Origin of the sequence: Vibrio sp. 1F255 (assembly GCF_041439145.1) — a bacterium.
GTDB lineage: Bacteria > Pseudomonadota > Gammaproteobacteria > Enterobacterales > Vibrionaceae > Vibrio > Vibrio crassostreae_C.
Map to the genome: position 1 here is coordinate 1 of NZ_JBGONQ010000014.1, position 57,671 is coordinate 57,671.

Sequence of the window (57,671 nt, forward strand, 5' to 3'; positions counted from 1 at the left end):
CGCATCTGGTTTGGGACCAGAGGGTCGGGGGTTCGAATCCCTCTTCACCGACCACCTTAAGAAGCCCTAGTCGAAAGACTAGGGCTTTTTTACATCTGAAATTTAGATAACTTGAACAGAGTGGGGGTTCACCTGATGTTCAAAGAATGCCTCTTCACCGATCACTTAAGAAGCCTCAGTCGAAAGATTGGGGCTTTTTTACATCTGTCGTTTTAGTTTTTATCGATTTTGAATGTTGAGATCTTACCTGCTTCGGCACCTTGTCTGGTGTCGCCTCTGTCTCCCCCCTTCTTATATAAGAAAGATTCCTAACGATCTGCTTGATAATGGTGCTGCTACAGAGTTGCTTTCTTTATCAAATGTACAGTTCTATATCTAATTTTATATAAATGGAGCGCTCAATAATTCGACATATTAATGGGTTTGGTCTAAAGACTTTTATGAAAAGTGAAACCTGACCCTAAATTTGCTCACTAAGGCCTGAATTTGACAGCTTTGTACGCATTTGGTCGTTCAAAAACTCCTCTGATTTATTAGGCCTTTCGTTTGTCTGTTTTGTATTTACCAAAATAATACAGATGGTTAAATGTATGGCTAATTAACGTTTATCTGGTTGTTTTATTTGTTCAAATTAACAAAATTAGCGCTTGTTTCTATAGTGTTAATTGTTTTTTGGAATAATTATTTGTTTTTAGTGACTGGTAGTGAGATCTGCTTTGAAGCACGGCTTTAACTCTACAAGTAAGTAGTGGTAAGGAGTTTGTGAGTATTTCTTGCCGATAATATAATGTTGATTTTTCTTACTATATGCTCTTTTGGTGAATAGTTATGTGGCACTTTTGCTTGCTAAGCGTTTAATGTCGACTTTTTATCCTATTTTTGTTGCTTTTCTGTGAATTATTTGCCAAATTGTCAACCGTATAAAATATCAGAACAATATTCTGGTAAGAATGGATTCAATTTTGCAGACAGGGCAGAAAGCTGCCAAAGCAGTAGAGGTCTGGTAATGTCACTTTTAGAAGTAAAAAATCTTCGTATCGAATACCCATCTCGTCATGGAGTTCACGCCGCAGTTAAATCACTTTCGTTCAACATTGAACGTGGTGAGATTGTTGGTGTTGTAGGCGAGTCTGGTGCAGGTAAATCAACAGTAGGTAATGCTGTGATCGATTTGCTGAGCCCTCCTGGCCGCATTGCTAGCGGCGAGGTATTTCTGGATGGCGAAAAAGTCTCTGGTTTATCTCCTGAACAGATGCGTTCTGTTCGCGGCTCAAAGATTGGTTTTATCTTCCAAGACCCAATGACTTCTCTTAACCCTCTATTCACAGTAGAACAGCAGTTAAAAGAGACGATTCATGCCAACATGAAGGTTTCGGATCAAGAAGCCTACCAGCGCTCATTAGACTTGATGAACCAAGTGGGTATCCCACAACCAGAAAACCGTTTAAAGCAGTACCCTCACCAATTCTCTGGCGGTATGCGTCAGCGTGTGGTTATCGCGATCGCATTGGCAGGTGAACCTGACCTAATCATCGCAGATGAACCAACAACAGCACTGGATGTTTCTATCCAAGACCAGATCTTGGGTTTGATTCGCGACCTATGTATTAAGAAGAACGTAGGTTGCATGTTGGTCACGCACGACATGGGCGTGGTATCTAACGTTACCGACCGCGTAGCCGTTATGTATCGTGGTGACTTAGTTGAGTTTGGCCCAACAGCGAAAGTTCTGGGTACTCCTGAGCACCCATATACACACAGTCTTATCTCTGCGGTTCCTCGTTCGGATCGCAAACTCGATCGTTTCCCTCTTGTTAGCTACATCGAAGAAGCACAAGAGATGGAACCATTGGATGTGAAGAACCACTGGTTAGGTCAAAGCCAAGATCACCGTGATTACACTGGCCCTCTGTTGAACGTTGAGAACGTAAACTTACGCTTTACTACCAAAGATTCTTTCTTTGAGAGCCGTCGTGAGTACGTTCAAGCATCAAACAACGTGAGCTTTGAAGTGCATGAAGGTGAGACGTTTGGTTTAGTAGGTGAATCAGGTTCAGGTAAATCAACGATTGCTCGTGTGATTGCTGGCTTGTACGCACCAAACTCAGGCAAGGTAACGTTTGAAGGCGTTGATCTTACTGGTCTGAAATCTGAAAAAGAACGTCGCCCTATGCGTCGTCAAATGCAGATGGTTTTCCAAAACCCTTACACATCAATGAACCCTCGAATGAAGATATTCGACATCATTGCTGAACCTATCCGATTCCATAAGCTTACTCGCAACGAAAATGAAACTCGTCAGATCGTGAACGACCTGCTAGAGCACGTGGGTTTAGGCAAAATGGCTGGGGTGAAGTACCCACACGAATTCTCAGGTGGTCAACGTCAGCGTATTTCTATCGCTCGCGCTTTGGCGACTCGCCCACGTCTTTTGATTTGTGATGAACCAACATCGGCACTGGACGTGTCGGTACAGGCTCAGATTCTTAACCTACTAAAAGACTTACAAGACGAGCTAAACCTAACCATGCTGTTCATCAGTCACGATCTACCGGTTATTCGCCAAATGTGTGACCGTGTTGGTGTGATGCAGATGGGGACATTATTGGAGGTTGCGCCAACGGAGCAGCTGTTCCAATCACCTCAGCATGAATACAGCAAACAACTGATTTCTTTAATGCCTGAATTTACAGGCTTAAGAGAAGAAAAAGCAGTGGCACAAGCCGCGGTATAAAAATCAGCAGGCTGGAGTTTAGCTTGCTAACAACAATAAACAGACGCAAATACAACAACTAGGGATCTGGATTCCCGCATGAAGGAGTTATGCAATGAAAACCATGAAAAGCAAATTAGCAGTAGCTTTAATGGCAGCTGGCCTAAGCTTTAGTGCAGCAGCAGCAGATATTACCGTTGGCTACGCAGCTGACCCAGTATCACTTGACCCGCACGAGCAGCTGTCTGGTGGCACACTGCAAATGTCTCACATGGTGTTTGACCCTCTAGTACGTTTCACTCAAGAGATGGATTTTGAAGGCCGCCTAGCATCTAGCTGGGAGCGTGTTGATGAAACGACTTTCCGCTTCAACCTACGTAAAGGTGTGAAATTCCACTCTGGTAACGAACTGACTGCTGATGATGTTGTGTGGACTTTTGAACGTCTACAAGCTTCTCCAGACTTTAAGTCTATCTTCACGCCATACGAAAAAATGGTAAAAGTGGATGACTACACAGTTGAGCTAGTATCAAAAGCGGCTTACCCACTAGTACTACAAACAGCAACTTACATCTTCCCAATGGACAGCAAGTTCTACTCTGGCCAAACAGCGGAAGGTAAAGACAAGTCTGAGCTAGTTAAGCACGGCAACTCGTTTGCTTCGACTAACGTTTCAGGTACTGGCCCATTCATCGTAACTCAACGTGAGCAAGGCGTTAAAGTAACGTTCGAGCGTTTCAATGATTACTGGGACACAGAAACTGAAGGCAACGTAGACAAGCTAACACTTGTGCCAATCAAAGAAGACGCGACACGTGTTGCAGCACTTCTTTCTGGCGACGTTGATATGATTCACCCAGTAGCACCAAACGATCACAAGCGTGTTAAAAACGCTAAGAACATCGATCTAGTGACGCTACCTGGTACTCGTATCATCACGTTCCAAATGAACCAAAACAGCAACGAAGCACTTAAAGATGTTCGCGTTCGTCAGGCGATTGTTCACGCAATCAACAACGAAGGTATCGTTAAGAAGATCATGAAAGGCTTCGCAACAGCAGCTGGTCAGCAAAGCCCAACAGGCTACGCGGGTCACAACGAAGACCTAGTTCCTCGTTACGATCTGAAAAAAGCGAAAGAGCTGATGAAAGAAGCGGGCTACGAAGATGGCTTTACGCTAACTATGATGGCTCCAAACAACCGTTACGTGAACGATGCGAAAGTAGCGCAAGCGTCTGCGGCAATGCTGTCTAAGATTGGTATCAAAGTTGATCTTAAAACTATGCCTAAAGCACAGTACTGGCCTGAGTTTGACCTATGTTCAGCAGACATGATGATGATCGGCTGGCACTCAGATACAGAAGATTCAGCTAACTTCAACGAGTTCCTAACTATGACTCGTAACGAAGAGACTGGCCGTGGTCAATACAACTGTTCTGGCTACTCAAACCCAGAAATGGATGCGATCGTAGAAGCTTCTAACACTGAAACTGACCCAGTTAAGCGTGCTGAAATGCTGAAAGGCGTTGAAGCAACACTTTACAACGACGCAGCATTCGTACCGCTACACTGGCAAAGTGAAGCGTGGGGCGCGAAGTCTAACGTAGGTGCAGCAGACGTAGTAAACCCAATGGTTATGCCTTACTTCGGCGACCTAGTTGTAAAATAATCTAGCTTGCTAGAATCGAGAGCCTGAAGCTTTTCAGGCTCTCAAATTATTAAGATATAGATTTAAGTTTCGGTATTTGGTCTTCCTTCAGTCTGGCTAAATACCTTTTTTAAGACTGAATTTTGTTATCTAGTCGCGGATTTCGACTAGATAGTCATGGATAGATAAGGGGCAAGGAATGGTTACGTTTCTGGTCAAGCGCCTGTTTCAGGCACTGATAGTGATGTTTGTGATCAGTTTGGTGGCGTTTGCCATTCAGGATAACCTGGGCGACCCGTTGCGTGAGTTAGTCGGTCAATCTGTTTCAGAATCGGAGCGTCAAGCGCTGCGTGATGAACTCGGCTTAAATGATCCCTTCATTACAAAATACACTCGCTTTGCGGGCGCAGCTCTACAAGGTGATCTTGGTACTTCATATTTCTTTAAACGCCCAGCTGTGGACGTAATCTTAGATAAACTAGTCGCAACGCTCGAGCTTGTGTTCGGCGCTTCTCTGATCATTGTTTGTCTGTCGATTCCACTTGGCGTTTATTCTGCAATACACCCAAAAAGCTTCTTCACTAAACTGGTGATGGCGGGCAGTAGTATCGGCATTTCTGTGCCTGTTTTCTTAACCGCAATCATGTTGATGTATGTATTCTCTATTGAGTTAGGTTGGCTGCCGTCGTTTGGACGTGGTGAGACCGCAAACTGGTTTGGCTGGGAGTCTGGTTTCTTAACGATAGATGGCCTTGCACACTTAGTGCTGCCGAGTATTGCTCTAGCATCTATCATGCTGCCTCTGTTCATTCGTCTAGTACGCTCTGAAATGCTAGAGGTTCTTAGCTCTGAATATATCAAGTTTGGTAAAGCAAAAGGCCTAGCGCTGAACAAGATTTACTACCAACACGCTTTGAAAAACACAATGCTGCCAGTACTAACGGTAGGCGGTGTTCAAATCGGTACTATGGTGGCTTACACCATTCTTACTGAAACTGTATTCCAGTGGCCGGGTACCGGCTTCCTATTCCTTGAAGCGATTAACCGAGTGGATACACCACTGATTACCGCATACGTTATCTTCGTTGGCCTGATCTTCGTAGTAACTAACACCATTGTTGACTTGCTATACGGCATCATTAACCCAACAGTGAACATCACAGGGAAAGGAGCATAATCATGGAACAAACAACAACAGCTCCATCTCGTTGGGAGCGATTCAAGCAGTCAGACATTCTGTACTACTTCTTACGTGACAAAGTGGCAATGGTGAGCTTCGCTATCTTTGCAGCTTTCCTTGTTATGGCATTAGCGGCACCGATTTTAGCGCCAACAGACCCGTATGACGTGACGTCTATCGACATCATGGATTCTGAGTTGCCACCATCTTGGATGGAAGACGGCGAAGAACGCTTCCTACTGGGTACTGATGAGCAGGGTCGTGACATCTTATCTACGATGCTTTACGGCTCGCGTCTGTCATTGACGATCGGTTTCCTAGCGGTAGGTCTTCAGCTGACTCTCGGTATCATCATTGGCTTGTCTGCAGGTTACTTCGGTGGTCGTATTGATAGCTTCCTGATGCGTTTTGCCGATGTTCAGCTTTCGTTCTCAACCATGATGGTTGCGATCATTGTCTCGGCCATCTTTAAGGCGAGTTTCGGTAGTGACTTCTACGCGCAATATGCGGTTGTTATGCTGGTGGTGATCATCGGTATTGCTGAATGGCCGCAGTATGCTCGTACGATTCGTGCATCGGTATTGGCAGAGAAGAAGAAAGAGTACGTAGAAGCGGCACGTGTGATGGGCTTTAGAGCGCCTCGCATCATGTTCCGCCATATTCTGCCTAACTGTTTATCACCGATTTTGGTTATCTCTACGGTACAGGTGGCAAATGCCATCATGTCAGAAGCGGCACTTTCTTTCCTCGGTTTAGGTCTTCCGGTAGACCAACCGTCACTCGGTGCCCTGATCAGTACTGGTTTTAACTACATTTTCTCAGGAGCATGGTGGATCACAGCATTCCCAGGTGTGCTTTTGGTAACATTGGTTCTCGTTATTAACCTATTAGGCGACTGGTTACGTGACGTGTTTAACCCGAAAATTTATAAAGGGTGATAGCCCGGTTTGATTTTTAGTAAAAAAAGTCACTAAATTAAGAGCCGTAAGCAATTACGGCTCTTTTTTTGCTTAATGGATCTGGAACTTAGTATTATTGACAGTGTCAATAATAGTTAAAATGGAATTCATGTTTTATCGACATAGATTCGGTAATAATTAGCCCGCAAGGGTTTAAGTGGTGGTTATGAAATTGACAATGAATGCTGTATGTCGTGCTGTGACGAGAAATTATCGTATGGGACTTATCGCTGCATCTCTTTTGGTATCGAGCCAAGTGAATGCAGAGTCGGTTCTATGTGATGCAACTCAGGCAAGCACCAACCAATTACCACAGCTAGAGCAATCATGTCCGATCGGTAAGGGCGTGTGGGGCAGTAAAGCACCAAAACGTCATTCAGATAACGAACTGTTTTGGGTTCAATGTGGCCTGCTGAACAAGCCTTTGTCACTGAGCCGAGCAAAGCCTCTGTATGAGAAGATCTCGACCAACGTTTGGATGAAGCCGGAAGGCGGAGACTACCGTTGCTTAATCGGACCTTATTCTACCTTCTCTGATGCGAGAAAAGACCTAGCTCAGGTGCGTAAGGTTTCTGGTTACGGTGAAGCCTTTATTCGTATGGTCGATAAGTCGAAAACCTCATCACAGCCTATTGTGGCAAAACCAGCAGAGCCAAAACCGGTGACGCACAAGGCTCCTGCAAAAGTAGAAGCTAAGCCTGCACCGAAACCTGTGGCTACTAAGCAAGTGGCGGCGGTAGCGAGCGCTGCAGCAATTCAGACGCTACCAAGCGGTAACGCGAGTTCAGACAATGATCTAGAGATCGAGATTCGCGTGAAAGCAGACATTGCGGGTAGCCAATATGCTATTCCTTACCTTCTAGATCATCAACAACAGTTCTACATGGAGCAAGGTAAGCCTTGGAGCCGCCTAGATTACGATAGCGCTGAATTGGTGTGTAATCAGGTCAACATGAAGCTGATGAGTGAGAAGCAATGGCAAAGCATCTTGAGCTCAAAGGTTATGGAAAAACAGAACTGGCCAATGCATCTCCCTTATTGGGGCGCAGATAAGAAAGGTCTGTTTACCAACGGTAACGTCAACCAGTTGAAAGGTTCTTCATTGCTTAATGTGATGTGCGTTAAGTAACGACGACCGTTACCAAACCAAATAAGCCTCAGCCATTGCTGGGGCTTTGTTGTTTATACGCCTCTCTTTTTCAACATCGGTTCGACTTTTAGACACTCGTTCTTCAAGACGAATTTGATTAAAAATGGTTAAAAATTGTTCAAATAGCGCGGCTGATGCGTAGAAAACCATAACTCAAGTAATAAGGTGATTGAGATTATGAGTTTAAAGAAACGATTAGAAGACGTGGCTCCACGCTTTGAAGCCGGAGGGAAGTACGAAAAGCTCTACCCAGTGTATGAAGCTTTCGCGACAATATTCTATACACCCGGAAACGTAAACCGCGGTATAACCCATGTTCGTGACAGCATTGACCTAAAGCGCATCATGATTCTGGTATGGCTGGCGACTTTCCCGGCAATGTTCTGGGGGATGTATAACGTCGGACACCAAAGCGTCCTCGCATTAACCTCCAGCTATCAACTTAACGAACTTGCCTCGGTTATTGAAAGCAGCTGGCGTCTGTCGTGGGCATTTGGTGATGCGCAGTCATTGGTGGCAAGTGGCTGGGAAAGTCAGATGTTGCTTGGTGCACTCTATTTCCTACCCGTTTATGCCACGGTGTTTGTGGTAGGTGGCTTCTGGGAGGTTTTATTTGCCGTTGTACGAAAACATGAGGTGAATGAAGGTTTCTTTGTTAGCTCGGTACTATTCGCACTCATTCTTCCGCCAACCATCCCGCTTTGGCAAGCCGCTTTAGGTATCACCTTTGGTATCGTTGTCGCCAAAGAGCTGTTCGGTGGTACAGGACGAAACTTCTTGAACCCAGCCCTTGCAGGCCGCGCGTTTCTCTATTTCGCCTATCCAGCCAACATGTCGGGTGGGCTTGTGTGGGTTGCCGCTGACGGCTATTCAGGCGCGACACCGCTGAGTCAATGGTATGAAGGCGGCAGCACGTCACTCATCAATAACATGACTGGCGAGGCGATCACCTGGATGGATGCCTTTATCGGTAATATTCCAGGTTCGATGGGTGAGGTGTCGTCACTGCTGATCATGCTGACGGGGTTGATTTTGATTGTGATGAAGATAGCGTCTTGGCGCATTGTCGCCGGTGTGATTGTCGGCCTTGTCGTGACGTCGAGTTTACTGAACTGGATAGGGTCGGATACTAACTCGATGTTTTCGATGCCGTTTTACTGGCACTTTGTGCTGGGTGGTGTTGCCTTTGGTACCTTCTTCATGGCAACAGACCCTGTATCTGCCGCGTTTACCAATCAGAGTAAATGGGCCTATGGGATTTTGATCGGCGTGATGACGGTCGGTATTCGAGTGCTTAATCCAGCCTACCCAGAGGGCATTATGCTGGCTATCTTGTTCGCCAACCTGTTCGCTCCGCTATTCGACTTTGTAGTGAAAGAGCAGAACATTAAACGAAGACTTAAACGGACATCGCGCTAATCTAGGTGATTAAAAGTGAAAGTGACTCCCATAAGAAAGGCTTGCATTGATGCAAGCCTTTCAATTTTTATCGCGATTGATTTGAGGTTGATTTAACTCCACTTCAAATCAATCTCGAAAGGCTGTGTGCTACCACAGTGTTCACCACACATTTCGTCATAAGCACTGTTATGGATGAGGGTAGCCGAGGCTACGCCTTGATCACTGAAGTGGTCGCGTGCTTGATTAACACTCAAAAACTTCATTGGGTGCTGATGGTCGTCCTTAATTAACTGCTTTTGCTCGCCAACGATTTGGTAAGCCAAGTAAATCCCGCCTTCAAATGATTCAATTAATAGATTCATAACAAACTCCATTGCTGTTCTAGATAGGTGGATATTTGTGTTACGTCGAATCGAGAACCAGGGTTCAAAGCGGACATAAAAAAAGCAGGCACAAGGCCTGCTTCTAAAGAGTGCTCAACTAAGACGTTGATTATCTCATGGTAACAAACTCTTCGCTGCCCGTTGGGTGAATCGCCACAACAGAGTCGAAGTCTGCTTTGGTTGCGCCCATCTTCATTGCAACGCCGAAGCCTTGAATCATCTCATCAACCGTGAAACCGATGCCGTGTAGGCCAACGACAGTCTCTTCTTCGCCAGCACATACTAGCTTCATCTTACAAGGTTGACGGTGCTTGGTTACTGCTGTGTACATCGCAGTGAAGCCAGATGTGTAAACCTTGATGTTGTCTTTGCCGTACTTCTCTTCAGCTTCTTGAGTCGTTAGACCAATCGTGCCGATAGGTGGGTGGCTGAATACAACAGTAGGAACTAGGTTGTAGTCCATTTTCGCGTTAGTTTGACCGTTGAATAGACGCTCAGAAAGCTGACGACCTGCTTTAACCGCTACAGGAGTTAGCTCGATACCGCCTTCCATGATGTCGCCAACACAGTAGATGCCAGGAACGTTAGTCGCTTGGAACTCGTCTACCTTGATGTAGCCACGATCGTTCGTCTCAACGCCAGTTGATGCTAGGTTGATAGCGTCAGTTGCTGGATGGCGACCGATAGCCCAGATTAGGTGGTCAACGTTTTGAGTGTTGCCGTTCTCTAGGTGTAGAGTCAGTGTGCCATCCGCTTCTTTCACAACTTCTTTAGGCACTGAGTGCGTGTGAAGTGTTGGACCTTCTGCTTCCATTACTTCTACTAGCGTTTCGATGATCATTGGATCGAAGCTACGTAGTGGAGATTCTTTACGACAGAACAAGTGTGTTTCTGTGCCTAGTGCGCTTAGTACACCTGCGATCTCAACTGCGATGTAGCCAGCACCGATAACCGCAACGCGTTTTGGTTGCTCCATTAGGTCGAAGAAGCCATTTGAGTCGATGCCGTATTCTGCACCTGGGATGTTTGGAATTGTTGGACGACCACCTACCGCGATCAGGATGTGATCTGCTGTGTAGTGTTCACCGTTCACTTCAACTGTCTTTTCATCAACGAACTTAGCAAAGCCTTTGATTACGTTTACTTTGTTGTTACCTAGTACGCGGTCGTAAGATTGGTGGATACGACCAATGTACGCTTGGCGGTTTTCAATCAGCTTGCTCCAGTTAAAGCTTTTTACTTCAACGTCGAAGCCGTAGTCCTCAGAGTATAGGTTGATTGCTTCAGCGACTTGAGCGCCGTGCCACATTACCTTTTTAGGAACACAACCAACGTTTACACAAGTACCACCAAGGTCTTGAGCTTCGATAAGTGCAACTTTTGCACCGTGCATAGCTGCGCGGTTAGCCGATGCGATGCCGCCTGAACCGCCACCGATACAGATGTAATCAAAATGAGTCGCCATTACTTTCTCCATTTATTGAAGGTTGTAGTCACAGTGAGAGCACTGGATACCTACGTCCTATAGATTCTTAAATTGTCTAATTATTATATTGAGGGCAGATCGGTTGAACTCAATCTCCCTGTTTAAAATTTATTCGTCCACATCACAGTCTGTTGAAGATTCTTCAGTCTATGATGTGGACTCGAGATTACTCGGGTACGATCCACTCTACTTTGAAGTGACCGGTCGCTGGCGCAATTGCTTCCTTCAAGAATGGAAGAATCTCTTTCATTTGGCTTTCTAGCTTCCAAGGCGGGTTAATCACGATCATGCCTGATGCTGTCATGCCACGCTCGTTGGTGTCTGGTGATACGCCAAGTTCGATTTGTAGAATCTTGTTGATGCCTAAGCCTTCGAGACCTTCGATCATATCTTCGATATCACAGCGATTTACTACCGGGTACCAAATTGCGTAGATACCGGTTGCCCAGCGCTTGTGGCTTTGAGCGATTGCAGTCACGACATCACGGTACTCTTTTGCCAGCTCGTAAGGCGGGTCGATCAGCACTAAACCACGACGTTCTTTTGGTGGCAGGCTGCCCTTTAAGCGCTTAAAACCATCTTCTTTGTAGATAGATACCTGACGATCACGGTGGAACTCTTGCTCAAGCAGCGGGTGATCGGCTGGGTGAAGCTCAGTCAGTACCATGCGGTCTTGGTCACGCAGGTGTGCACGTGCAACACGTGGAGAACCCGGGTAGTAACGCAGTTTCTCGCCATTATTGAGAATGGAAATAGACTCAAGGTAGCTTTGAATGTCTTCAGGAAGGTCTGTTTGCTCCCACACACGAGCAATACCTTGCTTGTATTCACCGGTTTTTTCAGACCATTCATGCGTTAAGTCGTAACGACCTACACCAGAGTGAGTGTCATGATAAACAAAAGGCTTATCCTTTTGTTTCAAAGAATTAAGAATAAGGCTCTGTACGATATGCTTTACTACGTCGGCATGGTTACCTGCGTGGAAGCTGTGGCGATAACTTAACAAATTAAACTCTCGTAACACTCTCGAATTAGAGTGTGGTTAGTGTAGGTGGGGTTAATCAGACTATTATAACCCTCAATGGACCATAAATTCTCGAACAATTCAGGAACAGTCGTTCGCAATATGTGGTTAGTTATTGGTTCTACTATTGAAATTTGCCTTATTGGGCACTATTTAATAACTATTCGCAGGTGATTTTTTTAGGGCGAACCTGAGCCTGATGACTGTAAGACGACCTCATTACAAAAAAGACGAAAGTCTCTAAAGCCAAAGGAATGTTTATATGTCTAATCCGCTATTAACCTTCACGGACTTACCTCCGTTTTCACAGATCAAGCCAGAGCACGTAAAGCCTGCAGTTGAGCAAGTGATTGAAGCGTGTCGCAACAAGATAGAACAAGTACTTGAAGGTAATACTTCACCAAGCTGGGACAACCTAGTTGCTCCAATTGAAGAAGTGGATGATCGTTTAGGTCGCATTTGGTCACCTGTAAGCCATATGAACTCTGTCGTGAACAGTGACGAACTGCGTGAAGCGTATGAGAGCTGCTTACCTGTGCTATCTGAATACGGCACTTGGGTTGGCCAACACAAAGGCTTGTTCGAAGCGTATAAAGCGATCAAGGCTAGTGAAGCATTCTCGACATTAAACCGAGCTCAACAAAAAACCATTACAGACGCACTGCGTGACTTTGAACTGTCGGGCATTGGCTTACCAGCTGACGAACAGCATCGTTACGGCGAGATCAGCAAGCGCCAGTCTGAGTTAGGCTCTCAATTCTCAAATAACGTGCTTGATGCAACCATGGGTTGGAGCAAGCAGATCACAGACGTAGCTGAGCTGGCAGGTATGCCTGAATCAGCACTGGCGGCAGCTCAAGCGGCGGCTGAGTCTAAAGAGCAAAAAGGCTACCTACTGACTTTAGATATCCCATCATACCTACCTGTGATGACCTACTGTGATAACCAAGAACTGCGTAAAGAGCTTTATGAAGCGTACGTAACGCGCGCTTCAGATCGCGGTCCAAACGCAGGTAAGTGGGACAACACTGAGATCATCACCGAGCAACTTAAGCTGCGCCACGAGATCGCTCGCATGTTGGGTTTCAGTACTTACAGCGAAAAATCACTGTCGACTAAGATGGCAGAAACGCCAGACCAAGTGCTTGGCTTCCTAAACGACCTAGCAGTAAAAGCCAAACCGCAAGGTGAGCGAGAAGTTGAAGAGCTACGCCAGTTTGCTGAGAAAGAATTTGGTGTCTCTGAGCTAAACCTGTGGGACATCGCTTACTACAGTGAGAAACAAAAACAGAAACTGTTCGAGATCTCTGATGAAGAGCTTCGTCCTTACTTCCCAGAATCTAATGTGGTTTCAGGTCTGTTTGAGGTACTGAACCGCGTGTTTGGTATGTCGGTAACAGAGCGTCAAGGCGTAGACACTTGGCATGAGTCAGTGCGTTTCTTTGATATCTTTGATGCGACTGGAACACTGCGTGGTAGCTTCTACCTAGATCTATACGCACGTGAACACAAACGTGGTGGCGCTTGGATGGATGACTGTCGTGGTCGTCGCATTACCGAATCTGGCGAGCTACAGACCCCGGTTGCTTACCTAACGTGTAACTTCAATAAGCCAGTTGGTGATAAGCCAGCACTGTTTACTCACGATGAAGTGGTGACCTTGTTCCACGAATTCGGTCACGGTATCCACCACATGCTGACGCAAGTAGAAGCGGGCGCAGTTGCGGGTATCAATGGCGTGCCTTGGGATGCGGTTGAATTACCAAGTCAGTTCCTAGAAAACTGGTGTTGGGAAGAAGAAGCGCTGTCGTTCATCTCTGGTCACTTCGAAACGGGTGAAGCGCTACCAAAAGAGATGCTAGAGAAGATGCTAGCGGCGAAGAACTTCCAATCTGCGATGTTTATCCTGCGTCAGCTAGAGCTTGGTTTGTTCGATTTCATGCTACACACAGAATACGACCCTGAAGTGGGTGCTCGCGTACTAGAAACGCTAGCGGATGTTAAGTCTAAGGTGTCGGTACTGCCAAGCCTAGATTGGAACCGTTTCTCACACAGCTTTGGTCATATCTTTGCTGGTGGTTACAGCGCGGGCTACTACAGCTACCTGTGGGCAGAAGTGCTATCGGCAGATGCGTTCTCAGCATTTGAAGAAGAGGGTATCTTCAACACTGAAACGGGTAATCGCTTCCTGAACAACATCCTTGAAATGGGTGGCAGTGAAGAGCCAATGGAGCTGTTCAAACGCTTCCGTGGTCGTGAGCCACAAATCGACGCAATGCTGCGCCACGCGGGAATCAACGCATAATCACGGTAACTATCTAGTTTATTGCGAAAAGAGCCTCTAGTTAGAGGCTCTTTTTTTGTCTGTGCGTTATGCCAAGCAAGGCGAATCAATGTTATGGATTCACATTGCGGTTGATAGGGTTCTGCAATGAAATCAGTGTCTCTGTCGACTGAACTTCATCGATCGCTTGCAGCTTATCGATCAATACAAACTGCAGCTCTTCTATCGACTTACACATCAGCTTTACAAAGATATTGTAAGCACCAGTGGTGTAGTACGCCTCAACCACTTCGTCTAAGGCATTCAGCTTAGCGATCGCCGAGTGGTAATCTTTGGCAGCATTAAGGTTGATGCCAATAAAGCAACACACGTCGTAACCCAGTTTTTTGGTGTTTACCACAACTTCCGTTCGCTCGATAATGTCTGCCGATCTCATCTTTTCGATGCGAACGTGAATCGTCGCAGGGCTGACATCGAACTGCTTTGCCATTTCAGCGTAAGGAGTTCGTGCATCTTCCATCAAGGTTTTGAGAATGGCACGGTCTAGATCATCTAGACGAGCTGTGGTTGTGGACATGCATAATCCTTAGGTTGAATGAAAAACATACCGGCTTGAGTACACATCATAGCCAAGGGTGATAATATTAGCAGTAACTATAGGGTTAGGGTGAATTCAGTGCGATTTTCGTTATTTTTTATTGTGATGTGTTGGAGTGTTTTTGCTTCAGCTCAGGCAAAAGATGTGTTGGTTATTCACTCTTATCATCAAGGCTTTTTCTGGACAGATGATTTCCATAAAGGACTATCTGATGAGCTCGATCGCGATGGGTTATCTTACCGGGTTGTTTATCTCGATACCAAGCGAACTCAAAACGCTGAATACTTAGAGCGAATTTATCAGCTATACCGCACTAAGCTGTCGCATGAAGAGTTTGCCGCTGTAGTCGTCAGTGATAATAACGCCCTCAATCTGATGAAACGCTTAGCGCCCGAACTCAATGGCACGCCCGTTATTTTTGGTGGCATCAACAATTTTTCTCCGCAAATGATTGAAGGCTTGCACGCAACCGGTATCACTGAAGATATTGATATGGCGAGCAATATTGAGCTGATCAATCGACTTCAATCGACTTCAATCGACGGTTAAAAAAGTTTACGTGGTTACCGATCACTCGGTAACGGGTGAAGCTATTCGCGCTCAAGTGGATTTATTTCTACAAAAACGCCCTGAGTTTTCTGGGATGGTGGAGCAATATACGCCTGATTCTTATCAAGAACTGATGACGTTCGCGCAACGCGCTGATCTAACTAAAAGCTTGTTGTTCTGGGCCTACTACCGCGACATCAATGGTCGGGTCAGCAGCAAAGAAGACTGGCGTCAGCTCAACAAAAAAACTCAGATGCCATTGTATATTGTGCATGATTTAGGACTTGGGTTTGGTGCGATTGGTGGCGTGATCCACAGTGGAGAAACGCAAGGTCGAGACACGGGGCGCGTGCTGTTGAGCGTGCTGAACAATCCTAAGGCTCCATTGCCATTGGTGGTTGCTGGCGCGCCAGAAATCAAACTCGATTACCAACAGATCTCACGTTGGGATTTGGGTGCAGAGAATGAAGCCTCAGTAACCTTCCTCAATAAGCCGAAGTCATTCTTAATGCGCTATCGCGATGAAATTCGCACCATCGGTTTAATGTTCTTGAGCATGTCGTGTGTTATCGCGGTGTTGGTGTATTACCTTAACCGTCTGAAGAAGAGCGAACGTGCAAGTCGCCAAAGCCAACGACTGTTGGAGTCGATATTTGATCAGAGCCTGCAATTTATGGGCATCATTGATAAGGGTGGCGTGCTGCTGTCGAGTAACAGCAAGTTACATGAGCTGCTTTATAATCAAGGCTATAAACTGGGAACGCCGCTGCAACAACACCAACATTGGGAAAGTTCTGCGCGAGAAGTGCTAGCCGAATATTTCATCGCAAAAAGTGAGCACCCAGCCTTACGATTTGAAGCCGAGGTGTGGTGTCGAGATCGCGGTGCGATGGTGTTGGATATTTCATTGAAGCCGATGCCGGGCAGTGAAGACGAAGACATTCAGTTTCTCTTTGAGGCGCGCGACGTGACCTCACGTAAGCTTGCTGAGAATAAGCTGTTCCAACGTGAAGCAAACTTGAAGCTGTATTACGACAAACAGCCGGTGATGATGATTACGCTCGATGGCAATAATCGCATTCAACAAGTGAACCAGTTTGCCGAAGAGCTTTTGGGATACCCTCTCGATCAGTTGTTGGGCCATCGCCCTAGAGAATTCTATGTTGATGAGAACGCGATGATTCCTCGTCATATCTTGCTGCAACCTCAGCATAAGATTCGTGGTGTGTGGCGTCGTGATATCGAATATCGCCATGCCGACGGCAGCAAGAGCTGGATTCGTGAAAATATCCGCCCGTTGGTGGAGTCTGATCAGCTGTTGATTGTGGGTGAAGACATCACCGAAACGCACGAGCTTTCTGAAAAGCTAGAGTATCAGGCTCGCTATGACCTACTGACTGACACCTTTAACCGCAACCACTTTGAGCAAGAGCTGCAAAAGGCGCTGAAAGAGGTTGAGAGCCACATGCGAACTCACGCAATGTTGTTCCTAGATTTGGATCAGCTGAAAGTGCTGAACGATACCGCAGGACATGAAGCGGGTGATGCTGCGATCTTGTTTAGCGCCAAACTGCTAGAAGACGTACTGCCTTACAATGCGGTGTTAGCGCGAATGGGTGGTGATGAGTTTGCTGTGCTGATGAAAGACTGTACTGAACGAGATGCGGTGAATGTGTGTCGCAGTATTATCTCGATGATGAGTGAGAATCCATTCTTGTGGGATGATATTCGACTCAACCTGACGTGCTCTATCGGTATTCGATTGATCGACCATACAGCAGCTTCACCACAGATGGTGCACGCTCAGGCGGATGCAGCTTGTCATGCCGCTAAAGAAGAAGGTCGCAATCGCTATCATCTTTACCATCAAGATGATGAAGACCTGCGTCGTCGCCATCTTGAGATGGAGTGCGTTAACCTAGTGCATGAGGCCTTGGCTAACGATCGCTTAGAGTTGTTTGCGCAGCGAATTCTTGGCCTAGATGAAGACAGCGATAAAATGCACTTTGAAATCTTGGTCCGCATCAAGAACATCCAAGGGGAATACATCTCCCCGGGGATCTTCATGCCAGCCTCAGAGCGTTATAACATCGCGCATTTGATTGACCGCCAAGTCGTCAGTCAAACCTTGGGTTGGTTGGAGCAACGCCCTGAGGTTATTGAGGAACTGGGGATGTGTTCAATCAATCTTTCCGGTCACTCGATGGGTAACCGTGAGTTTGTCGAATTTTTGATAGATAGCCTGAGCGATTCATCGATACCGTGTCATAAGATTTGTTTAGAGATCACCGAAACAGCGGCCATGAGTAACATGAAGCAGGCGATCAAGTTCTTCACTCGAATCAAAGAGCTTGGCTGCATGATTGCATTGGATGATTTTGGCTCAGGGCTATCGTCATTTGGCTATCTGAAAAAGCTGCCTGTCGATATTGTGAAGATCGATGGCTTGTTTGTACGTGATATTGATGTGAATGAGATGGACCATGTGATGGTTCGCTCGATCAATGATCTTGCCAAGCAGATGGGCAAGCACACCGTGGCTGAGTTCGTTGAAAATACCCAGATTATCGACAAGCTTATCGAACTGGGTGTGAACTACGCGCAGGGCTACATCATAGGGCGACCTAAGCCACTCGCAGAGCTTGTTGAAGAGTTAAGACAAGAGCGAGAGACAGAGCCATTGGTTTAGGTAAGCCGACTTTAGCTGGGAATACTTTTCACCGCTAATATGTATTGTTGAGGCAATCAGGTAAACTGGTTGCCTCTTTTGTTTTGAATACTACTGTCTGTTGGAGACGACCTTGCAACTACAACTGATTTGCGAAGATGCTACCCAAATCGATCATTTGAATGACTTAGCGACCCGCTGGAACTTATCTCATGATGAAAGCAGCGATTTTGCTTTGGTACTGACTAGTGAGCGACTTGAGCTACGTAAAGTCGATGAGCCCAAGCTTGGCGCTATCTTTGTTGATTTAGTGGGAGGCGCAGTTGGTCACCGACGTAAGTTTGGCGGTGGTAAAGGTCAGGCGATTGCCAAAGCAGCTGGTTTAAACAAAGGCGCAACGCCAACTATTCTTGATGGTACTGCAGGCTTAGGGCGCGATGCGTTTGTGTTGGCTTCTCTAGGTTGTAAGGTGCAAATGGTCGAGCGTCACCCCGTTGTGGCCGCACTGCTTGATGATGGCTTGCAGCGAGCGCAACAAGACCCAGATATCGGTGGTTGGGTAACTGAACGCATGAAGTTGATTCACGCATCCAGTCACGATGCTTTAGACAAGCTCAGTAACGATCCTGACTTTGAACAACCTGATGTGGTGTACCTCGACCCTATGTACCCACACCCAGAGAACAAAAAGAAATCGGCTCTGGTCAAAAAAGAGATGCGCGTATTCCAATCTTTGGTGGGTGCCGATCTGGATGCTGATGACCTATTTGAGCCAGCGATGAAGTTGGCATCGAAGCGAGTTGTGGTTAAAAGACCGGATTACGCAGCTTGGTTAGACGAGCAAAAACCGAGCATGGCGATCGAAACCAAAAAGAACCGTTTTGACGTCTATGTGAAAGCATCAATGACTTAATTGAAGCATCAATAACTTAGATACACGCTAAGAAAATTTCCCGTCATAAATACGATAAATTGTCAGTTAACACTTGCGATAGTCGCGTTACAGATGTATATCTAACTAAGAATCATTATTATTCTTAGCTGGAGTTGAAGCATGGCTAAACGCTTTTGTAAGTTAAACCGTCGAGATATCACCGAACACTTGGGCGAGATCCACAGCTTGGTGACTGAACCTAAGTTCGTGTGTCGTTCTTGTGCGCGTTCTTCGGCGGATCAAGCGAATCTATGCAAACCCACCGCAATTCCACCTCTTGGTTGTCAAAACAAACCCGTTGAAGAGAAAGTCGCATGCGGCCTGCTAGCGGAAACATTACCTGCACCAGAACTGTCGCTTGCGGAAATCAACGAGGCAATTGAACCGAGCGTACAAATGTTCGATCCAGCCGCCGCTGATATGGCCCCTGAGCTTGCCAAAAAAGAAGCCGCACAGAAAAAAGCCAAGCTGAAAAAACTGATGGCGAAGGCGAGCGGTGATGAGAAAGCTGAACTCAAACAAGCGAAGAAAGCGGCTAAGAAACAAGAGAAGTACAATAAGAAACTGGCGAAGATGATTAAGAAGCAGCAAAAGCTGTTTAAGAAAAGTCAGAAGCTGGAAAGTGAATTGGAACGAATCAACCTACAACTTGATGATGTTGCCTTCACTGAAACCAAGACTCAGGTAGTGAGCCACAATCAAATTCACTGAAGTTGATTTGAATGGTTTATTGCTACAGCGATGATTTAAAAAGAGCGACCTTAGGTCGCTCTTTTGCTTTTTGGGGTTATCCGAGCTGACTCATGTAGCTCGTTCAAATCAGCTAAGCGTTGCTTGCGGATCTTGCTACGCGCTTCTTCACCCACGTCTCATTGACGAATAAAGAGAATAAGATAACGGCGCCACCAATAGACAAGCGAACCAAATCGACATCTCTGTTCCAAATCAGGATATTCACCACCAGACCAGCAGGAACCAAGGCATTGTTCATCACTGCCAGCGCGCCAGCATTCACCATGCACGCGCCTTTATTCCACATAAAGTAACCCAGCCCCGACGCAATCAAGCCAAGGTAGATCAGGATTCCCCATTGAAGTGTGGTGGTGGGCAGTTTCTCTGGGTTGCCTAGTAGCATGAAAGCAACGGAAGCGACGCATAGCGCCCCTAAGTAGAAGTAACCAAATACGGTTCGCTGAGGCAACTCGGTCGATTCCTTCTCCATCACCACCTTGTAGCCCACCTGACCAATAGCAAAGCACAGGTTCGCGCCTTGCACGACGAGGAAGCCGACTAAAAAGTTTTCGTTAATACCTGCGAACTTAATGAATACCGCGCCCAATACCGCAATTGCCGCTGTCACTAGGTACCACGGAGAGAATTGCCCTTTGAGAAAGTCATAAATAAGCGTGACGTAAATTGGCGTGAAAACGGTAAACAAAAGGACTTCAGGAACGGATAGCAGTAAGAAAGATTGATAGTAGAAGCAGTACATCAGGCCAAGCTGGATACCACCAATTGCCATCAATTTAGCGATCAGCTTACGCGATACGCCGCGAAACTTTAGGAAAGGAAGAAATACGACGCCGGCAAGGGCAACACGCATTAAAACAGAGAACCAAGCATCAACCTGACCCGCAAGGTAAACGCCGATCAGGCTAAAGGAGAAGGCCCATAGGAGGGTAACACCAGCTAAATAGCTCATAGTAAAACTTCGTTAATAAGATATGAGCTGTATGTTACCTAACCTTAATTCATTAGTCTTCTGAATCTCTTAGAGGCACGACCAGCATATCAACCGGAGAGGCGTTGATCAGTTGTCGTGTTGAAGAAAGTAGCTTGCTCCAGAAATCTTGATGGTGACCACAAACCACTAAATCAACATTAAACTCGTTGATGGTGTCACACAGCTCATGACTCAAATCGCCACTGCCCACTAAGGTATGGGTGATTGGGTATTGAGCATGCTCAGCAAAATTTTGCAGCTGAACTCGAGATGCTTCCATCGCGTTATGTTGGGTTTCTGCCATGTTGATATCAATCAGGCCGGTATACAGCTCCGCGTAGTTAATATCGATATGGATAAAAGAGACTTTGGCTTCCAATGGCTTAGCCAATGCTACCGCTTTATCCACAATTAATTTGCTGTCTTCTGATAAATCGACCGCGACCAAAATATGTTTGTAACTCATATCGCTACCTCCTTTATTCATTGTCTGATTTAAGATTAGCACTATGCGATGGCTTTTTTTGCTGAAGTGATCTCATATCCACTGTCTTGCGTAATGACAGCTCGAAATATTGGTTAACTAATGGCCTGCGAGATATTCATTAAATAGTGATATAGTAGAGAAAATTGAGGATGTAATTAGGAGTCTTAAATGCTGTCAAAAACTATGGTTGAGCAACTGAATGATCAAATTAACCTAGAATTTTTCTCATCCAATCTATACTTACAAATGAGTGCTTGGTGTGAAGACAAAGGATTTGAAGGTGCAGCAGAGTTTCTGCGTGTTCATGCAGTAGAAGAAATGGAACATATGCAGCGTCTTTTCACTTACGTAAGTGAAACAGGTGCAATGCCAATTCTAGGTGCGATTGAAGCGCCAAAACATGAATTTGATAGCCTTGGTGCTGTGTTCCGTGAAACTTATGAACATGAGCAAATGATTACTCAAAAGATCAACAAACTGGCTCACGTTGCTTTCAGCACACAAGACTACTCAACCTTTAACTTCCTGCAATGGTACGTTGCAGAGCAACACGAAGAAGAGAAGTTGTTTAAAGGTGTATTGGATAAGCTAGAACTTGTTGGTGAAGACGGTAAAGCACTGTTCTTTATTGATAAAGACCTAGCGCAATTGGCAAAAGATGGTTCATCTTCAATTATGGAAGCTCCTGCCGTTTAGGTAGTACGAAAAAGACACTGATTATCTTTTTCTTTTGAGTTTTCTTATGAAGATGTAGGGAGGAAAGGATGATCAGCGGCGACACTATTCTATTTGCACTAATGGTTGTGACTTGCGTGAACTGGGCGCGTTATTTTACTGCGCTAAGAACGCTCATTTATATTATGCGAGAAGCGCATCCTCTACTTTATCAACAAGTAGACGGAGGCGGTTTTTTCACAACCCATGGCAATATGACCAAACAGGTTCGCCTGTTCAGTTACATCAAAAGCAAAGAGTATCACCAACATCATGACGAAGTTTTTACTTCGAAGTGCGATCGCGTAAGACAGTTATTCATACTCTCTTCCGCTCTGCTAGGTGTAACCTTGCTGTCTTCTTTCATCGTCTAAGTTATTTAGTACGTGTGAAGTAGAGTTTAGGTTTTGGTGTAAAGCTTCGGTTGTTGGTTCGCTAAGCCAAGTAGTGGTTTTGCTGCTGTCTGCAAATTGTACAATTGAACATCAATTGCAAAGTTTAAAATTGCCGCTAGAATAGCGAGCAATTAGTAAGGATGTGCTGTTTATGCACATCCTTTTTTATTGATGGCATTTCGAGAACAGGGCGTACTCGAGGTGCAAAAGTGAAGAAAGCAGAACCCCAATGAGTGAAAAGTTTGATGTAATCGTAATTGGTGCGGGCGCCGCGGGCTTAATGTGTGCTGCGGAAGCGGGTAAACGCGGCCGACGAGTGCTGGTGGTTGATCATGCAAAGAAACCAGGCAGAAAAATTTTAATCTCAGGTGGCGGTCGTTGTAACTTCACTAACTATGATGTTTCAGCCAACAACTTCCTGTGTAACAACCCTCACTTCGTGAAGTCAGCTTTATCTCAATACACCAACTGGGATTTTATCTCGATGGTGAGCAAGTACGGTATTGAGTTCGAAGAGCGTGATCACGGCCAGTTGTTCTGTGTGAATGACCACACAGCAAAAGATATCGTGAGCATGCTGCTTGACGAGTGTAAGCAGGCGAAAGTAGAACAACGCTACCGTTGTGATGTTCACTCCATCGAAAAAACAGACGCTGGCTTCAAGATGCACCTTAATACCGACGAAGTTGAGTGTGACTCACTGGTTGTGGCGACGGGCGGTTTATCGATGCCGAAACTAGGCGCGACGCCATTTGGCTATAAGATTGCCGAGCAGTTTGGTTTGTCTGTGATGCCGACTACTGCGGGTTTGGTGCCATTTACTCTGCATAAAGAAGACAAAGAAGCCTTTGCTGAGCTTTCAGGAATCGCGATTCCTGCCGAGATCACCGCGCAAGACGGCACCTTATTCAAAGAAGCGTTGCTGTTTACCCACCGCGGCTTATCTGGTCCTTCGGTATTGCAAATTTCTTCGTTCTGGAAAGCGGGTCAATCGGTTTCGATTAATCTAGTACCAGAAGTGGACGTTGCTGAACTACTTGAAAACTCTCGAGAGAAACACCCAAATCAGAGCCTGAAAAACACCTTAGCGAAAGCATTACCAAAGCGTTTTGTAGAAGTACTGATTGACCGCAAAGAGCTTGAAGACAAGCCGCTCAAGCAGTTCAATGAAAAACAGCTGAATGACATTGTAGAGCATCTAGAGAACTGGAAAATCGCGCCAAACGGCACCGAAGGTTACCGAACAGCGGAAGTGACTCTAGGCGGTGTGGACACCAATCATCTATCTTCAAAAACCATGGAATGTAAGACGGTTTCTGGCCTCTACTTCATCGGTGAAGTAATGGACGTAACAGGTTGGTTAGGAGGATATAACTTCCAATGGTGCTGGAGCTCTGGCTTTGCAGCAGGCCAGTGGGTTTAAGCTTACCCATTAGATTTTAAATGACATAAAAATGGCGAGTCATACGACTCGCCATTTTTGTATTCAAAGCTTGTTATCGTTGATAATTCGGGAAGTCGCGTAGTGCGATAATCCTAATCTTTCTGGGCATTAACTTTCAGGGCTGAGGTTGTTTTTCTTCTTTCCCCATTTGATCTGCTGGATAACAAGGCCGGCAATGATCAGTACCAAGCCAAACAGGGTCGCTGGGTGAATATCTTCACCAATGATGGTCGAAAGTAGCATCAACGAGATAAACGGTGACGCAAAAATCAGGTTGCTGATACGTGCCGTGTTGTTGGTCAGTTTTAATGCCGAGAGCCACAAGACAAAGGTAATGCCCATCTCAAACAGGCCTACGTAAGTCACAGCCATCCAACCTTTTGCTGTGATTTGGCTAAAGCTCTCGCCTTCGTAAAGGGTTAAACCGATCGCGAAGGGCAATGCCACTAAGAAACCAAGCAATACGCCAATCACAGGGTCAGCCTTGTTTTTGGTGTTTAGAATCCAGTATCCCGCCCAAAGCAAGGTTGAAAGTAGCGCCAGAGCCACACCGAGTGGGCTATCGAACTGCATTCCTAGCACATCGCCTTTGGTGGCAATGACCACCACACCCGCATAACTGAAGGTACAAGCAATCCAATCTTGCTTACGAATCTTTTGTCCGAGAAAAACCGCCGCCATCAAGGTTAGCGTGATTGCCCAGCTGTAGTTAATGGCCTGCGCTTGAGATGCAGGCAATAGGTCGTATGCTTTGAATAGAATCAGGTAGTAGGCCAGTGGATTGACCAAGCCGAGCAGTAGGTAATACCAAGGGTTTGAAAGGAACGTAGTACTCAGCTGAGAAAGCTTGCCTTGAAAGGCGCAGATGGCGATCAGTGCCATCGATGACACTATGCTGGCAATGGTCAGCATTTGAATCGGTGAAAACTCAGCAAGGGTCAGCTTAAAAGCAGTAGCAACTGTTGACCACAGTAATACCGCGGAAAGGCCAAAGCCCAAGGCACGACGTTCGTTCATAGCAACTCATTCTAATTTGATGGGACAGAATACGGAGCGCCTAGTCTATCTGTCGAAATTTAATACGGCAAACTGGACATTTATCCAGTATCAAAATACCATTTAATGAGTTACTTCCAATTAGGCTAAATCATTATCATGCAATGGATTATCGAACATCAGGCAACGCTTATTGCTGCAATTTCTGGCGCGCTCGTCAGCGGCGGTGTCGTGGGTTGGTGGATTAAACAGAAGCTCTCTTTTCAGCAGCGATTGCTCGAGCAGCAGCTAGAGTCCGATCGTTTGTTGCATGAATCTCAGCAAGCTCAGCTCAAAGCATCACTCGCAGAGGCGCAACAAGAGCTCGATGAGTTAGATGATGACCGAGACAAAGCGGCATTCGAGCTCAAGCAGGCGCACGGTAAGGTGATGGCTGCAATGGAAAAACTGCGCTACTTTGAGGCGGTAAAGCAAGAGCGCCAGCAGTACGCTGATGAGATCAATGTGCTTAAAGATCATAAGTCTGAATTAGAAGCCGAGCTGCGCGAGCAAGAAGCAAGGCATGACCAAGAAAACCTCGCCAATAGCGAAAAGCTGCAGTTGCTAGAGCAAGCTGAATCACGACTTAAGCAGCAGTTTGAATTGTTAGCGAACCAACTGTTTGAAACCAAAACCGCCAAGGTCGATCAGCAGAATAAGCAGAGCCTAGAAGGTTTGTTGTCTCCACTAAGAGAGCAGTTGGAAGGCTTTAAGAAACAAGTGAACGACAGCTTCAGCCAAGAAGCCAAAGAGCGTCATACTTTGGTGCATGAGCTTAAAAACCTGCAGCGTCTTAATGAGAGTATGACGCGTGAAGCGGTGAACCTGACTCAAGCGCTAAAGGGTGACAACAAACAACAAGGTAACTGGGGCGAGGTGGTGCTGGCTCGCGTGCTTGCTGAATCAGGACTGCGCGAAGGCCACGAATACCAAACGCAAGTGAACCTGCAAAACGATGCGGGCAAGCGTTATCAACCGGATGTGATTGTGCATCTGCCACAAGATAAGCAAGTGGTGGTCGATTCCAAAATGGCGCTGGTGGCATTTGAACGCTACTTCAATGCCGAAACCGACCAGCAGCGTGATGCTGCATTGCGTGATCACTTGGTGTCGTTAAGAGCGCACATCAAAGGTTTGAGCCAGAAAGATTATCATCAGCTCAAAGGCATCCAAAGCTTGGATTACGTGTTGATGTTTATCCCGGTTGAGCCAGCATTCCAAGTCGCTATTCAAGCCGACCCTAGCTTGGTGAAAGACGCGATGGAGCAAAATATCATCTTGGTCAGCCCAACGACCTTGCTGGTGGCACTGCGTACCATTGATAACCTGTGGCGTAATGAAAGACAGAACCAGAACGCTCAAGTCATCGCAGAACGTGCGAGCAAGCTTTACGACAAGCTGCGTCTGTTTGTTGATGATATGGAAGGCCTTGGCAGCTCACTTGATAGAGCAAACCAAAGTTATCAAGGGGCGATGAATAAGCTAGTCACAGGGCGAGGCAACGTGATTCGTCAGGCCGAAAGCTTCAAGCAATTGGGTGTTGAAGTGAAGAAACCGATCTCGATTGGTTTGGCCGAAATGGCGCAAAATGAGGCTTTTTCAGAAAATGCCTCCTTAGTAGAAAGACAACCCGCTGAGGATAAAGTAAACTAATCGGCCGCAGCGCCTCTAAACACGGAGCGTGCTGTCGATGAGAACTTACCATGGTAGATAACAGCATTATGGACACAAGCGTGCAGACAAATTCAGCAGTAGAGTCAGAAACCACACACTTTGGTTTCGAAACAGTCGCGAAAGACGAAAAAGTCGCGAAAGTAGCAGAGGTATTTCACTCTGTAGCCTCTAAATACGACATCATGAATGACTTAATGTCGGGTGGTGTTCACCGCTTGTGGAAGCGATTCACGATTGATTGCAGTGGCGTTCGCCCTGGTCAGCGTATCCTAGATCTTGGTGGTGGTACTGGCGACCTTACTGCGAAATTCTCGCGTATCGTTGGTGAAAAAGGCCACGTGGTTCTTGCTGATATCAACAACTCAATGCTGAATGTTGGCCGTGATAAGCTGCGTGATAGCGGCATTGTTGGCAACGTACACTACGTACAAGCGAACGCTGAAGAGTTGCCATTCCCAGATAACTACTTCGATTGCATTACGATCAGCTTCTGTCTGCGTAACGTAACCGATAAAGACCAAGCGCTGCGTTCTATGTACCGCGTACTTAAGCCGGGTGGCCGTCTGTTGGTTCTTGAGTTTTCTAAGCCAGTGCTTGAGCCACTATCAAAGGTTTACGACGCATACTCTTTCCACCTGTTGCCAAAAATGGGTGAGTTGATTGCTAACGATGCAGACAGCTACCGTTACCTTGCAGAATCTATTCGTATGCACCCAAATCAAGAGACTTTGGAAGGTATGATGCAAGAAGCGGGTTTTGAAAATACGAAATACTTCAACCTAACGGGCGGCATTGTAGCGCTGCACCGTGGTTACAAGTTCTAGTCGAACTTGGTAGTAGGCTCTTAGGGCGTGCTAAACAATAAGAATAAAGACAGAACGGATAGGTTAAGGCTTATCCGTTTTCAAAGGTAAGGACAGTCATGCCATTTGATCCATTGGTCACCGCGGTTATTGAAACCTCTTTAAATACTTTCGTGAACGATGATCCCGCCTTGGTTCGTCGTTTGTCTCGTTTAAAGGGGCAGATCATTCAAGTCAATTTGAAAGAGTTGAATAAAACACTCACTTTCGTTTTCAGCCAACAGATTGATGTGTTGTCGGAATACGAAGGGCAGCCTGATTGCTACCTATCTTTGAACCTATCGGTACTGCCTGAACTGCGTGAGCAATCGAACATCACCAAGCTGATCAAGCAAGATAAGTTGATCTTAGAGGGTGATATTCAACTGGCTCAGAAATTTGCTCAACTGATGACAGACTGCAAGCCTGATTTGGAAGAGTGGTTATCGCGTGTGACGGGTGATGTGGTTGCGCATACCTTGGTGCAAGGCGTTAAAAACGTCGGTGGCTTTGTAGCAAAACAGGCGACTAAGCATCAAAACCATGTTGCTCAAGTTCTGACTGAAGAGTGGAAGATCGCACCAGCACCGTTAGAAGTCGCGCATTTTTGCGACCAAGTTGATGACGTAAAAAGCTCTGCTGCTCGTCTTGAAGCTAAGTTGAACGCTCTGTTGGAGAAAGCATGACCCCAGCAGAACTGAAACGTCTTTATCATATTATCAAGGTACAGTTGGAATACGGCCTTGATGAGTTGATGCCGGAACACCAACTGACTAAAGCTCCTTTGTTGGCGCGAAAGTCACTGTTTTGGCTTAAGAACAAGCATCAAGATAAAGAGTTGGGTCATCGCTTGCGCCTTGCGCTGCAAGAACTTGGTCCAGTGTGGATCAAGTTTGGACAGATGATGTCGACACGTCGTGATCTGTTCCCTCCTCATATCGCCGATCAGTTGGCGTTGTTGCAAGACCAAGTTGCGCCGTTTGATGGTCAACTGGCGAAGCAAGATATGGAAAAGGCGTTGGGTGGCTGTTTAGACAACTGGTTTACCGACTTTGATATCGAGCCACTGGCTTCTGCTTCTATCGCTCAGGTGCATACCGCAAAGCTTAAAGAGAGCGGTCGTGAGATTGTTCTGAAGGTAATTCGACCTGATATTCGCCCGGTGATTGACGCAGATCTAAAACTGATGCACCGAATGGCGCGTATAGTCGCTAAGTCGCTTCCTGAAGCACGTCGTTTGAAACCGGTTGAAGTGGTTCACGAGTACGAGAAAACGTTACTTGATGAACTCGACCTGCGCCGTGAGGCGGCCAATGCCATTCAACTGCGACGTAATTTTGAAGGCAGTGAAGAGCTGTATGTTCCAGAGGTTATCCCTGATCTAAGCAGCGAAACCCTGATGGTGTCAGAGCGAATCTATGGTATTCAAGTCTCCGATATTGAGACGCTAGAAGCCAACGGCACCAACATGAAATTGCTCGCGGAACGCGGTGTGACGGTATTCTTCACCCAAGTATTCCGAGATAGCTTTTTCCATGCAGACATGCACCCGGGCAACGTATTTGTTAACCCAGAGAATCCAGATAACCCTCAGTGGATTGGTTTGGATTGTGGCATTGTTGGTACGCTCAATAGCGAAGATAAGCGCTATTTAGCAGAGAACTTGTTGGCTTTCTTCAATCGAGATTACCGTAAAGTTGCTGAGCTACACGTTGATTCGGGGTGGGTGCCACACGACACTAACGTCAATGATTTTGAGTTCGCGATCCGTATGGTGTGTGAGCCAATCTTTGCAAAACCACTTGGCGAGATCTCATTTGGCCATGTGTTGCTAAACTTATTTAATACAGCAAGACGTTTCAACATGGAGGTTCAACCTCAGTTGGTGCTTCTGCAAAAGACCTTGTTGTATGTCGAAGGCCTAGGCCGTCAGCTGTATCCGCAACTTGATTTGTGGGCAACGGCGAAGCCTTTCCTTGAAACCTGGATGATGAATCAGGTGGGGCCGCAAGCTGTGATCAACGCAGTAAAAGAGCGTGCGCCATTCTGGGCAGAAAAACTGCCAGAGCTGCCAGAGCTACTTTATGACAGCTTGCGCCAAGGTAAAGCGATGAACCACAGAATGGATCAGCTTTATCAAGGTTACCGAGATAGTAAGCGTCAGCAAGCAACTGGAAAGTTTTTGTTTGGCGTTGGAGCCACTTTAGTCGTATGCTCCGCAATATTAGTTTCAAGCCCTTATGAGCAGCTATCTATGGGCTGTGGCATCGCAGGTGTCACATTTTGGTTGCTTAGTTGGCGAGCTTACCGTCGTTAGACAGTAGACTCTCTTAATATTTTTATGTGTAGACAGACCCGAGGACAATGACAATGGGTGGTATCAGTATTTGGCAACTTCTAATCATTGCTGTAATTGTAATTTTGCTATTCGGAACAAAGAAACTGCGCGGTATGGGTGGTGACTTAGGTTCAGCGGTTAAAGGCTTCAAAAAAGCGATGAGCGATGAAGACAAGCCTGCAGATAAGAAAGATGCAGACTTCGAACCAAAGAATATTGAACAGCAGAAGACAGAAGCTCACGCTGAAACAACTGCTGAAACAAAGAAAGACAAAGAGCAGGCGTAAATCGTGTTTGATATCGGTTTTTGGGAACTGGTATTAATATCTGTCGTTGGGTTAGTGGTTTTAGGGCCTGAGCGTTTGCCCGTGGCGATTCGCAGTATTTCCAAGTTTGTTGGACAAGCGAAAAGCATGGCAAACAGTGTGAAAGATGAACTTTCTCATGAGCTTAAGGTGCAAGAGCTGCAAGAAAACCTACGCAAGGCGGAAAAAATGGGTATGGAAGATTTATCTCCAGACCTTAAAGCGTCAGTCGATGAACTCAAGCAGGCCGCTGCTGAGGTTCAACGTCCGTATGCTAAGCCTGAGTCTGATAAGCCAAGTGAGACTAAACCTAGTGTCATGGAAACTGTGGAATCTGAAACCATTCAGGTCAACAGCGAAGCTTCAGCACCGTCAGATAAGAAAGCCGAATAGTCTCGCAAGGAGGAGTCGCCGGATACTTGATTCGCTAGATGTTTAAATAGATATCTATTCAAGTAAATAACTATTCAAGTGGATACCAATTCAACTGGATAGATACACGCGCGGCTCCTTTTCGATCTTCCTGTTTAAGAGGTTTGACATGTCTTCGACTGAGCAGACACAGCCTTTAATTAGCCACCTTCTAGAACTACGTAATCGCCTACTACGTGCGATTGTCGCGGTGCTAGTGATATTTGTCGGGCTAATTTATTTTGCTAATGATATTTATGAATTCGTATCAGCACCTTTGGTAGATCGTCTACCGGAAGGGGCGACGATGATCGCAACCGATGTTGCATCGCCATTTTTCACACCGCTGAAATTAACCTTGATCGCGTCTATATTCCTCGCGGTTCCGTTTATTTTGTATCAGGTGTGGGCTTTTGTTGCTCCGGGTTTATACAAGCATGAAAAACGCTTGATCATGCCGCTATTGGCTTCAAGTTCATTGCTGTTTTACTGTGGTGTGGCGTTCGCTTACTTTATTGTATTCCCGTTGGTATTTGGCTTTTTTACGGCCATATCATTAGGGGGAGTAGAGTTCGCAACCGACATCTCAAGCTATCTTGATTTTGTACTCGCGCTGTTCTTTGCTTTTGGTATTGCCTTTGAAGTGCCTGTTGCGATTATCTTGTTGTGTTGGACGGGGGCAACAACGCCTCAATCTCTGTCTGAAAAGCGTCCTTACATTGTGGTGGGTGCTTTCATCATCGGTATGATGCTGACACCTCCAGATATGATCTCGCAAACACTGTTGGCGATTCCAATGTGTATTCTGTTTGAGATTGGTCTGTTTTTCGCACGCTTTTATACGCGTAAGCCAGATGCGGATGAAGAGGAAGAAGCTGAATCTTGATTCGGAATGCTTCAGTAAAAATCACATAATAAAAAAGCGGCCTAGGGCCGCTTTTTTATTATGTCTGTTTATCGAATCTTTAACTGATAGCCACAGTTCTGACATATATAGAGCTCTTTGATGCCCAAAATTTTATGCCATAGGGTTCGATGTTGACGTTGTAAGTGTTGTGAATGGTCACACATAATCAACTACCTCCATATGCAGGTGGTTGATACTATACATGTCACTTAGCTTTCTCAAATAAATTCAGGAAAAATCCGTAATAATTACTTATTAATAGATTTGTCATAAATTAAACAATGCCTTAGCATTTTTGGTGGTTATGTTTTCGACTTCTTCAAGGGTAATTCCGCGTAATTCGGCGATGCGTTTTGCTACTAATTCTGTGTAGGCTGGTTCATTGCGTTTACCGCGATTCGGTGTTGGTGCCAAGTATGGGCAATCTGTCTCTAGAATGACGTAATCCATATCGAGATGTGGGATCACCTTGTCCATCCCAGAGTTCTTAAAGGTCGAAACGCCGCCTAAACCTAAATGAAAGCCTAGCTCGTTGATCGCTTGAGCTTCCTCTAAGCTGCTACCAAAGCAGTGGAATACCCCGCGTAAGCTGCCATCTTGTTCTTTACGAAGTAGGGCAAGTGTCTCTTCAATGGAATCACGAGTGTGGATCACCACAGGTAAATCAAGCTCTTTTGCCCACTGCAGTTGAGTCACAAACGCCATCTCTTGTTCAGCCTTGAAGGTTTTATCCCAGTACAAGTCGATACCAATCTCACCCACGGCGATAAAGTCATGCTTATCAAACCAAGCTCGAATGGTTTTGAGGGTTTGCTCGATATTCGCATCCACATAACAAGGGTGTAAGCCCATCATTGAACGGCACACATCAGGAAACTGCGCTTCCGTTGCTAACATTGGTTCGATAGATTCTAAATCGATGTTCGGCAATAGAATGGTATCAATCCCTTGAGCCAGTGCGCGCTGCACAACTTGTTCGCGGTCTTCATCGAATTCGCTCGCGTAAATATGAGCATGGGTGTCGATCATTGTTTTGTCCTGAAAGCGGTCTTTACTGAGTTGTCATGAGTATACGGCAGTGTGAGGAGAAGGTCATTTTTTGCCATTTATCCCTATTTTTGAGTGGGTTTCATATTTTACTGCTAGCGTCCTGAGCCATCAGTGATATGCTTTTGCCTGTATTTAGCACTTTTCATATCTAAGTATTTCGGTGCTTAGACTAGGCAAGGAGAATCTAGTGTCTGTTTCAATTCAAGGTCAATTCCCAGGTCGCCGTATGCGCCGTATGCGTAAGCACGACTTTAGCCGTCGCCTAATGGCAGAAAATCAATTGTCTGTGGATGATCTAATCTACCCAATGTTTATCCTGATGGGTAAAGACCGCCGCGAGCCTGTCGAGTCAATGCCAGGTGTTGAACGCTTGTCGATCGACTACATGCTTGAGGAAGCAGATTACCTGTCAAAGCTGGGTGTTCCTGCGATTGCTCTATTTCCAGTCGTGAACCAAGATGCTAAAAGTTTATGCGCAGCTGAAGCTCATAACTCAGAAGGTTTGGTGCAGCGCGCTGTACGTTTACTAAAAGAGCATGTGCCAAACATTGGCGTTATTACTGACGTAGCACTAGACCCGTTCACCACTCACGGCCAAGACGGCATCATCGATGAAGATGGTTACGTGATGAATGACGAGACGACTGAAGTCTTGATCAAGCAAGCATTATCACACGCTGAAGCGGGTGCTGACGTAGTTGCCCCATCGGATATGATGGATGGTCGCATTGGTAAGATCCGTGAAGCGTTAGAAGAAGCGGGCCATATTAATACTCAGATTATGGCGTACTCTGCAAAATATGCATCGTGCTACTACGGCCCATTCCGTGATGCAGTTGGCAGTGCTTCGAACCTGAAAGGTGGTAACAAGAAGAACTACCAGATGGATCCAGCCAACAGCGATGAAGCGATTCATGAAGTCGCGATGGATCTTAATGAAGGTGCGGACATGGTGATGGTGAAACCAGGCATGCCTTACCTTGATATTGTTCGTCGTGTTAAGCACGAACTGCAAGCGCCTACGTTTGCTTACCAAGTATCTGGTGAATACGCGATGCACAAAGCGGCGATTCAAAACGGCTGGCTGAAAGAGCGCGAAACCGTCATGGAATCACTGTTGTGCTTTAAGCGTGCTGGCGCTGATGGCATTCTTACTTACTTCGCTAAAGATGTCGCAGAGTGGCTTGCTGAAGATAACGCACAAGCTGCTGAGCATTTAAAAGAAAAGTAACCGTGTAGATCTCACTTAAGTGATCAGTAAAGGGTTGGCCATTGTGCCAGCCCTTTCGTTTATAAGGATGAATAAGATGTCAGTTGTCGTACGTGAAGGTTCTTTAGAAGAAGTGGTGTCTGTGGTCGAGCAGATCTCTGAGTTCGCTAAAAAAGAGAGTGTCGCTTCTCTGTCAGAGCGGCTGGCAGGGAAAAAGAGCCTTATCTTAGTGGCTGAAGAAGCTGGCGTGTTGCTTGGCTTTAAGATCGGCTATGAATTGGATCAAGATACTTTTTACAGCTGGTTTGGTGGCGTGTCACCGCTCGCGAGGAACAAAGGCGTTGCACAGGCGCAATTAGACGTTCAGGAACAGTGGGCGAAAGAGCAGGGCTACAGACAGTTAAAGGTTAAGTCTCGTAACCAGTTCCCTGCAATGTTGCGCCTGTTATTGAGAAACGGTTACCTAATCGAAAGATTTGAAGAAAAAGAAGACATTAATGACCATAGAATCCATTTTTTGAAGCAAATTTAAGCACTGCTGTTAACGGTTTATAAATCAAATGAGATTTATTATCATTTAATTGTTGACTATTAAATGAGAATCATTATTATTAACTTCGTCTTAGGGAATGAGGAAATGTTCACAAGGATGTTAAGTACTCAAGTATCTACTTGGTTACCCAACAGAATTCTCGCGAACTTGTACTAAGTTCTTTTTGACACGACATTGCTCACATTGCTTCCAGTGTAATTTATAGCTTTTAGGTAAAGCTGTGGTATTCAATTTGAATGGCTTTACCGGTTTTTGCTAGGCGACATCTTCGGGTGTCGCTTTTTTTATACCTACCATTTCAACAAGATGCATATTTAGTGGCACGTATTTTTATGAATAAAACGCCATCAGCATTCTTTTCCACAACGCAAGATCGAGAAAAGATCGTTGATCATCTGTTCGATCTGTAAAATTATTCTTTATTTTCAGTTGTTTATTGGTGTTTTTTGAGTTGTTCACCGTAGTTCTCAACAGGGTGGATAAATAATATAAACAGAGTTATCCACAGAACGCTTGCGTCTAAGAACAAAAAATAACAACAAATCGATTATAACGAACACAACCGAGTGAACGGATACAGATCGACAACGTGGAATCCAACCAACAGACGTGGCATTCTTAACAGATAATTTCTGTACTTACTGGATACACAAACATTATGGCTCGTATTCCTGATAATCCATTGATTCTGATCGATGGCTCTTCTTACCTATATCGCGCGTTTCATGCTTACCCTGGCACCATGAGCAATGGTGATATCCCGACTAACGCGGTTTACGGTGTAGTTAACATGCTGCGCAGCATGATGCGTCAATTTGCTTCTGATCGTATTGCGGTTATTTTTGATGCAAAAGGAAAGACGTTCCGTGATGACATGTACCCAGAGTACAAGGCTAATCGTCCACCTATGCCGGATGATCTACGTTGTCAGATCGAACCTTTGCACAACGTGATTCGCGCAATGGGTCTACCACTTATCTCGATCCCAGGCGTTGAAGCGGATGATGTGATTGGTACGCTAGCTTCTCAAGCATCTAAAGCGGGCATGCCGGTTTTGATCAGTACTGGCGATAAAGATATGGCGCAGCTGGTTGATGACAACGTTACTTTGATCAACACCATGACCAACGTGGTTATGGATCGCGAAGGCGTGATAGAGAAGTTTGGCATCCCACCTGAGCTGATTATCGACTACCTTGCACTGATGGGCGATAAAGTGGATAACATTCCTGGCGTTCCAGGTGTTGGTGACAAAACAGCAACTGCTCTACTACAAGGCATTGGTAGCATCGAAAAGCTGTATCAAAACCTGGATGATATTGCCGCTCTTGGCTTCCGTGGTTCAAAAACCATGGCTAAGAAGCTGATTGATAATAAAGACAACGCTGAGATGTCTTACGAGCTTGCAACGATCAAACTGGACGTCGAGTTAGAAGAGACACCTGAGTCGCTTGTAAAAGCACAACCAAATACGGATGAGCTGATTAAGCTATACGGTCAACTGGTCTTCAAATCTTGGTTGAACGAGCTACTTGAAGGCGGCAGCGGTGTGGTTGAGGCGGATGAGAAGTCGGGTGCAGTGCGCAGCAGCGAGGCATCAACTACATCTACTGTAGAAATGAACACCTCTGCAGTGACGATTGATCGCAGCAACTACGAAACCATCCTAGATGAAGCCTCTTTTAATGCGTGGCTAGAGAAACTGAAAGCGTCAGAGGTGTTTGCCTTTGATACTGAAACGGATAGCTTGGACTACATGGTGGCTAACCTTGTTGGTCTATCATTCGCAACCGAAGAAGGCGTTGCCGCTTACGTACCGGTTGCCCATGATTACCTAGATGCACCTCAACAACTCGACCGTGATTGGGTACTTGAACAGCTTAAGCCGATTCTTGAAGATGACGCACAGGCTAAAGTCGGTCAAAACCTGAAGTACGATATGAGCGTTTTAGCGCGCTACGGTATCGAGATGAAAGGCATCAAGCACGACACCATGCTAGCGTCTTATGTTTTTAATAGCGTTGGCGGCAAGCATGATATGGATAGCCTAGCGCTGCGTTTCCTTCAGCACAGCTGCATCTCATTTGAGCAAATCGCAGGTAAAGGTAAGAAGCAGCTTACTTTCAACCAGATTGAGCTGGGTGAGGCGTCTCCATACGCGGCAGAAGATGCTGACGTGACTTTACGTCTTCATAACCGTTTGATGGAAAATATTGAGCAAGATGAAAAGCTAAAAGCCATCTATGAAGAAATCGAAGTACCACTGATCCCTGTTATGTCTCGCATTGAACGCACTGGCGTATTCATCGATGACATGCTGCTAGGCGCTCAATCGCAAGAGATTGCGGTTCGATTGGATGAGCTAGAACAGAAAGCCTACGAGATTGCAGAGCAAGAGTTCAACATGAACTCGCCAAAACAGCTGCAAGCGATCCTGTTTGAGAAAATGGGTCTGCCTGTTATCAAGAAAACGCCATCAGGTGCACCTTCAACCAACGAAGAAGTGCTGCAAGAGCTGGCTCTTGATTACCCGCTACCTAAGCTGATCATTGAGTATCGTGGCCTTGCGAAACTCAAGTCTACCTACACAGATAAACTGCCGAAGATGATCAACGCTGAAACGGGTCGTGTTCATACGTCTTATCACCAAGCGGTGACAGCAACGGGTCGTTTGTCTTCAACAGATCCAAACCTACAGAACATCCCAATTCGTAATGAAGAAGGTCGTCGTATCCGCCAAGCATTCGTTGCACAACATGGCTGGAAGATTCTAGCGGTCGATTACTCTCAAATTGAATTGCGTATCATGGCGCACCTGTCGGGTGATAAAGCGCTTCTGGAAGCATTCCAACAAGGCAAAGATATTCACGCGGCAACGGCTGCTGAGATCATTGGTGTTGATATTGAGCAGGTAACGACTGAGCAGCGTCGTCGTGCTAAAGCCGTTAACTTCGGTCTTATCTACGGTATGAGTGCTTTTGGTTTGGCTAAGCAACTGGGTATTCCTCGTGGGGAAGCACAGCACTACATGGACACTTACTTTGAACGTTACCCTGGCGTAATGCAGTATATGGAAGACACGCGCAGTGCTGCTTCAGAGCAAGGCTTCGTTGAAACCATTTACGGCCGTCGTTTGCACCTTCCTGAAATTCAATCTCGTAATGTTATGCGTCGTAAAGCGGCTGAACGCGCAGCGATCAACGCGCCAATGCAAGGTACAGCGGCAGATATCATCAAGAAAGCGATGTTGTTAGTCGATGAGTGGATTCAAGCCGAAGGCGATGGTCGTGTAAAACTGCTTATGCAGGTACACGATGAATTGGTGTTTGAAGTGGAAGAGTCAGCTTTAGCCGAAATTGAAAGTAAAGTACAAGAATTGATGGAATCCGCTGCAGAGCTAGAAGTGCCGCTTGTGGCGGAAGCTGGCCACGGTGATAACTGGGATCAAGCCCACTAATCAGTTTTTGACCTTATTAAGCAAATTAGTATGAGCCAGTGCACAAACACTGGCTTTTTTTTGTCTCGAATAAAGATAAGCTGTGAAAAGAACTTAGATGTTTTAATAAAACATTCATGAAAAAAAACTACAAAAATTGTTTTCATTTCTGAGCAATTGTTGTACATTAAATCTTGTAGGGTACAGAGGTAAGATGTTCTATCTTTCAGACCTTTTGTTTCACGTTATTGGATTAGGCTGATTCAGCCGCCCCAGTCAGTATTTGACTGGGGCGTTTTTTCTTGTGCGAAAGAAAAATATTTCCAACCTACCATTCCCCCGTAAAACCTCTCATTTTTAGTGCCTTTTATTACACTTTCTCAAGCACAGTGATAAGCCCCTGATTTGCCTTAGATCTGGAATTCGATCAGCTTTTGGTAATTTAAATCCGTCTCTAAGTCGATTGTTTTATCACTTGAAATAACTTTTATTTTACAAGTTATCGATAAAGGATTGATGGCTCACGCCTTATTTATCAGTGTATTGAGTCGGTGAATGCTCAATGTAATCCATGATTTTCTGTTGCTTCTCGGTGCTGTATTTCAGTGCTTCGGCGGTGATCTGGATGGATTGTGCCATCGAAGAGATATTGTTGGTCGCTTTTACCAAGGTTTGCTGCATGGGTTTCAGGATAAGCAGATAGATAGCGGTCAAAGCGATAATAATGACGGCGATAACGGCCGCTAACGCAATGATGATCTTGGTCTGAACATCATCCAACAGCATTTGACTGGTTTGTTTAAAGGCGAGTCGAGATTGGTCTAAGGCTTGTGGTAGTTGATTGAGTGATGTCTTGGTGGAGCTCGCAAGCTTATTGATGCTTTCAACGGTTTGATTGAGGGCTTGTTGCTGGTCGTCGCTTAGGTTGGGGTTGTTGACTATCGCCTGCAAAGATTGCGATATCACCTCAAGAGACTCACTCGCATCTTGGGCGTACTTTTCCATGCCATCTAGGTCTAAGGTCATATCGACATTGATCAGTGGGGCTTGTTCTTGTTCTGCTTCAGAGGCAAACCCTGTCAGTGAGACCAACATAAGTGCAATGATGGCCAATGGTGTTTTCCACATGAGTATTCCTTTCTCATTGTTCTGATTATTTAGATGTGTCTTTTAGTATGGTTCACTTCTATTGGTTTTAGTGGCTAAATCCGATTTTTAACACTAAAAACTTATGCTTAACTCACTCATTTTTGGGCAAAAAAATACCCCACCTATATAAGGAGGGGCATTGATAAGGCTAAATCACGTGTTGTAAGTGCTCTAACCTATAGCGATAAGTAGAGGAACTACTCTGAGTCGTTGTGCTCTTCGTCTGCTAACTCATCAATGATTTGATCAGCAAGCGCAGGCGCAAACCACTCATCCATCTTGGCACGCAGTTGGTCAACGCCGATGCCCTTCATTGAAGAGAAGACATCAACCGCAACATCACCACCGAAAGATTTTGCATCGTTACGGATTTTCAGTAGCTGTGCTTTACGCGCACCACTTTTCAGTTTGTCTGCTTTTGTTAACAAAACCTGTACTGGGATGCGGCTATCGATAGCCCAGTAGATCATTTGTTGGTCAAGGTCTTTCATTGGGTGACGGATATCCATCAATACCACTAAACCTTTCAGGCTTTCACGTCGTTGTAGGTATTCACCTAGCGACTTCTGCCATTTTTTCTTCATCTCAAGTGGTACTTGAGCAAAGCCATATCCAGGTAAATCGACGATATGACAACCGTCCGTTACCTTAAATAGGTTGATTAGCTGAGTTCGACCGGGTGTTTTACTGGTTTTCGCCAAGCTTTTTTGGTTTGTAACGCGATTTAGCGCGCTAGATTTACCAGCATTGGAGCGTCCTGCAAACGCAATTTCGATCCCTTCGTCTTCTGGTAAATGACGAATATCAGGTGCACTGGTAATGAAATGCGTGTTTTGATAATGAATTTTTACGCTCACTGTTAACTCCATCTCGACTTTGTGTAGTCGATTGATTACTTTTTTGTGAATTTGTGTAAAATAACCGTGCTCGGCATAAGGTCGCCTATTGTACCATGAGTGGCAACATAGAGTGGTACTGGAAGCTTGATAATTATAATGGAATGTCATGAAGAAATTAGCGCTAATTTTGAGTCTTTTAGCCAGCTGCTCAGTATGGGCTCAAGGTAGTATTGAAGCTGGTAAAGCCAAATCACAAACATGTGTTGCCTGCCACGGTGCTGACGGCAACAGCCTGATCACTCAGTACCCTAAGCTGGCTGGTCAACATGAGAAGTATCTAGAGAAGCAGTTAAAAGAGCTTAAGCTAGGTATGACAAGTGGTGGTAAGCAAGGTCGTTACGAACCTGTAATGGGTGCAATGGCGATGCCTTTATCTGAAGAAGATATGGCTGACCTAGCGGCATACTACGCCTCTCTACCTATCTCTAGTAACTCTACTCCTGAAAATGTAGTAGATGAAGGTAAGGTTCTTTACACAGCGGGTAACGCAGAACGCGGCGTAACGGCGTGTATTGCTTGTCATGGCCCTCGTGGTAATGGTACCGAACTTTCTGGTTTCCCTAAGATTTCAGGTCAGCACGCAGATTACATCAAGGCTCAACTTGAAAAATTCCGCGATGGTGACCGTAATAACGACATGAATGCGATGATGCGTGATGTAGCTAAAAAGTTAACAGACGCTGATATTGATACCTTATCGAAGTACGTTGGTGGTTTACACTAATTTGTCGGTTTCTTGCTCTTAGCCAGAGTAAAGGAATGTACGTTCGAGCGAGATTGAAGAGACGCCCCGATCAGTAATGGTCGGGGCGTTTTCTTTTGTATTGGTTTTATTAATGCGTTTTGTGTTTATGTCTGATTTATCAATGTGTGATCGATTTGTGTACAAAAGTGTGAAGTCGCACTCTTGTAGTCTTTTTGTAACACGGTAAAGTAACCGCCATCAGCTAGGAGCTGACTTAGATATGGATGATCATCTAGTCTAACGGTATAGACAGAAATGGATCAGGCTAGGACAGCCCAGCAACAAGGTGTTAGAAAAGGATAGCCAAAACTCATCAGGACGATGAACAACAAACAAATTTGGCATGGAAAGCACCAATAACAAATGGAGATTTGTGTACCAAGTTGAGTATGCAAATTTTGGCCGATATAGGCAGATTTAGAGAGCGATAGGTTTTCCTATCGCTTTTTTTATTGATTTGATGAAAAAACACCCAATACCTCTCCACTATAAACTCAGTTTCTGGTATGTTTCGCATCCCTGTTTAAGGATGTGCTATGTATACTTGTCCCTTATGCCATCACCAAGGCGTGAATCACTATTTTGAAGACAAACGCAGAGCCTATCTGCAGTGTCAGCAATGTGAACTGGTATTTGTTAAACCTGAACAAAGGTTAGAAGCAAAAGAAGAAAAAGCACACTATGATCTCCATGAGAACGATCCTAGTGATGCAGGCTATCGCCGCTTTTTATCTCGCATCGCGGATCCACTAACAGACAAAATTTCATCTAACTCACACGGGTTGGATTTTGGTTGTGGCCCAGGCCCTACGCTATCTATTATGTTAGAAGAAGCCGGACACACCATGGAGTTGTACGATATCTATTACCACCCAGAACCCTCTGTGTTGGAAAAAACGTATGACTTTATGACTGCCACGGAGGTGATAGAGCATCTTTATCACCCAGACAAAGTGTGGCAGCAATGGTTGAATTTAGTTAAACCCAAGGGCTGGATTGGTCTTATGACTAAACTAGTAATAGACGTAGACGCGTTTGCTGGTTGGCACTACAAGAATGACCCGACACATGTCGTCTTCTTTAGTCGTCAAACATTCCAGTTTTTGGCAGAGCGGGATAAGCTCGAACTAGAATTTTTTGGAAATGATGTAATTTTACTGAGGAAAGTGCAGTAATGGGTCGTAGTAAGAAATCAAGAAAGCCGGGAGCACTTGGCGCTCCGGAGCCTATGGTTACTCGTAACCGTAGTGAATCTGATGTTGAAGGTCGTGAACGTAAGCGTGTTAAAAAGCGTAAAGGCCTTAAGTCTGGCAGCCGTCACTCAGATGGTAGCGAAGCAAAACAGCGTAAAGCTGCACAAGCTCGTGATCCACGTTTAGGCAGCAAGAAAAAAATTCCGCTGATCGTTGAACCAGCGAAGAAGCCGACTAAACAAGAGCGCAAGCTATCTAACGAACAAGAGTTAGAGATGCTTGAGAATGACGCTCAACTGAACACACTCCTAGATCGTATCGAAAATGGTGAAAATCTAGGTGCTGGTCTACAGAAGTTTGTTGATGAGAAACTTGATCGTATCGAACACCTAATGGGCCGCTTAGGTCTACTAGAGCCAGAAGATGATGAAGAAGAGATCTTCGAAGAAGCACCGGTTGCCTCTAAGAAGAAAGCGAGCTCTGACGAAGACTTGCTATCTCAATTCGAAGATTTCGATTTAGACAGCTTTAAAGGTTAATAGCCAGTGAACGTAACCTTATTAGCAATTGCTGGTGGAATTATCATTCTCGGCTTGGGCTCTTACGCAGGTTACCTTCTACTTCAAGTGAAGAAGCAGACGGAGTTGCAAAAGCAGCATCAAGCACTAGCCATTGAAAAACGCAACGCGACGATTTACGAAAACGTAAATACTTTGTGCTTAGCGGGCATTCAAGGGCAATGTGACTTACCTGAGATCAGTATCCGAGTGTGTATCATTATGGATAATGTTCAGGGTGATGAGCGTGTCGATTTTGATTCTGAGTATCCTGCTCTTTCTGAGCTGTACCATATCGTAAAAGATATGGCTCGCGGAGAGGCAAGACAGGAACTGACGAAGAAAGAGCGCATGCAGCAGAATCTCACGCGCCATAAGGCAGAGACTCGCTTGAATGATGCGGTCATTGAAGATCTGAAAAGGTTGCAAGAGAAGGTTAAACCTCTCAACAACCAAATCAACATTCAGATGATCTAGTCTCTAAGACTATTTAAAATAGAGGCTTGTTTAATACAGGGTGTTCTTGAGACACCTTATCTTTATAGATAGTGTTAAATGAGCCTTCTTACCTTTTGCGTCTCGTTAATCCCGACGCTTTGTTAGTGATCAAGCTAGCAGTTCTGAGTTTTTGTCTAAAAAATTGATTTTGTCTTGGAACGACCTTACAGGTCGTGTGGCAAAATAACCCGTCTATATTTTAATGTATGTAAAATGATTTGAGAGACCTTAGGTTCTCGCGGATCTAAATTGGAAATACCGCTATGTCGAGCAAGCCAGTAACAACGAATCAGCAAATCGTTTGGGATCAAGAGATCTTAAACAAGTACAACTATTCGGGACCTCGTTACACCTCATACCCAACTGCGTTGGAGTTTCATGAAGCGTTTACCGTCGCTGATTACGACATGGCGTGTACTCAATATCCTGAGCGTCCACTCTCTCTTTACGTGCATATCCCGTTCTGCCACAAGCTTTGTTACTACTGTGGTTGTAATAAAGTCATTACTCGTCACTCGCATAAAGCGGATGAGTACCTTGATGTGATTGAACATGAAATCCGCCAACGCGCCTCTTTATTGAATGGCCGTGAAGTGACGCAATTGCACTTCGGTGGTGGTACGCCAACGTTCTTGACCAAAACACAAATCACTCGTTTGATGAGTATTTTGCGTGAAGAGTTTAACTTCACCGCTGACGCTGAAATCAGTATTGAAGTTGACCCGCGTGAGATTGAGCTAGACGTACTTGACCACCTGCGTAACGAAGGCTTCAACCGCCTGAGCATTGGCGTGCAAGACTTCAATAAAGAAGTGCAGAAACTGGTTAACCGTGAGCAAGATGAAGAGTTCATCATTGCGATGGTTAAACGAGCGAAAGAGCTAGGCTTCCGTTCAACTAACCTGGATTTGATCTACGGCCTACCAAAGCAGACTCAAGCTTTGTTCGCTGAAACATTGAAGCAAGTGTTAGAAATGAAGCCGGGCCGTTTATCGGTATTTAACTACGCACACATGCCTCAGCTGTTTGCGGCGCAGCGTAAGATTAAAGACGAAGATCTACCTGAAGCGAAAGAGAAAATGGCTATCTTGCAAGATACCATCGAGACGCTAACGGGAGCGGGTTACCAGTTCATTGGTATGGATCACTTCGCACTACCTGAAGATGAGCTAGCCGTAGCACAGCGTGAAGGTATTCTGCATCGTAACTTCCAAGGCTACACGACCCAAGGTGAAGCTGACTTAATTGGTTTCGGTGTCTCTGCTATCTCTATGGTCGGTGATGCTTACGCTCAAAACCAAAAAGAGCTGAAGAAGTATTACGCTCAGGTGAATGACCTGCGTCATGCACTTTGGAAAGGTGTGGTATTAGACAGTGATGACCTAGTGCGTCGTGAGGTCATTAAACAGCTTATCTGTAACTTTAAGCTTGATAAAACCATGATCGAGTCTGAGTTTTCTGTAGACTTTAATGGTTACTTCAAAGAAGACTTAGGGCTACTGCAAACCTTCATCAATGATGAGTTGGTTGAAGTGGATGACAAAGAAATCCGCGTGACTTTGCGTGGCCGTTTGCTGATCCGTAACATCTGTATGTGTTTTGATAAATACTTACGTGCAAAGGCTCGCCAGCAGCAATTCTCTCGCGTTATCTAATCGCTCGATAGAGAATAGAACAATAAAAAATGCCAGCATCATGCTGGCATTTTTGTATCTGACTCATTCGATTTCTGCCTGGTTTAGGTGAGACTCTCAGTGGTATTTTGTTTGACCTTGGCACTTTGCTTGGAGTTGATGAGGTCGGTAGGCCATTGGTCAAACGGAACTGGGCGACTGTATAAGAAGCCTTGAGCAAGCGGGCACTGCAGCTGCTTGAGAAGTTCAGCCTGTTGCTGTGTTTCAACGCCCTCTGCCACCAAGCTTACTTTGAAGCCCTTAGTGATGTTAACGATGGCCGCGACGATGGAGCTATCTAGGTTCTCTTTATCAAGTTTGCTGACAAAGCTGCGGTCGATCTTAAGGCAGTCGAATGGCAGTTTGTGTAAGTAAGCCAGTGACGAATAGCCGGTACCAAAGTCATCAATCGCAATTGATATCCCTAGTGCTTTTAGAGTCAGCATGTTATCGATGATGGTCGGGTCGTTGTCGACGATGCGTGATTCGGTGATCTCTAGTGTCAGGTTGCTTGCTGGCAGATTTGTGTCTCGCAACGTGCCTTTTACTTGTTCCACAAAGCCACTTTCACTCAGTTGATCGACCGACAGGTTAACGTGAATAGAGAAGTCCTTGCTCCACTTTCCTGATTCAATCGCGATGGCAGTATCTCGACACGACTTATGCAGAATTTGTTTTCCGATATCGTCAATGAGCCCGCTCTCCTCCGCGAGAGGAATGAACTCGAGTGGCGAGATCACCCCTTCATCCGTTATCCAGCGAGCTAAAGTTTCTGCTCCTATGGTCGAGCCAGATTCCAGATCAATAATAGGCTGATAAAACGGTTCGAACTGTTGAAGCTCAATCGCTCGGTTCATCCGCGCTAACATCTTGGTGCGATGTCTCGATGCTTTGCCCATTTCAAGGCTATAAATACAGACACTGGTTTTGTCTTGTTTCGCATTGCTCAATGCAATGCTGCTGCTGCGTAGCAGGAGTGTAATGTCGTGAAGATTCGAGACATTCACTATCCCCATCGATACCTTAATCACCACGCTTTCCGATTCCATTGAAAATGGGGAAGCGAAGGTTTGAAGTAAGCGGTTAGTCAGCAGCTGAACATCATCGCTTTGCGTTACGTTTGGCGCGTAGATGGCAAACTCATCACCACCAGTGCGAGCTAGTAGGTATTCGGATGGCAGTGTGCCTCTTAAACGAGCGGCCGCAATGATAAGTAGCTGGTCGCCATTGTAATGACCTAGGCTGTCATTGATGTCTCGGAAGCGATCAATACCAATCAAATACAGTGTGCCTTTTTCGTTGTCGGGGTGTTTCTTGGCAGCGTCAATAAAGCCTTCACGGCTGTATAGCTTGGTTAATGAGTCATAGGTAAGTTGAGACTGTAATGCATGAAACGAAGCCTTTAAGTTGTTGGTCATTTCATTGAATGACTCGACCAACATGCTGGTTTCATATATATGCCCTGTTTTTGGCATGCTCGCGTCCCAATCGCCCTTAGCAAGGCGTTTTGCCGCATCCGCTGTCGAGGTGATGGGTTGGGTTGCGCGATTAAAGGCAATTAATCCTGCAATGACCCCAATGCAGCTCAGTGCTAGCCCAAGCAACCAACTGTTTCTTTGATTTTCTGGCAATTCACCGAGCAGATTGCTTTCAGGGATCGACACCCCAATAAACCACGTGAGCCCGTGCTCATCTTCGTATGGGGTGATTTGGTTGAAGTAGCGTTCGTTGTCTAGGCTAAAACTAAAGCGCTGCTCGCCCAAATTCTCGATTAGGTGGAATTGCTCTACGTAGCTAGCACTCTCACGTATGACTGGATTAGCACTCTCTGTTGCTAGTTTGCGTTGCCCTTTGTTGGTTTGTCCTGTGCCCCATGAAACGACACTGCCTCCGCCTGAGTGCGCGACCAAGCGTTGCTGCTTATCGATGATGTAAACAGAGGCATCCGTTCTATCTTTGAGCTTTCTGAGAAACGCATTGAAGGTATTGATTTTGATGTCGCTGACTACGACGGCTTTGAATTCATTATCATCATAGATAGGCGCTAGAGCAGATAAGGTGATTTCTTGACGTTCGTCAGCATTGGCATAAATTGGTGACCATAACGGTTTTTTCTGTGTCGCAATGGGTGTGTACCAAGGACGGATTCTAGGATCGTAACCTGAAATCACCGATCGAATGTCTTCACTAATTTTGCTGCCACGGTAAATGACCAGCTGATCATTGGTGCGTTCGTCTTGCACCATCAAGGTGTAGCCTTTGTTGGCTTCTTTGCGGAAACCGACGTAGTTACCATCTTCAGAACCAAAGCCGATCGCATCGAGTTGAGGTACAGCAGTGTAATGGTCTGAAAACGTATAAAAAATATAGTCTTGGACCTTACTAAGATTGCCTGCTTGATAAAGATGGTGGTAGCCGATGTTATGGCTGAGCGAGAGGTTGGCGTGAAATGGCTTTTCTAAAAAATTAGACAGGCTTTGATGAACATTGTCAGTCAGTGATGTCAGCTGGCGTGCACTAACATCACTCACCATCTCTTTGTAGCTTAGCTTTTGAGTGAAAACCATTACACCCATAGTGAATAGAAAAATCATCACGAATGGCAGAACCACTGCGGTTCTCAAAGTAATTTGTGTTTTCAAAGACATCTTTAGCTACAACTTTGGTGAATAGTGTACTGTAATTGTACCGACACTATTCAAACCAAGCGACACTTTTTTGGTTAAAAAGTAGCTGCATCGAGAATCATATAAGGTCTAGTACAGTTCTTTGAGTTTACGAGTTAGGGTGTTTCTTCCCCATCCCAAAACCTTAGCTGCATCCTGTTTATGACCATTAGTGTGGTGGAGTGCAGCTTCTAGCAGTATACGTTCAAATTCTGGCAGAGCATAAGTTAGCAGCTCTTTTTCTCCTGAATCAAGCGCACACTTTGCCCAATTAGCGAGCAGTTGTTGCCAGTTATCTCCAGTTCCTGAGGTGGTCACCACTTTTTCTTCTAGCAGCTCTGGTGGCAGGTCTGAAGGAAGAATTTCGCTGCCGCTGGCCATCACGGTAAGCCAACGACAAATGTTTTCAAGCTGACGCACGTTACCCGGCCAATTGAGCTGGTTGAGCTTCAAAATGGTCTCAGGATGCAGTGTCTTCACTTCAACACCGAGCTCTTCGGCGGCGGATGCTAGGAAGTGATGAGTCAGCTTTTCAATGTCTTGTTTACGTTCGCGAAGTGCCGGGATATGGATTCGGATAACGTTGAGTCGGTGGAAAAGGTCTTCACGGAAGTCGCCTTCATGCACTAAGCGCTCAAGATCTTGGTGGGTTGCGGCAACGATACGAACGTCTACCTTAACTGCAGAGTGACCGCCGACACGATAGAACTGACCATCAGAAAGTACACGCAACAAGCGAGTTTGGATATCGAGTGGCATGTCACCGATCTCATCCAGAAATAGGGTGCCGCCGTTGGCTTGTTCAAAGCGTCCTTGGCGAACGCTGTTAGCACCGGTAAAGGCACCTTTTTCGTGGCCAAACAGTTCAGACTCGATCAGATCTTTGGGGATTGCTGCCATGTTCAAGGCAATGAAGGGCTTCTTAGCTCTTGGGCTGTGACGATGCAGAGCGTGAGCGACCAATTCTTTACCGGTACCCGATTCACCATTGATCAGCACGGATATGGATGAGCGAGACAAACGGCCAATCGCTCGGAAAACCTCCTGCATTGCCGGTGCTTCACCGATGATTTCTGGCGCGTTGGTGTCTTCAGCGACCTCACTGGCTTGTTCGCGTTTCTGCTCTTGGCTGTGCGCGATCGCTCGTTCGACTAGAGTCAGTGTTTCATCAATATCGAACGGCTTTGGAAGATATTCAAAGGCGCCTTTTTGATAAGCATTCACCGCCGCATCAAGGTCTGAGTGCGCGGTCATAATGATCACGGGCAGGTCGGGAGAGCGTTGATGAACCTGATGCAATAGCTCAATCCCGTCAATGCCGGGCATGCGAATGTCAGACACCAATACGTCCGGTGTCTCGCGCTCAAGCGCAAGCAACACGCTCTCAGCATCAGCAAATGTTTCACACTTAATATCCGCAGATGAAAGTGTTTTCTCTACTACCCAGCGGATAGAGCTGTCGTCATCGACGACCCAAACGTATCCCTTACTCATAATTCAATTCCTTTGCAGCCAAATCTATTGTGATAATCATTGTTGTTTTTATGATGTCTTAATCTTTGTGTTACCGAGCTAAGCCTTTCATCTCGCTGTCCAATAGCGAGGTTCTTATGACCTAAATCGGTAGATAAATCGTGAATGTGGTGTTGCCTGGCCAGCTTTCAACATCAATTTTCCCATTGTGTTGATCGATCAGGTTTTGAGAAATCGATAGCCCCAGCCCTGTTCCACCTTCTCGTCCGCTGACCATTGGGTAAAACAGCGTGTCTTTTAAATCATCGGGGATGCCCGGACCGTTATCGCTGATCTCAATACGAGCTGCGAGTTTGTGTCGCTGCCCGTGAATATTTGCTTGATGCACCGTTCTGGTGCGAATGGTGATTTTGCCAGAATCTTGAGTCTTTAGAATCTGCGCTGCATTGCTCACGATATTGAGCATCGCTTGTTCAACCTGTGCCGAATCCATCAAGATGTCCGGTAGGCTCGGGTCGTAATCCCTTTCGATGGCGAGCGTTGAACCCGATTCGAGCTCTACGAGCTGCCTGACTTTCTCAAGTATCTGGTGAAGGTTCTCTTCTGATTTAGTCCCCGGCTTCTGTGGGCCAAGCAGACGGTCGACTAAAGCTCTTAGGCGGTCGGCTTGCTCAATAATGATCTGCGTATATTCATTAAGAGACTGATCAGGAAGCATTTTCCCAAGTAACTGCGCCGCACCTCTTAAGCCACCGAGTGGATTTTTGATCTCATGTGCTAACCCGCGTACCAGCAACTTAGCCGCTTGTTGTTGTGCATGTTGGTTGAGCTCTTGGCTAAGGCGTCTTTGCTGGTCTATCTTGCGCATCTCAACCAATAACAGCGTCTCTCGCTGCCAAGATATTGGGCTAACCGTGACTTCAAGCATCAGTGGGCGGTTATCAACAACGAAGGTAACGTCACTGTCGGTAATGCTCTGGCCACTTTGTAGCGGTTGCGTCAGAAGCGCCAAATCAAGTGAAGCGTGTTGGATAAGTTGGCTCAGTGGATGATCAACGATGCGTCGTGCGCTCTGTGAAAAGAGCTGCTCAGCCGCCGGATTTGCGTATCGGACATACAATTGCTCATCGAGCATTAATGTCGAAGTCACCATATTGTCGAGAATGGCGCTGGAAAGATGGTGTGTATCTATGCTGTCGCTTTTGGCTGATCGATTCACTATTTCGTCCTTGAACTGGTGTTTTTCTCACTGCACCAAATTGGTGCGTAGCTAAGTTCAAGTATGGCGCATATCAACCAGAAGCTAAAGATAATTCATTAGAGTCGCTGAAAGCTGCTTCGATTAGGTGAAAAGTAGAGGTTATTTGGCCTCTTTTAACACATTGGCCTACTTGAGCGTCGCTCGATGTAAATACACGGTGACTGGACTAGTAGATGCAATAAGCTTGCCGCTTCTATGTGCTTGAATTGCAATGGTGTGAGTACCTCGTTCGATACCTTTTAATTCCCAAATAGGTTGGGTCTGTGGGGCGCCATATCGACGGCCATCGAGCATCAATTGTAATTGCTCACCTATACCAAGCTTTCGGTTGAGTTCTATCTGAATCGGGATTAAGCCGCGATTACTACGAATGGTTTGATCATGAACTGGAGTCAACATGGTGAGGGCTAATTGAGTAGGAACCTCGCGCTTTGTGGTTTCGGTTTCTGCCTGAGTTTTGGCTGGCGTTGCCGTTTTAGTTGTAGAGGAAGCAGCAGCGTCAACCGGAGTTGAGGCCTCAAATTTAGGGGCGGGTGCTGAAGCTTGCACATCTGGCAGGCGAAGAGCCTCGGCATCTTGAGCGCTAGGGTTATCACTAAAGTGGAGCACGCCATCTTCATCTACCCAGGTATACACAGTTTGAGCAGAGCACGAGAGCGCGACTGTTAACCCGATTAGGAACAGTATGTTTTTCATATCTTTAGCCTCTTTTCACCGCTAGGTGATTTCACGTTTGGCGTTGGTTTTATTGTATTTAGCGCGACAGCCTCTGAGGGCTTTTGTCTAAGGTATGGTACGAGGAAGCGGGGGGAGGGAGAATATAAAAAAGGCCCGCCTGCGAGGCGAGCCTAATATTTAGTCAGCGATTCTTACAAGGTTGCAGTAAGAAATGGCTTATCTCTACAGGAGATTAAACTGAGTAGTACAGTTCAAACTCAAGTGGGTGTGTAGCCATGTTCACGCGTTGTACGTCGTCAGATTTCAGAGTGATGTAAGAATCGATGAAATCGTCAGAGAATACGCCGCCAGCTGTTAGGAACTCACGGTCTTCGCTAAGCGCTGCTAGAGCTTCTTGTAGAGATTCTGCAACTGTTGGGATTTCAGCTGCTTCTTCTGCAGGAAGGTCGTATAGATCTTTATCCATAGCTTCGCCTGGGTGAATCTTGTTCTTGATGCCGTCAAGGCCAGCCATAAGCATTGCTGAGTAGCATAGGTATGGGTTAGCTGCTGGGTCACCAAAACGTAGCTCGATACGACGTGCTTTAGGGCTTGGTACTACTGGGATACGGATAGAAGCAGAACGGTTACGTGCTGAGTAAGCAAGCATTACAGGTGCTTCGAAACCAGGTACAAGACGCTTGTACGAGTTAGTTGATGGGTTAGCAAACGCGTTGATTGCACGAGCGTGCTTGATTACACCACCGATGTAGTAAAGAGCCATTTCAGATAGGCCGCCGTACTTATCACCAGCAAACAGGTTAACGCCGTCTTTTGCTAGAGATTGGTGAACGTGCATACCAGAACCGTTGTCACCAACTAGTGGCTTAGGCATGAATGTCGCTGTTTTACCAAATGCGTGAGCAACGTTGTGTACAACGTACTTGTAGATTTGAGTTTCATCAGCTTTCGCTGTTAGCGTGTTGAAGCGAGTAGCGATTTCGTTTTGACCCGCAGTTGCTACTTCATGGTGGTGAGCTTCAACAACTAGGCCCATCTCTTCCATTACTAGACACATTGCTGAACGGATGTCTTGAGATGAATCTACTGGAGCTACTGGGAAGTAACCGCCTTTAACGCCAGGACGGTGACCTTTGTTACCGCCTTCGAAGTCAGAACCTGTGTTCCAAGCTGCTTCTACGTCATCGATCTTGAAGAAAGAACCAGACATGTCGTTTGAGAACTTAACGTCGTCAAATAGGAAGAATTCTGGCTCTGGACCAACTAGAACTGTGTCTGCGATACCTGTAGAACGTAGGTACTCTTCAGAACGTTTAGCGATAGAGCGTGGGTCACGGTCGTAGCCTTGCATTGTTGCAGGCTCAAGGATGTCACAACGGATGTTTAGTGTTGCGTCTTCTGTGAATGGGTCCAGTACAGCAGATGCTGCGTCTGGCATCATTACCATGTCAGATTCGTTAATGCCTTTCCAACCAGCTACTGAAGAGCCGTCAAACATTTTGCCTTCTTCGAAGAAGTCTGCATCAACTTGGTGAGAAGGAATAGAGATATGCTGCTCTTTACCTTTTGTATCAGTAAAACGTAAGTCGATAAATTTAACTTCGTTCTCTTGGATCAGGGATAGTACATTTTCTACTGACATCTTGGATAACCTCCAGTGTTATTAATTCGGTATTAGCTCGATTCGGTTGAAACTAGCATTGATTAATGTCTATAAGTGCATTAATCGATGCTGATTTATCTATAGCCAAAAACGTGCCAAAAAAATTATTCCATTAATTTCAATGATTTACTTGTTTTTCGGTTTTGCTTAATTTGGTTTTTGCACCAAAATGATCTCCGGGCGCACCTTATTGGTGCAATTGTTTGTCTGTGCACCAATATGAGACATAAGCGAGCACCATTCAGCAATGAATTGCCTAAGTTGTCAATCCACTTTTGTTATTTTGCGGGAGATTTGGTTCGCCACTCGCAGGTGATACTTTTTTAGAGTCCTACGAATTGGGCTGTTCAACACTGTACTGAATCAAAGTTAAGCGGATATGAATCGCTAATAAAGAAAAAAGCCCCGGTTCAGATCACATATTTCTGGGTTTTTGTCTAGAATCTGGTATATTATTGACCGTTTTTTAAATCAAGCTAGCGGTTATTATCCAAACTTTTGAGATAAGTGACGGCTACTTTTATGAGTGAATCGAGAATCCATGTCTACTCCACAGATTGATAAGTTAAGAAATATCGCGATCATCGCGCACGTTGACCACGGTAAAACGACTTTGGTTGATAAACTGCTACAACAGTCAGGCACTCTTGAGTCTCGTGGTGAAGCTGAAGAGCGTGTCATGGATTCGAATGACATCGAAAAAGAGCGTGGCATTACCATTCTTGCTAAGAACACAGCAATCAACTGGAATGATTACCGCATCAACATCGTAGATACTCCGGGACACGCGGACTTCGGTGGTGAAGTTGAGCGTATCATGTCTATGGTTGACTCTGTTCTGCTTATCGTTGACGCAGTTGATGGCCCAATGCCTCAAACTCGTTTCGTAACGCAAAAAGCATTCGCACACGGTCTTAAGCCAATCGTTGTAATCAACAAGATTGACCGCCCAGGCGCTCGTCCTGATTGGGTTATGGATCAAGTATTCGACCTTTTCGACAACCTAGGTGCTACTGATGAGCAACTAGACTTCACAGTTGTTTACGCTTCAGCTCTGAACGGTTGGGCAACAATGACTGAAGGCGAAACTGGCGAGAACATGGAACCATTGTTCCAAGCTGTTGTTGATACAGTAGACGCGCCTGCAGTTGACCTTGACGGTCCACTACAAATGCAAATTTCGCAACTTGATTACAGCTCTTACGTAGGTGTTATCGGTGTTGCTCGTGTTACTCGTGGTTCTGTTAAACCAAACCAACAAGTAACTATCGTAAATGCAGAAGGCAAAAAACGTAACGGTAAAGTAGGTACAGTTCTTGGTTACCTAGGTCTTGACCGTCACGAAGTTGAGCAAGCTAACGCTGGCGACATCATTGCAATCACTGGTCTTGGTGAGCTGAAAATTTCAGACACTATCTGTGACGTAAACAATGTTGAAGCAATGACTCCGCTTTCTGTTGATGAACCAACAGTAACAATGACGTTCCAAGTAAACACTTCTCCGTTCGCGGGTAAAGAAGGTAAGTTCGTTACTTCACGTAACATCCTTGAGCGTCTAGAGAAAGAACTAGTACACAACGTTGCACTACGTGTTGAAGAAACTGATAACCCAGATCGTTTCCGTGTTTCAGGTCGTGGTGAACTTCACCTATCTATCCTGATCGAAAACATGCGTCGTGAAGGTTTCGAGCTAGCTGTATCTCGTCCAGAAGTTATCATCAAGAAAGACGAAGATGGCAACCTAACTGAACCGTTTGAAACTGTGACTATCGACGTGCTTGAAGAGCACCAAGGTGGCATCATGGAAAACATCGGTCTACGTAAAGGTGAGCTAACTGATATGTCTCCAGATGGCAAAGGCCGTGTTCGCATGGACTTCATGATGCCTTCTCGTGGTCTTATCGGTTTCCAAACTGAGTTCCTAACTCTAACGTCTGGTTCTGGTCTTCTTTACCACTCATTTGATCACTACGGTCCTCACAAAGGCGGCGTAATCGGTCAACGTAACAACGGTGTTCTAATCTCGAACGCAACTGGTAAAGCTCTGACTTACGCACTATTCAACCTACAAGAACGTGGTCGTCTATTTGCTGAGCACGCGGATGAAGTATACGAAGGTCAAATCATCGGTATTCACAACCGTTCAAACGACCTAACAGTAAACTGTCTGAAAGGTAAGCAGCTAACGAACGTTCGTGCATCTGGTACTGATGAAGCACAGGTTCTTTCGCCACCTATCCGTCACACTCTAGAGCAAGCTCTTGAGTTCATCGACGAAGACGAACTAGTAGAAGTAACGCCAGTAAGCATTCGTATCCGTAAGAAGCTTCTTACTGAAAACGAACGTAAGCGTGCAGCACGTCCAGCTAAGGCTTAATTGCCAGCTGACTAGCTTCTAGCTAACAAGCAATACGTTTTAGAATAAGTAAGAAAGCCCCGAGTAGCCTAGCTGCTCGGGGCTTTTGTTTTTTAGTTTGTTTAGATACGGTTAAACGAGATTTCGTCATCCTCAAGAGGGAGGAACGACCGAGTTGGGGATCTAGCTTTTGACACCTAAGTAACGCTCAACGAATTGAAGCCGTTCTTCGACTGGCATAAACGGCACTTCAACCACCTCATAACCAAGTTCTTGGTAGACTCTTTCTAACGCGTGGTGAATCTCTAACGCCTCCTCAAACGGATAAGGTCTCACATCATCTTGTACATAAATTGAAGCTTCAGGGCGACAGAACAACACTTGGGGGTGATAACCTTGGCTCGCTTCTCGGTAGGTTGTGTTTATCTCTAGTTTCGCCTGAGCCAAGTAGCCACAGATATCTGGAATGGCGCGATCGAGAAAGGCAACAGGATGCTGACTGGCTTGGTCTTTGTGTTCGCTCATGACGGTTAAACATAGGCGAGCAAAGCCTGGAAGGTCTAACCAAGGTAAGATACCGTTCTCAAGTTGACTCTGCTGTTCGATTAACTGGCGAGAGGACTCAGCGAATATCGGGTAACCCATGTCACCCAAGGCATTAATTAGTGTGGTTTTTCCGGCGCCTGGGCCGCCAGTAACAATGATTGGGTTCATACGGGTTTATCTTAATTCGCTTCTAATGGCACTACTTCTGATTGAGTTGAGCTAGGAATTTATCCGACTCTGCTATTGCCGCATTCATCTGCTCTATTGCATAGGCGATGTCTTTTTCTAAGCTCATAAACTCACCTTGCAGCGAGCCGACAGCGCTCGCATTGAGGTTGTGCTTCAAGTAAAGCGTGTTGTCGCGAAGGGTATTGAGCACTGGGTCCATTTTCTTCTCGGCGCGCTTCATTGCTGACAGCATCGTTTGGTAAGACAATTTAGTTTCACGAAGTTTTTGCTCGCTCGAGCGGCGCAGTGAATCACTGGTGTAGAGATCTAACTCACTCTGCCACTCTTCAAACAGCGCATCCGACACATCTTCAATCGCAGCAATGCGGTCACTGACATTTTGCGCGGCTTTCTCGCTGTCTTGGTATTTATCATTGATTTGGTTGTACATGTCTTCAAGGTCGCCGCCACTGAAATTAGTCAGGCTACTCAAGGCTTCAAGTGCGCTGGTAAACTCTTCCTGAGCATCCTGCTGCGACTCTTTAGCGTCTTCCACTCTATCGACCATAATGTCACGCTTGTGGTAACCCACTTGCTCCATGGCGGAGTAATAAGCTGACTGGCATCCAGTAAGAGTAAAAATAGAGAGGACTATAACTATTAAATAAGGCATCCTAGTTTCCTATAGTTAAGTAACGGAATATTAATTAGGACTATGAACGAGTTACAAGGGAGTTACAAGTTGAAGATAAAAAAGGTCGCCACACTCAGTATTCAGTTTTCTCGCTATCTTTTGGCGCGAATGACGCACGATAGAGTCAACGTGAATGCGGGCTACTTGGCGTACATTACTTTGCTCTCGATCGTACCGATGTTGACGGTTCTGCTCTCTATCTTGTCATCATTTTCCATCTTTGCTGATGTTGGTATCGTGATTCAAAACTTCGTTATTATCAACTTTGTTCCAGCGTCAGGAGATGCGGTGCACGGTGCCTTGCTCGAGTTTGTTGCCAACACGGGTAAGATGACGGCGGTCGGTAGTGTGTTCTTGTTCATTGCGGCACTGATGTTGATCTCGAATATCGATAAGAACCTAAACTACATCTGGCGTGTTAATGAGAAGCGACGTGCGGTATTGTCGTTCTCAATGTACTGGATGGTGCTAACACTTGGGCCGATCTTGGTTGGGGCGAGTATTGCTGCCACTTCGTATGTGACATCGCTCAGTCTGCTACAAAATGAAGTCGTATCTGGCGCCTTTAATACCGTAATTCGCAAACTGCCTTTGATTCTCTCTTTCTTTGCGTTTTTCGGTCTGTACCTGTTGGTTCCCAACAAAAAGATACACTTTTCTCATGCGGCTGCAGGTTCTCTAGTGGCGGCTCTGTTGTTCGAACTCAGTAAGAAAGGCTTCGCGGCCTACATTACTCAATTCCCTTCTTACCAGTTGATTTATGGCGCATTGGCGGCAATACCAATTCTTTTTGTCTGGGTTTATTTGTGCTGGTTGATTGTGCTGGTGGGTGCTGAGGTGACCGCTGCATTGGGTGAGCAGGAACAGTGGAGTGACTCGAAAGAAATGGTACACTCGTCGGATAAAGACAAAATCACAGAGCAAGGAAACAACAGTGATAGCACTGATCCAGAGAGTAAGTGAAGCTGCCGTCCGTGTTGATGGCGAAGTAGTTGGTGAGATTGAACAAGGCTTATTAGTTTTGTTAGGCGTAGAAAAAGGTGACGACGAAGCCAAAGCCAAACGTTTGATGGAACGAGTGACCACTTATCGTGTCTTTGGAGACGAAGACGATAAAATGAACCTCAACGTGAAGCAAGTAGAAGGTAAGGTATTAGTGGTGTCTCAATTCACTCTGCCGGCCGATACCAAGAAAGGGACTCGAGCAGGGTTCTCTCGTGGTGCTCACCCAGAAGATGCTGAGCGTCTTTATAACTATTTCTCTGACCAGTGTGAATCAGTGTTACCAACGGAACGTGGCCGATTCGCAGCCGACATGAAAGTGTCTTTGGTTAATGATGGCCCAGTGACATTCTGGCTGCAGGTTTAGGCTTAAAGGAATAAGCATGTTTAAACTCATAACACCAACCACCGAAAATCAGCTAAACAAGTATTACCATTTTCGTTGGCAGATGCTCCGTGAACCTTGGCGAATGCCGGTAGGTTCTGAGCGCGATGAATATGACCCAATGAGTCACCATCGCATGATTGTTGATGGTCGTGGTCGCCCGATGGCGATTGGTCGTCTGTATATCACCCCAGATCTGGAAGGTCAGATCCGCTATATGGCGGTGAAGAAATCTCGCCAAAGTAAAGGCATGGGTTCGTTGATTCTAGTCGCACTTGAGTCATTGGCTCGCCAAGAGGGTGCTAAGCGCTTGGTGTGTAATGCACGTGAAGATGCGATCTCATTCTATGAGAAGAATGAATTTGAACGTCGCGGTGAGATTAACGATCAACGTGGCCCTGTGCGTCACCAACAGATGGTTAAGCATCTTGACCCAATGGCAGACGTTCTGCGTAAGCCTGAGTGGTGTAATGAGCTTCAGCAGCGCTGGGAACATCAGATCCCGATCAGTGACAAGATGGGCATCAAGATCAACCAATACACGGGTTACCAATTTGAGTGTAG

The 57,671-nt window shown here is 45.7% G+C and carries 48 protein-coding genes and 1 pseudogene (1 of these 49 running past the window's edge); 32 read left to right on the forward strand and 17 right to left on the reverse strand.

What is annotated here, in order from left to right:
* Positions 1-1,006: 1,006 nt before the first annotated feature.
* The 6 genes from ACED41_RS09860 (at position 1,007) to ACED41_RS09885 (ending at position 9,069) form a co-directional block, all read left to right on the forward strand.
* Positions 1,007-2,734, forward strand: coding sequence for an ABC transporter ATP-binding protein (locus ACED41_RS09860; RefSeq protein WP_017060132.1), 1,728 nt, complete (start codon positions 1,007-1,009; stop codon positions 2,732-2,734).
* Between the two features lie 94 nt (positions 2,735-2,828).
* Entirely contained in the window at positions 2,829-4,382 is a 1,554-nt protein-coding gene (locus ACED41_RS09865; RefSeq protein WP_017060133.1) for an ABC transporter substrate-binding protein, read from the forward strand.
* 178 nt (positions 4,383-4,560) lie between these two features.
* Complete coding sequence (locus ACED41_RS09870) at positions 4,561-5,538, forward strand: ABC transporter permease (RefSeq protein ID WP_371724894.1); 978 nt, start codon at positions 4,561-4,563, stop codon at positions 5,536-5,538.
* Between the two features lie 2 nt (positions 5,539-5,540).
* Positions 5,541-6,479, forward strand: a complete 939-nt coding sequence (locus tag ACED41_RS09875) for an ABC transporter permease (protein WP_017060135.1) — start codon at positions 5,541-5,543, stop codon at positions 6,477-6,479.
* 187 nt (positions 6,480-6,666) lie between these two features.
* Positions 6,667-7,629 carry an SPOR domain-containing protein gene (locus tag ACED41_RS09880; protein WP_371724895.1) on the forward strand — a complete coding sequence of 321 codons (963 nt, stop codon included), beginning with the start codon at positions 6,667-6,669 and terminating at the stop codon, positions 7,627-7,629.
* Between the two features lie 198 nt (positions 7,630-7,827).
* Positions 7,828-9,069 carry an NADH:ubiquinone reductase (Na(+)-transporting) subunit B gene (locus ACED41_RS09885; RefSeq protein ID WP_102320134.1) on the forward strand — a complete coding sequence of 414 codons (1,242 nt, stop codon included), beginning with the start codon at positions 7,828-7,830 and terminating at the stop codon, positions 9,067-9,069.
* Positions 9,070-9,161: 92 nt separating this feature from the next.
* On the opposite strand, the gene ACED41_RS09890 is transcribed toward ACED41_RS09885, so the two are convergent.
* The 3 genes from ACED41_RS09890 to ACED41_RS09900 all read right to left on the reverse strand — a co-directional run bounded on the left by ACED41_RS09890 (position 9,162) and on the right by ACED41_RS09900 (position 11,926).
* Positions 9,162-9,413 carry a DUF6482 family protein gene (locus ACED41_RS09890; RefSeq protein ID WP_017631990.1) on the reverse strand — a complete coding sequence of 84 codons (252 nt, stop codon included), beginning with the start codon at positions 9,411-9,413 and terminating at the stop codon, positions 9,162-9,164.
* Between the two features lie 130 nt (positions 9,414-9,543).
* Positions 9,544-10,899: a glutathione-disulfide reductase gene (gene gorA, locus ACED41_RS09895; protein ID WP_017070093.1), complete on the reverse strand. Its 1,356-nt coding sequence runs from the start codon at positions 10,897-10,899 to the stop codon at positions 9,544-9,546.
* Positions 10,900-11,086: 187 nt separating this feature from the next.
* Complete coding sequence (locus ACED41_RS09900; protein WP_017060143.1) at positions 11,087-11,926, reverse strand: 23S rRNA (adenine(2030)-N(6))-methyltransferase RlmJ; 840 nt, start codon at positions 11,924-11,926, stop codon at positions 11,087-11,089.
* A gap of 280 nt (positions 11,927-12,206) precedes the next feature.
* Between ACED41_RS09900 and prlC the strand changes: the two genes are divergently transcribed.
* Complete coding sequence (gene prlC, locus ACED41_RS09905) at positions 12,207-14,249, forward strand: oligopeptidase A (protein WP_371724896.1); 2,043 nt, start codon at positions 12,207-12,209, stop codon at positions 14,247-14,249.
* Positions 14,250-14,340: 91 nt separating this feature from the next.
* Here prlC and asnC read toward each other — a convergent pair whose 3' ends face one another.
* The gene (gene asnC, locus ACED41_RS09910) at positions 14,341-14,805 is read right to left on the reverse strand and encodes a transcriptional regulator AsnC (RefSeq protein ID WP_008218581.1); all 465 of its coding nucleotides are present in this window, start codon (positions 14,803-14,805) and stop codon (positions 14,341-14,343) included.
* 126 nt (positions 14,806-14,931) lie between these two features.
* Between asnC and ACED41_RS09915 the strand changes: the two are divergent.
* From ACED41_RS09915 to ACED41_RS09925, 3 genes and pseudogenes are all read left to right on the forward strand, one after another.
* Positions 14,932-18,064 (forward strand): annotated as a pseudogene (locus ACED41_RS09915) (EAL domain-containing protein).
* Positions 18,065-18,176: 112 nt separating this feature from the next.
* The gene (locus ACED41_RS09920) at positions 18,177-18,956 is read left to right on the forward strand and encodes a class I SAM-dependent methyltransferase (RefSeq protein WP_371724897.1); all 780 of its coding nucleotides are present in this window, start codon (positions 18,177-18,179) and stop codon (positions 18,954-18,956) included.
* Positions 18,957-19,097: 141 nt separating this feature from the next.
* Positions 19,098-19,688 carry a hypothetical protein gene (locus ACED41_RS09925; protein WP_017060147.1) on the forward strand — a complete coding sequence of 197 codons (591 nt, stop codon included), beginning with the start codon at positions 19,098-19,100 and terminating at the stop codon, positions 19,686-19,688.
* A gap of 112 nt (positions 19,689-19,800) precedes the next feature.
* On the opposite strand, the gene ACED41_RS09930 is transcribed toward ACED41_RS09925, so the two are convergent.
* Positions 19,801-20,679: a carboxylate/amino acid/amine transporter gene (locus tag ACED41_RS09930; RefSeq protein WP_371724898.1), complete on the reverse strand. Its 879-nt coding sequence runs from the start codon at positions 20,677-20,679 to the stop codon at positions 19,801-19,803.
* A 52-nt stretch (positions 20,680-20,731) separates the two neighbouring features.
* Positions 20,732-21,166 (reverse strand): universal stress protein UspA, encoded by a 435-nt coding sequence (gene uspA, locus ACED41_RS09935; protein WP_004735555.1) that lies wholly within the window; start codon positions 21,164-21,166, stop codon positions 20,732-20,734.
* A 189-nt stretch (positions 21,167-21,355) separates the two neighbouring features.
* Between uspA and ftnA the strand changes: the two genes are divergently transcribed.
* The 3 genes from ftnA (at position 21,356) to ACED41_RS09950 (ending at position 23,719) form a co-directional block, all read left to right on the forward strand.
* Positions 21,356-21,883: a non-heme ferritin gene (gene ftnA / locus ACED41_RS09940; protein WP_004735556.1), complete on the forward strand. Its 528-nt coding sequence runs from the start codon at positions 21,356-21,358 to the stop codon at positions 21,881-21,883.
* 68 nt (positions 21,884-21,951) lie between these two features.
* Positions 21,952-22,275, forward strand: a complete 324-nt coding sequence (uspB, locus tag ACED41_RS09945; protein WP_371724899.1) for a universal stress protein UspB — start codon at positions 21,952-21,954, stop codon at positions 22,273-22,275.
* A 250-nt stretch (positions 22,276-22,525) separates the two neighbouring features.
* Positions 22,526-23,719, forward strand: coding sequence for an NAD(P)/FAD-dependent oxidoreductase (locus tag ACED41_RS09950; RefSeq protein WP_371724900.1), 1,194 nt, complete (start codon positions 22,526-22,528; stop codon positions 23,717-23,719).
* 129 nt (positions 23,720-23,848) lie between these two features.
* Here the strand turns inward: ACED41_RS09950 and ACED41_RS09955 are convergent, their stop codons facing one another.
* Positions 23,849-24,757: a DMT family transporter gene (locus tag ACED41_RS09955; protein ID WP_108100385.1), complete on the reverse strand. Its 909-nt coding sequence runs from the start codon at positions 24,755-24,757 to the stop codon at positions 23,849-23,851.
* 138 nt (positions 24,758-24,895) lie between these two features.
* Here ACED41_RS09955 and rmuC point away from each other — a divergent pair, with 138 nt between their 5' ends.
* The 7 genes from rmuC (at position 24,896) to tatC (ending at position 31,231) form a co-directional block, all read left to right on the forward strand.
* A complete protein-coding gene (gene rmuC, locus ACED41_RS09960) occupies positions 24,896-26,428 on the forward strand; it encodes a DNA recombination protein RmuC (RefSeq protein WP_171732309.1) in 1,533 nt (510 codons plus the stop codon).
* Positions 26,429-26,493: 65 nt separating this feature from the next.
* A complete protein-coding gene (gene ubiE / locus ACED41_RS09965; protein WP_371724911.1) occupies positions 26,494-27,273 on the forward strand; it encodes a bifunctional demethylmenaquinone methyltransferase/2-methoxy-6-polyprenyl-1,4-benzoquinol methylase UbiE in 780 nt (259 codons plus the stop codon).
* Positions 27,274-27,371: 98 nt separating this feature from the next.
* The gene (locus tag ACED41_RS09970; protein WP_017063051.1) at positions 27,372-27,977 is read left to right on the forward strand and encodes an SCP2 domain-containing protein; all 606 of its coding nucleotides are present in this window, start codon (positions 27,372-27,374) and stop codon (positions 27,975-27,977) included.
* The gene (ubiB, locus tag ACED41_RS09975; RefSeq protein ID WP_136977225.1) at positions 27,974-29,608 is read left to right on the forward strand and encodes a ubiquinone biosynthesis regulatory protein kinase UbiB; all 1,635 of its coding nucleotides are present in this window, start codon (positions 27,974-27,976) and stop codon (positions 29,606-29,608) included. Before ACED41_RS09970 ends, ubiB begins: the two co-directional genes overlap by 4 nt.
* A 53-nt stretch (positions 29,609-29,661) precedes the next feature.
* Positions 29,662-29,916 carry a Sec-independent protein translocase subunit TatA gene (gene tatA, locus ACED41_RS09980; protein WP_017060154.1) on the forward strand — a complete coding sequence of 85 codons (255 nt, stop codon included), beginning with the start codon at positions 29,662-29,664 and terminating at the stop codon, positions 29,914-29,916.
* Between the two features lie 3 nt (positions 29,917-29,919).
* On the forward strand, positions 29,920-30,327 hold the full coding sequence (gene tatB, locus ACED41_RS09985; protein ID WP_017060155.1) for a Sec-independent protein translocase protein TatB: 408 nt from the start codon (positions 29,920-29,922) through the stop codon (positions 30,325-30,327).
* A 148-nt stretch (positions 30,328-30,475) separates the two neighbouring features.
* A complete protein-coding gene (tatC, locus tag ACED41_RS09990) occupies positions 30,476-31,231 on the forward strand; it encodes a twin-arginine translocase subunit TatC (RefSeq protein WP_017060156.1) in 756 nt (251 codons plus the stop codon).
* Between the two features lie 288 nt (positions 31,232-31,519).
* Here tatC and ACED41_RS09995 read toward each other — a convergent pair whose 3' ends face one another.
* Entirely contained in the window at positions 31,520-32,281 is a 762-nt protein-coding gene (locus tag ACED41_RS09995; protein ID WP_017063053.1) for a TatD family hydrolase, read from the reverse strand.
* A gap of 208 nt (positions 32,282-32,489) precedes the next feature.
* Between ACED41_RS09995 and hemB the strand changes: the two genes are divergently transcribed.
* From hemB to polA, 3 genes are all read left to right on the forward strand, one after another.
* The gene (gene hemB, locus ACED41_RS10000; protein ID WP_371724901.1) at positions 32,490-33,533 is read left to right on the forward strand and encodes a porphobilinogen synthase; all 1,044 of its coding nucleotides are present in this window, start codon (positions 32,490-32,492) and stop codon (positions 33,531-33,533) included.
* Positions 33,534-33,609: 76 nt separating this feature from the next.
* Complete coding sequence (locus ACED41_RS10005; protein ID WP_017063054.1) at positions 33,610-34,044, forward strand: GNAT family N-acetyltransferase; 435 nt, start codon at positions 33,610-33,612, stop codon at positions 34,042-34,044.
* 679 nt (positions 34,045-34,723) lie between these two features.
* A complete protein-coding gene (gene polA / locus ACED41_RS10010; RefSeq protein ID WP_371724902.1) occupies positions 34,724-37,522 on the forward strand; it encodes a DNA polymerase I in 2,799 nt (932 codons plus the stop codon).
* A 507-nt stretch (positions 37,523-38,029) separates the two neighbouring features.
* On the opposite strand, the gene ACED41_RS10015 is transcribed toward polA, so the two are convergent.
* Together ACED41_RS10015 and yihA are read right to left on the reverse strand one after the other, a co-directional pair.
* On the reverse strand, positions 38,030-38,629 hold the full coding sequence (locus tag ACED41_RS10015) for a GTP-binding protein (RefSeq protein WP_102332592.1): 600 nt from the start codon (positions 38,627-38,629) through the stop codon (positions 38,030-38,032).
* A gap of 218 nt (positions 38,630-38,847) precedes the next feature.
* A complete protein-coding gene (gene yihA, locus ACED41_RS10020) occupies positions 38,848-39,507 on the reverse strand; it encodes a ribosome biogenesis GTP-binding protein YihA/YsxC (protein ID WP_017060162.1) in 660 nt (219 codons plus the stop codon).
* A gap of 148 nt (positions 39,508-39,655) precedes the next feature.
* Here yihA and ACED41_RS10025 point away from each other — a divergent pair, with 148 nt between their 5' ends.
* From ACED41_RS10025 to hemN, 5 genes are all read left to right on the forward strand, one after another.
* Positions 39,656-40,273 carry a cytochrome c gene (locus ACED41_RS10025; RefSeq protein WP_012602993.1) on the forward strand — a complete coding sequence of 206 codons (618 nt, stop codon included), beginning with the start codon at positions 39,656-39,658 and terminating at the stop codon, positions 40,271-40,273.
* A 557-nt stretch (positions 40,274-40,830) separates the two neighbouring features.
* Positions 40,831-41,469 (forward strand): class I SAM-dependent methyltransferase, encoded by a 639-nt coding sequence (locus ACED41_RS10030; RefSeq protein ID WP_010433503.1) that lies wholly within the window; start codon positions 40,831-40,833, stop codon positions 41,467-41,469.
* On the forward strand, positions 41,469-42,026 hold the full coding sequence (yihI, locus tag ACED41_RS10035; RefSeq protein WP_017060163.1) for a Der GTPase-activating protein YihI: 558 nt from the start codon (positions 41,469-41,471) through the stop codon (positions 42,024-42,026). Before ACED41_RS10030 ends, yihI begins: the two co-directional genes overlap by 1 nt.
* Positions 42,027-42,032: 6 nt before the next feature.
* Entirely contained in the window at positions 42,033-42,521 is a 489-nt protein-coding gene (locus ACED41_RS10040) for a DUF2489 domain-containing protein (RefSeq protein ID WP_017060164.1), read from the forward strand.
* Positions 42,522-42,805: 284 nt separating this feature from the next.
* Positions 42,806-44,197, forward strand: coding sequence for an oxygen-independent coproporphyrinogen III oxidase (gene hemN / locus ACED41_RS10045; RefSeq protein ID WP_017060165.1), 1,392 nt, complete (start codon positions 42,806-42,808; stop codon positions 44,195-44,197).
* 83 nt (positions 44,198-44,280) lie between these two features.
* Here the strand turns inward: hemN and ACED41_RS10050 are convergent, their stop codons facing one another.
* The 5 genes from ACED41_RS10050 to glnA form a co-directional block, all read right to left on the reverse strand.
* Positions 44,281-46,863: an EAL domain-containing protein gene (locus tag ACED41_RS10050; RefSeq protein ID WP_371724903.1), complete on the reverse strand. Its 2,583-nt coding sequence runs from the start codon at positions 46,861-46,863 to the stop codon at positions 44,281-44,283.
* 108 nt (positions 46,864-46,971) lie between these two features.
* Positions 46,972-48,375: a nitrogen regulation protein NR(I) gene (glnG, locus tag ACED41_RS10055; protein ID WP_017059224.1), complete on the reverse strand. Its 1,404-nt coding sequence runs from the start codon at positions 48,373-48,375 to the stop codon at positions 46,972-46,974.
* Between the two features lie 121 nt (positions 48,376-48,496).
* Positions 48,497-49,573, reverse strand: a complete 1,077-nt coding sequence (glnL, locus tag ACED41_RS10060; RefSeq protein WP_019826501.1) for a nitrogen regulation protein NR(II) — start codon at positions 49,571-49,573, stop codon at positions 48,497-48,499.
* A 168-nt stretch (positions 49,574-49,741) separates the two neighbouring features.
* Complete coding sequence (locus ACED41_RS10065; protein WP_371724904.1) at positions 49,742-50,311, reverse strand: DUF4124 domain-containing protein; 570 nt, start codon at positions 50,309-50,311, stop codon at positions 49,742-49,744.
* Positions 50,312-50,525: 214 nt separating this feature from the next.
* Entirely contained in the window at positions 50,526-51,935 is a 1,410-nt protein-coding gene (glnA, locus tag ACED41_RS10070; protein WP_017059221.1) for a glutamate--ammonia ligase, read from the reverse strand.
* A gap of 562 nt (positions 51,936-52,497) precedes the next feature.
* Between glnA and typA the strand changes: the two genes are divergently transcribed.
* Complete coding sequence (gene typA / locus ACED41_RS10075; RefSeq protein ID WP_017059220.1) at positions 52,498-54,333, forward strand: translational GTPase TypA; 1,836 nt, start codon at positions 52,498-52,500, stop codon at positions 54,331-54,333.
* Positions 54,334-54,495: 162 nt separating this feature from the next.
* On the opposite strand, the gene ACED41_RS10080 is transcribed toward typA, so the two are convergent.
* Together ACED41_RS10080 and ACED41_RS10085 are read right to left on the reverse strand one after the other, a co-directional pair.
* On the reverse strand, positions 54,496-55,026 hold the full coding sequence (locus ACED41_RS10080; RefSeq protein ID WP_371724905.1) for an AAA family ATPase: 531 nt from the start codon (positions 55,024-55,026) through the stop codon (positions 54,496-54,498).
* A 31-nt stretch (positions 55,027-55,057) separates the two neighbouring features.
* Complete coding sequence (locus tag ACED41_RS10085) at positions 55,058-55,699, reverse strand: DUF2959 domain-containing protein (RefSeq protein ID WP_029235101.1); 642 nt, start codon at positions 55,697-55,699, stop codon at positions 55,058-55,060.
* A 42-nt stretch (positions 55,700-55,741) separates the two neighbouring features.
* Between ACED41_RS10085 and ACED41_RS10090 the strand changes: the two genes are divergently transcribed.
* The 3 genes in view from ACED41_RS10090 to ACED41_RS10100 are tightly spaced (at most 16 nt apart) and all read left to right on the forward strand, a layout consistent with a single transcriptional unit that may run on beyond the window.
* Positions 55,742-56,683, forward strand: coding sequence for a virulence factor BrkB family protein (locus tag ACED41_RS10090; RefSeq protein ID WP_032546762.1), 942 nt, complete (start codon positions 55,742-55,744; stop codon positions 56,681-56,683).
* On the forward strand, positions 56,655-57,089 hold the full coding sequence (gene dtd / locus ACED41_RS10095; RefSeq protein WP_004735590.1) for a D-aminoacyl-tRNA deacylase: 435 nt from the start codon (positions 56,655-56,657) through the stop codon (positions 57,087-57,089). The genes ACED41_RS10090 and dtd overlap by 29 nt, the downstream gene beginning before the upstream one ends.
* A gap of 16 nt (positions 57,090-57,105) precedes the next feature.
* Positions 57,106-57,671 carry the 5' portion of a bifunctional GNAT family N-acetyltransferase/hotdog fold thioesterase gene (locus tag ACED41_RS10100; protein WP_102332597.1) on the forward strand. The gene runs 370 nt beyond the window's last position, so only the first 566 of its 936 coding nucleotides appear in the window; its start codon is at positions 57,106-57,108; the stop codon falls past the right edge of the window.

Bases quoted from the DNA above. Each gene is read 5' to 3' on its own strand.
- ACED41_RS09860 (WP_017060132.1), top strand. From the start codon at position 1,007: ATGTCACTTTTAGAAGTAAAAAATCTTCGTATCGAATACCCATCTCGT.
- ACED41_RS09865 (WP_017060133.1), top strand. From the start codon at position 2,829: ATGAAAACCATGAAAAGCAAATTAGCAGTAGCTTTAATGGCAGCTGGC.
- ACED41_RS09870 (WP_371724894.1), top strand. From the start codon at position 4,561: ATGGTTACGTTTCTGGTCAAGCGCCTGTTTCAGGCACTGATAGTGATG.
- ACED41_RS09875 (WP_017060135.1), top strand. From the start codon at position 5,541: ATGGAACAAACAACAACAGCTCCATCTCGTTGGGAGCGATTCAAGCAG.
- ACED41_RS09880 (WP_371724895.1), top strand. From the start codon at position 6,667: ATGAAATTGACAATGAATGCTGTATGTCGTGCTGTGACGAGAAATTAT.
- ACED41_RS09885 (WP_102320134.1), top strand. From the start codon at position 7,828: ATGAGTTTAAAGAAACGATTAGAAGACGTGGCTCCACGCTTTGAAGCC.
- ACED41_RS09890 (WP_017631990.1), bottom strand. From the start codon at position 9,413: ATGAATCTATTAATTGAATCATTTGAAGGCGGGATTTACTTGGCTTAC.
- gorA (WP_017070093.1), bottom strand. From the start codon at position 10,899: ATGGCGACTCATTTTGATTACATCTGTATCGGTGGCGGTTCAGGCGGC.
- prlC (WP_371724896.1), top strand. From the start codon at position 12,207: ATGTCTAATCCGCTATTAACCTTCACGGACTTACCTCCGTTTTCACAG.
- asnC (WP_008218581.1), bottom strand. From the start codon at position 14,805: ATGTCCACAACCACAGCTCGTCTAGATGATCTAGACCGTGCCATTCTC.
- ACED41_RS09925 (WP_017060147.1), top strand. From the start codon at position 19,098: ATGGCTAAACGCTTTTGTAAGTTAAACCGTCGAGATATCACCGAACAC.
- ACED41_RS09930 (WP_371724898.1), bottom strand. From the start codon at position 20,679: ATGAGCTATTTAGCTGGTGTTACCCTCCTATGGGCCTTCTCCTTTAGC.
- uspA (WP_004735555.1), bottom strand. From the start codon at position 21,166: ATGAGTTACAAACATATTTTGGTCGCGGTCGATTTATCAGAAGACAGC.
- ftnA (WP_004735556.1), top strand. From the start codon at position 21,356: ATGCTGTCAAAAACTATGGTTGAGCAACTGAATGATCAAATTAACCTA.
- uspB (WP_371724899.1), top strand. From the start codon at position 21,952: ATGATCAGCGGCGACACTATTCTATTTGCACTAATGGTTGTGACTTGC.
- ACED41_RS09950 (WP_371724900.1), top strand. From the start codon at position 22,526: ATGAGTGAAAAGTTTGATGTAATCGTAATTGGTGCGGGCGCCGCGGGC.
- ACED41_RS09955 (WP_108100385.1), bottom strand. From the start codon at position 24,757: ATGAACGAACGTCGTGCCTTGGGCTTTGGCCTTTCCGCGGTATTACTG.
- rmuC (WP_171732309.1), top strand. From the start codon at position 24,896: ATGCAATGGATTATCGAACATCAGGCAACGCTTATTGCTGCAATTTCT.
- ACED41_RS09970 (WP_017063051.1), top strand. From the start codon at position 27,372: ATGCCATTTGATCCATTGGTCACCGCGGTTATTGAAACCTCTTTAAAT.
- ubiB (WP_136977225.1), top strand. From the start codon at position 27,974: ATGACCCCAGCAGAACTGAAACGTCTTTATCATATTATCAAGGTACAG.
- tatA (WP_017060154.1), top strand. From the start codon at position 29,662: ATGGGTGGTATCAGTATTTGGCAACTTCTAATCATTGCTGTAATTGTA.
- tatC (WP_017060156.1), top strand. From the start codon at position 30,476: ATGTCTTCGACTGAGCAGACACAGCCTTTAATTAGCCACCTTCTAGAA.
- ACED41_RS09995 (WP_017063053.1), bottom strand. From the start codon at position 32,281: ATGATCGACACCCATGCTCATATTTACGCGAGCGAATTCGATGAAGAC.
- ACED41_RS10005 (WP_017063054.1), top strand. From the start codon at position 33,610: ATGTCAGTTGTCGTACGTGAAGGTTCTTTAGAAGAAGTGGTGTCTGTG.
- polA (WP_371724902.1), top strand. From the start codon at position 34,724: ATGGCTCGTATTCCTGATAATCCATTGATTCTGATCGATGGCTCTTCT.
- ACED41_RS10015 (WP_102332592.1), bottom strand. From the start codon at position 38,629: ATGTGGAAAACACCATTGGCCATCATTGCACTTATGTTGGTCTCACTG.
- ACED41_RS10025 (WP_012602993.1), top strand. From the start codon at position 39,656: ATGAAGAAATTAGCGCTAATTTTGAGTCTTTTAGCCAGCTGCTCAGTA.
- ACED41_RS10030 (WP_010433503.1), top strand. From the start codon at position 40,831: ATGTATACTTGTCCCTTATGCCATCACCAAGGCGTGAATCACTATTTT.
- yihI (WP_017060163.1), top strand. From the start codon at position 41,469: ATGGGTCGTAGTAAGAAATCAAGAAAGCCGGGAGCACTTGGCGCTCCG.
- hemN (WP_017060165.1), top strand. From the start codon at position 42,806: ATGTCGAGCAAGCCAGTAACAACGAATCAGCAAATCGTTTGGGATCAA.
- ACED41_RS10050 (WP_371724903.1), bottom strand. From the start codon at position 46,863: ATGTCTTTGAAAACACAAATTACTTTGAGAACCGCAGTGGTTCTGCCA.
- glnG (WP_017059224.1), bottom strand. From the start codon at position 48,375: ATGAGTAAGGGATACGTTTGGGTCGTCGATGACGACAGCTCTATCCGC.
- ACED41_RS10065 (WP_371724904.1), bottom strand. From the start codon at position 50,311: ATGAAAAACATACTGTTCCTAATCGGGTTAACAGTCGCGCTCTCGTGC.
- glnA (WP_017059221.1), bottom strand. From the start codon at position 51,935: ATGTCAGTAGAAAATGTACTATCCCTGATCCAAGAGAACGAAGTTAAA.
- typA (WP_017059220.1), top strand. From the start codon at position 52,498: ATGTCTACTCCACAGATTGATAAGTTAAGAAATATCGCGATCATCGCG.
- ACED41_RS10080 (WP_371724905.1), bottom strand. From the start codon at position 55,026: ATGAACCCAATCATTGTTACTGGCGGCCCAGGCGCCGGAAAAACCACA.
- ACED41_RS10085 (WP_029235101.1), bottom strand. From the start codon at position 55,699: ATGCCTTATTTAATAGTTATAGTCCTCTCTATTTTTACTCTTACTGGA.
- ACED41_RS10090 (WP_032546762.1), top strand. From the start codon at position 55,742: ATGAACGAGTTACAAGGGAGTTACAAGTTGAAGATAAAAAAGGTCGCC.